Here is a 44,241-nt window from a genome sequence, read left to right on the forward strand (position 1 = left end):
AGGAAACCACCACTTTCTACCATTCCGGAAGGGCGCGGGGCCTCGAGGCGTGCTGCCTTATGTAGGTTTTCTGTTCCGTTGCTACTCAACCCCCGACCCCCTCCCTCGCTGCAGCCATTGAAACGGGCAATACATCCTCGGCGATAGGAACACTTCGTCGCAGCCTCGCCATTGAAACCGGATGCGCTCTTGTCATTCTAGCCCTCGTTGCATGGTTAGGACTGCTGGCCCCACCTGCATCGGGGATGTAATCCGCCTTCATGGAAGCGCGCGCGAAATAGCTTTGATCGCTTTAAGGCCCGAGCCAAACCGGGAAATCGCGTCCTTGTTCCGTTCTAGCTCACCATAAGGGAGATAGGCGATCTCCAGGTCCGCGATCCGGCTGAACGCCGGCCTTGCGATTTGCGCGCGCACTTCGCTTTCGCGAGCATCTGGAGCGACAAGGAACAATCCGGCTGTGGCATGCAGGTCGCTGCCGCTCAGGGCAAGATCGAGCATCCGGACGATCCCCGAATAGATGGAAGTCGAATGTTCGACTTCGAAGGCTGCCGCGACCCGGTCACCACCCCGCTCCAGCCACAAAACATCAATGAGGCGGATAGCATCCGCTCCGGTCGACGTCGAAATTGAAGCCGGCAAGCTCTCGAGGCACCCCTCCCCCAAACGCACACCGTCATGCAGTCGCCCCCGATCATTGGATGCGATCCAGACGTCATACCCCAGGGCCAGACCGATATCGCGCAGCCATGCCTGGATTTCCGAATGGGTTCGATCACTCTCGCCCTGCTTCTGCAGCGCTTTGTTGAGCGTTTGTGCTTCCGCCCGAGCTTGTTCGAGGCGTGCGGTCCAGGATCCCAGGGTCTGGTCTTCCTCGTCGCGGGGCGGCGCCGGATAACGGCCAGAGCCGATATCGAACAGGAGGCCGCCAATAGCGCCCAGATCGTTTGACAGAAGATCGCGAAACCGCTCGTTCAGGTCGAGCACACCCGAGCGCATGGCGAGAAAATGGTGCCAGCTTCCGAGCTTCACCTTGCCGCCGGTCAGCTTGTTATAGCCGTTGACGATCGCGGTGTTGAACGGCGGCACGAGGGTCGGATGCAGGAAATAGAGGAGATTGGCGACCGCAGGCCCCAGCCCCTTGATGTTCAGGCGATCAATCGTGTGGATACCTGCGATAATCTCTTCCGCGGTGTCGCAACAGGCGCAGTGATCGAGCAATCGGCCAAAGGCGCGCTGGTTCGCCGGGTTTTCATAGATGTCGGGGATCCGCAATTTGGGCTTCCAGAGAAACGCATGGTCCGCGCCTTTGAAGATCTGCCTCTGTTCTGCGACTGAATGAACGACCGTTTCCAGCGAAGATCCGCGATAGGCGACGCCGAACCTTCCGGCTTCGATTTCAGCGACCACCTGGGCGAGACCACGCCGTATCGAACGAAAATTCTTGATGCGCTCGTCCCATAGAAACCAGCTCTGATACGTCGCGTTCGGATCTTCCCTCCATCGTTGGATCAGTTGCCGCGCCAGCAATTCAAATTCCGCCAAACCCCGTTCCCCCATTCGCGTCGATCTTCTCCAACGCTAACACTCCGCCCCGTATACGAACAGTTTTTGCGCGGCCGCCCAGGACGAAAAGCGACCCGCGTCATCTGATATCGTCCGGAATATGCGTCAGCAGGTCACGGGTGTAGCCGATCAGGAGATCGCCAACGGTTGCCCCGTAAAGCGCGAGGAACAAAATGAACGCCAGGAGCTTGGGGACGAAGCTCACAGTCTGTTCGTTGATCGAAGTCGCAGCCTGGATCATGGAGATAATGAGCCCGACCACCAGCATGATTATCAGCGGGGGTCCAGCGACAACCATTATCACCCAAAGCGCCTGGCCCATCGAAACCGAAAAAGGGCTGTAGGTCTCCATCTCTCCCCCGACGATGATGGTTTCGTCGCCCCCTGACGTTGCGGCCTGTGGTTGTTGCGGGGCGAGCGACATGGAGCGCGATCGGTTTATTCCAATCCGTCTTCCCCACATCCGCTCGCCCCCGCGCCACGCTGCGACCCGTGGGCACCTCGGCTGTCCATCCTGCTAGGCGATGGGCTTCATCTGATTTTACGCAGCGACGGGGTTTACCCCTCACGACCCGACCTTTTTTTCGAAGAACGCGCACTCGTTTGAGGGAAGAAGCCTCATTCCGCGTAATACCAGTGAAGACCGAGCTCAGTGAAAGGCACGCATGTACGACTGCGTCATCATCGGCGGCGGCCCCGCAGGGCTGACAGCAGCCACCTATCTAGCCCGGTTTCTGCGTTCTACGCTGGTCATCGATGCTGGCGATGGCCGCGCGACCCGCATCCCGACGACACATAACCTCCTCGGTTTTCCAGACGGTATCTCTGGCGAAAATCTGCTTGTCCGTATGCATCGACATGCCGCCCAGTACGGTGCCGAATTGGTCCCTGGGCTCGTCGATCGCATCGACCGGGTCAGGACAGGTTTCGTCGTCGATACAGATGCCAAGACTTTCAGTGCCCGGTCAATATTGCTTGCCCAAGGCGTCACAAATCATCGACCCCGAATGAGGCAGGAAACGCATGATCGAGGCGTCGCCCAGGGATTGATACGTTATTGCCCGATCTGCGACGGCTATGAGGTCCGCGGCAAGCGAGTGGCCGTGCTGGGCTGCTCCGACCATGGCGCGGCCGAGGCTTTGTTCGTTCGCCACTATAGCGACACCGTGACCTTGCTCGCGCAAGACAGTTCGCAATTGTCGGTAGCCGAGACGGCAGATCTGGCTCGAGGCGGTATTGCCGTCGAACGCGCGCCGGTTCGAGATTTGTCGATCGATGGAGAATTCCTGCACGCCCATTTGGCCGATGGCCAATTGCTCCAATTCGACACCCTTTATGTTGCCCTCGGAACCGCCCCTCGCTCGGAATTGGCGCGAATGGCTGGCGCTGGCCTGAGCCGGGGAGGTGGCATCGTCGTCGATGCGCACCAGCAAACGACAGTCGGCGGCCTGTTCGCGGCCGGCGACATGGTTGAAGGACTGGATCAAATTGCCGTTGCGGCAGGTCAGGCGGCTAAGGCCGCGACGGCCATCCACAATCTGTTGTCCGGCTGACGCGGCAGCGCAGAGTCAGCCACGCGAAAATATATTTTCGTCGGGCTTGACCCTGACACGATGTCAGGCCCCAGATTGCTTTTCGTCGATAAGGAGACGAGCCTGTGACTGACCCTGTTCCTGCAAGCAATTCGGGTGCGCACAGCTGCTGCGCGGCCAAGCACGGCGGCGGCACGGACGCGAAGACGGCCAAGGATCCGGTTTGCGGGATGATGGTCGATCCGGCCGCAACGCCTCATCATGCCTCGCATCATGGCGAGCAATATCATTTCTGCAGCGCCGGATGCCGCACGAAGTTTGTCGCCGAGCCGGTGCGCTACTTGTCCGCGGGTGACAAAGAGGCGATGGTCGCTCAACCAGGCGCGATCTGGACCTGCCCCATGCACCCGGAGGTCCGTCAAGACCATCCCGGGCCATGCCCGATCTGTGGCATGGCGCTCGAGCCGGAACTTGTGACGGCAGACACCGGACCAAGCGGCGAACTCCTGGATATGTCGCGGCGTTTCTGGATCGCGGTGCTGCTCACCATCCCGGTCTTTGTCCTGGAAATGGGCAGCCACCTGTTCCCAGCACTGCACAATCTTGTACCGGCCCGCATGTCCGGATGGTTGCAGCTTGCACTGGCAACCCCGGTCGTACTCTGGGCGGGCTGGCCATTTTTCGAACGGGGATGGGTGTCCATCCGGACGCGCAACCTCAACATGTTCACGCTGATCGCGATGGGGACGGGCGTGGCCTGGGCCTATAGCGTGGTCGCGACCATCGCCCCGAGGGTGTTCCCCGCAGCGTTTCGAATGATGGACGGCACAGTCGCTATCTATTTCGAGGCCGCCGCCGTCATCACCGTGCTGGTGCTGCTTGGACAGGTGCTCGAACTGCGCGCCCGCGAGCGGACCTCAGGCGCCATCAAGGCGCTGCTCAACCTCGCCCCCAAGACCGCGCGCCGCATTGGCGCCGACGGGAATGACGAGGAGGTATCGCTCGACCAGGTAGCCGTCGGCGATCTCCTCCGTGTCAGGCCGGGCGAAAAAGTACCGGTCGATGGCAAGGTCGAAGACGGCCGATCCTCGCTCGACGAGTCGATGGTGACGGGTGAGTCGATGCCCGTCACGAAGGCGCTCGGCGACACTGTCATCGGCGGAACGATCAATCAGAGCGGTGCCCTCGTCATGCGCGCCGAGAAGGTGGGCCGCGACACGATGCTGGCGCGCATTGTCCAGATGGTCGCTGACGCGCAGCGTTCGCGAGCACCTATCCAACGCCTGGCCGACCAGGTCGCGGGATGGTTCGTGCCCGCCGTCCTGTTGATCGCGCTCATTGCCTTTGGTGTATGGGGTATCTGGGGGCCAGAACCCCGTCTGGCCCATGGCCTGATCGCCGCCGTCGCCGTGCTTATCATCGCGTGCCCCTGCGCCTTGGGGCTTGCGACGCCAATGTCGATCATGGTCGGCATCGGCCGGGGCGCGGGGCTCGGCGTGCTCATCAAGAATGCCGAAGCGCTGGAGCGGATGGAGAAGATCGACACGCTCGTCGTCGACAAGACAGGTACGCTGACCGAGGGGCGACCATCGGTCACCCGCATCATTCCGGCGACAGGCTATGAAGAGACCGAACTGCTGCGGCTCGCCGCCGGCGTGGAGCGGGCGTCCGAACATCCGCTGGCGCTCGCCGTGATCGCCGCCGCCAAGGACAGGGGAATCGTGCTTCCCGAGGTCGCGGACTTTGATTCACCGACCGGCAAGGGCGCGATCGGCACGGTGGATGGCAAGCGCATCACCCTGGGCAACGCCCGTTTCCTGTCAGAAAACGGGATCGACGTCAGCGCACTCGAGCCCCAGGCGGACGAACTGCGCCAGGATGGCGCGACCGCCATCTTCATCGGCATCGACAAGCAGGCGGCCGGCATTCTGGCCATCGCCGATGCAATCAAGGCGACGACGGCCGAGGCCATCGCGGCGCTTCGCAAGGAGGGCATACGGGTCGTGATGCTGACCGGCGACAATCGCACCACGGCCGAAGCGGTCGGGCGAAAGCTCGGGATCGACGACGTCGAAGCCGAAGTGCTACCGGATCGGAAAAGCGCGGTGGTCGCGCGATTGAAGAGTGAAGGGCGCATCGTCGCCATGGCTGGCGACGGGGTCAACGACGCGCCCGCGCTCGCCGCCGCCGATGTCGGCATCGCGATGGGTTCGGGCACCGATGTCGCGATCGAAAGCGCTGGCGTGACCCTGCTGAAGGGCGACCTTAACGGCATCGTGCGTGCGCGCCGGCTTAGCGAGGCGACGATGTCCAACATCCGCCAGAACCTGTTCTTCGCCTTCATCTACAACGCCGCCGGGATCCCGATCGCGGCAGGGCTGCTCTATCCGATCTTCGGCATCCTGCTTTCGCCGATCATCGCTGCAGCAGCGATGGCATTGTCCTCAGTCAGCGTGGTCACCAACGCGCTGCGCCTTAATCGGGCGGCGCTATGAACATAGGCGGTGCGTCGGGCGCGAGCGGGGTCTCACAGCGGATGATCCGCCACTACGAAAAGATCGGCCTGGTCCCATCGGCTGTGCGGCGGGATAGTGGCTATCGCGATTACAGCGACGCCGACGTCCATCGCCTGCGCTTCATAGCCAATGCCCACGATCTCGGCTTTCCGATCGAAGAAATCCAAAAGCTGCTTGATCTATGGTCCGATCGTGCACGCGCCAGTTCAGAGGTCAAGGCGCTGGCAGAGGCCCGAGCGGCCGACCTTGGCCGCAAGGCGGATGCGCTAAATGCGATGCGAGAAGCGCTGATGGGGTTGGCGAAGACCTGTGACGGCAACAACCGACCGGAATGTCCGATCCTGACGCACCTGGCATCTTGAACATGTTCAACGACACGCCTGCACTCTCAGTTTTGCAATTCGCGTCCCGTCAGCTTCACGAGCCGGCGCGGACGGTCGGCGGCGATGAACATGGCGTTCGACGGCAAGCCTTCACTGCTCGATGGCATTGCCGTCGCGGCAAGGTCGCGTTCGACGTGACGGCCACCCGGATACTATAGACAGTCGCTGAGCTCTTCGGGAGGAGCCATGAAAGAGCCTCCCGAAGAGCTCCGACAAGTTTGGAACAGGCAATGTTCGCCAATCCATGATCGACGGCGAGGGGAAGTTAGCGCCTCGCCGTCACTTCACGCTATCAGCAGACATCGCTCCCATCGACCCAAACGCGGACCGGTCCCTGCAACGGCGCACGCGGACCATATTGCGGCCGCTGCCGCCACACATAACGGCCGGTTTTGCCGGTATAGGCCGGATCGCATTCCGGTCCACCTTTGCCTGTCCACTGCTCGCGTTGGTCGGCGACCTTCCTGCAGACCCGTGCACTTAGCGGTGCACGCAGACCAGGAGCCTGGGGTTGCCACTCACACTTGATGGTAGCCGGTTTCTCGACATCTGCCTGTGCCAATGCCGGAACTGGGGCGGCGGCGAGCATCGTGAATGCGGCCACCGTAGCGCTGAATATCAAGGTCTTCATGATTCCTCTCCTTGGACTGAAAGTGCTCTGGGCAAACGGCCCCGGAGGGGCGGGCAGCGCACGGCGCCGTCCAGCGCTTGGGAGGGTTCGCCTGGCGAGTTGTCAGGCCAAGGTGTTGGGTGGATGCTGTTCGGGCTGGGACGATCGTCCGTGTAGCGCCGGATAAGACGGTGAGATGAGAAGCGGATTCGTGCTCACCATTTCCGCCGCGAGGGGCGACCGGCTATTGAGAGCAAATAGGGGAAGACAACCCATGCCGGCCACGCAAGCGAGCGTCATCCGCTGACAGGGCAGCGATTTCTCGCCTTTGTCTTGCATCATCCCGGCACAGTCGATGGGCATCACCGCTGGCGCCGTTGCGCTGAATGCAGTTGCCACAATTGGGCTTGCGGCAACTGTGACTATCTGTCCGAACAGGCCGAGTAGGACGCCTAAGATCAGCGCTATTTTATGCGCTCGTCTCATCAGCACATTTTCTGACTGTTGCTGAACCGAGTCAAGGTTCTGCGCCCGGAAACCGACTATTCCGAAGCCCGTGGCGCCATCATGGCCCCCCATCACCGAGGCCAGCACCGAACAGCTGTCAACGTCTCCCCCCCGCCCAGCCCTGCGGTCTGATCAATGCCTCTTGACCCTCTAGTTGCTACAGGGTGCAAGTTGCGAATAATTCTTAGCAGAGACTCGCACATGTACCTCCGTTTGCCTGCCGCCCCTTCCACCGCTTTTGCCTTCAAATGGTGCTCGACAGCGAATCTTGTTGTCTTGGCATTCGCCCTGATCGTGATCGTGCTTCCAGGGCGAGCCTTGGCGAGCGATGCGGACGTGCAGACCAGCTGGCGGTTGCTCGATTATATCGGGGTGGACTACGCGGGAGCTGTCTCGAACGGGAAAGTGATAAGTTCGGCCGAGTATGCCGAGATGTCCGAATTTGCCGGGCAGGTCGAAACTCGGGTCCGGGCACTGGCTCCAACATCGGCCAAGGCGGATCTGCTTCGCCGGTCGGGGACGCTGCGCAATGCGATCGCCGCCAAGGCGCCGCCGGCGATGGTGGCGGAACAATCCCGAGCGCTCGCTGCAGCGCTGCTTGCGGCGTATCCAGTACCGCTCGCGCCCAGTTCGCCGCCGGATTTGACGCGAGCCGCCGCGCTCTACGCGCAGAATTGCGCCGCCTGCCATGGCGCAAGCGGCGATGGCCACGGCCCGGACGCAGCCAAGCTCGATCCGCCGCCGATCGCGTTCACCGACAAGGCGCGCGCCGATCAGCGCAGCCTGTTCGGCCTCTACCAGGTCATCAGCCAGGGCCTGGACGGCACCGCGATGCAGAGTTTCGCGGCGCTGCCCGAAGCCGATCGCTGGGCGCTGGCCTTTCACGCCGGTCAATTCGCCTATCCCGAGACCGCCGCGCGTGACGGCGAGCGGTTGTGGCGCGGCGATGCCGCGCTCCGCGCCAAATATCCCAATCTCGCGGCGCTGGTCGGCGTCACCCCGGCCGCGCTGGCGGCCGATATCGGCCCGGAAAAAGCGGCCGCGCTTACCGCCTTTCTGCGCCGCCATCCCGCCGCGGTGACCGTGCGCGTCGATGGCTCGCTTGCCTTGACGCGCGAACGGCTCGACCAGAGTATGGCAGCCTATCGCGCCGGCGACCGCAAGGCCGCAGCAGATCTCGCGCTTTCCGCCTATCTCGATGGCTTCGAGCCGGTCGAGCCGGTGCTTGCCGCGCGCGATGCGGCCCTGATGGCGCGGATCGAGGGGGCGATGGCGAAGCTTCGCGCGGCGATCGGACAAGGGCGTCCGGCAAGCGAAGTCGAAGCGGCGAACCGCTCGCTGGCCAGCCTGTTCGCCGAGGCTGAAGCCGCCCTGGCGCCCGAGCGGGCGAGCAGTGCGTCGAGCTTTCTTGGCGCGTTCGGCGTGCTGCTGCGCGAAGGGCTCGAGGCGCTGCTAATCGTCGTCGCGATGATCGCGTTCCTCAAGAAGACCGAGCGCCCCGAAGTGCTGGGTTTCGTCCATGGCGGCTGGATCGCCGCGCTCGCCGCTGGTGTCGCCACCTGGTTCGTCGCGACCTATTTCATCAGCGTGAGCGGCGCTTCGCGTGAGCTCACCGAAGGCTTCGGCTCGCTGTTCGCAGCGATCATCCTGCTCACCGTTGGCATCTGGATGCACGGCAAGAGCAACGCGGAAGCCTGGCAGCGTTATGTGAAGGCGAAGGTGACCGCCGCGCTGTCGCGCCAGTCGGGCTGGTTCCTGTTCCTGCTGTCGTTCGTGGTCGTCTACCGCGAGGTGTTCGAGACGATCCTGTTCTATGCGGCACTGTGGGGGGAAGGGAATGGCGTGGCGATGCTGGCCGGAGCCGGCGCAGCGACCGCACTGCTCGCTCTGATCGCCTGGATCATGCTCCGCTTCAGCGCCCGGCTGCCGATCACCCAATTCTTCTCGTGGAGCTCGATCCTGATCGCGATTCTTGCGGTCGTCCTCGCGGGCAAGGGCATTGCCGGGCTGCAGGAGGCAGGCATCCTCGGCGTGGTGCCGCTGGCCAATATACCGCGCATCGAGTTTCTGGGTCTGTTTCCAACGACCGAGACCGTGCTTGCGCAGGCCGCGACAATCGTCGTGCTCGTCGCCGGCTTCTGGTACAGCGGGCGCAGTGCGGCCACGGCCCGCTCGTCAGGATCACCCGCCGAATAGGCGACCGAGGAGCATCGCGAGCGCGACCAGGTAGCAGGTCAGCGACCCGAGCGCCGTCGTCGCCATCCCGAAGGCGCGCGCGCCGGCGCCATCGGGATAGCAGCGGTAGAAGCTCCAGCGGCCGACCGCGAACAGCATGGACGATGCGACCAGCAGCCCCAGCCAGCGGCCGCCGGCGACCGAGGCGAGCAGCAGATGCGCGCCGACGCCGAGGAATGCCTGCTCCAGCGTGTTCTGCAGGAACGCGGCCTTGACCGCGAGCGCGGGGCTCGGCGGCCCCTTGGCCGCGCCGCCGATGTCGGCGGCGGACCGGTAGCGCCCGCTCGAGACCAGGCGGACGGCGAGCAGGACGAGGGCGAAATGGACGAAGCTCGTCTGGATCGCGAAGGCAAGCCGCGCGCCGATCACAGACGGGAAAGTGACCAGCTTGGGCAGAAAGAGGACGCACGCGACCGAGATCGCGGCACAAAGCAGAAAGGCCAGCCCCGACTGCTTCCTGATCTCCTTCTGCTCCGCTTTGAGGTCCGTCATGGCCACGCTCCGTCAGCCCGGCCGATCCGCCGCGATCAGCGCGATCGTGCCCGTCACCGTGTGGATGCGCGCTGCTTCGCGCACATTGTCGAACCCCGTCGCGCGCACGAGTTCCGGAAGCACGCCGTCGGCATTGGGCTGGGTGTCGGCCACGCCGTCGAGCCGCTGGATAGTCAGGCGGAACAGCAGCCGCATCAATCCCCATTGCCGCCCATAATCGGCGATCACGAGCCTGCCGCCAGGGCGGAGTGCCGCGTGCATCGCCCCGAGGCCCGCCCGCTTTTCCGCCATCGGCACCTGGTGGAACATCAGGCTCGACACCACGGCGTCGGCAGAGCGGGAACCGATGTCCCGCGCGAAGCCGCGCTCCCAATGGATGTCCGCACCCGCGGCGTCGCCCTTGGCGCGAGCGATCGCCAGCGCTTCTTCGTCGGGATCGATGCCGATGATGCGCACGCCAGGCGCGGCCGCCTTGAGCATGACCGCGAAGCTGCCCGTGCCGCACCCGACATCGATGATGGTCTCGCCGGGGCGCGGCGCGAGCAGCTCGATCATGGCGCTGCGCCAACGCATCTCGCGGGTCCAGCGCCGGATTGCGCGATCGTAATCCGCGGTGTCGCCGATCCCGAGCGGCGGCGTGTAGGCGCTATCATTCATGCCCGTGCCCTCGTTGCATGTTCCGCCAGCTCGCGGCGCGCGTCGCGAATTATGTCATAGGCGGAATGGAGGAACAGCAGCGCGATCACGCCGGCAACGACGAGATCAGGCCAGGCCTGTCCCGTCCAGGCAACCAGCGCGGCAGCGGCGATCACGGCGATATTGGCAAGCGCGTCGTTGCGCGAGAACAGCCAGATGGCGCGAGACGTCGCATCTCCCTGGTCCCGGAACCGCGCGAGGATCAAGGCGGCCGATACGTTGACGACGAGCGCCGCGATACCGATCACGCCCATCAGTTCGGCTTCGGGCGGGGCCGCATGGAATGCGCGCCACGCTGCGAACCCGATGACGCCGAGCCCGAGGCTCGCGAGAAAGATGCCTTGCACGAGCGCGACGCGGCTTCGCGCGACCGCAGTCCAACCGAGCGCGATCAGCCCGACGAGCGTGATCGACCCGTCACCGATGAAATCCAGCGAATCTGCTTTCAGCGCCTGCGAACCGGCAATGAAACCGCCAACCAGCTCGAACAGGCCGAACCCGACGTTGAGGATGACCACGATCCACAGCGCCCGCCGATAGGCCGGATCAGCGCCTGCCCGCTTGGTGTCCGCCTCACATTCGCAGTCGCTCATCGTCATCTCCGCCGCGAGTCGCGAGCATGTTCTGCACCCTGTAGCAGCTATAGGGTCAATGCCTTGCGTGGGGTCCCAGCGCTTCGATGATCCGGCAGTCGGAAATAGCGCCTTGGCTGCACTGGCCGATCACTTCGTCAAGCTCGCGTCGAAGTGCGCGGAGATCGGCGATCTTCTGATCGATCTGCGCGAGATGCGCGCGCGCGACGCTGTCGACGGCGCCGCACGAGCGGCTGCGATCGTCGGAAAGCGCAAGAAGCTCGCGCACCTGATCGAGTGTAAAACCAAGGTCGCGCGCGCGGCGGATAAAGGAGAGCCGCGCCAGATGGGCGGCCCCATAGTCGCGGTAGTTGCCCGCGGTGCGCCCGGGTTCGGGAAGCAATCCGATCTTCTCATAAAAACGAATGGTCTCGACCTTGGTCGAGGTCGTTCGTGCCAGTTCACCAATCTGCATCAGAAATCCCGCTTGACCCTATAGTTGCTACAGGCCGCACATAGCGCATGACATCGAGTCGTTCGAGGTAATGAAATGGCCTGCAACAGCTGCGCGTCCGCGAAGCCGGACCCATCCAACGATCCGCGCTGGCGGCGCGCGGTCTGGATTGCGTTGATCATCAACGCGACGATGTTCGGCGTCGAGATTTTCGCGGGCGTTACCGCCCACTCGGCCGCACTCAAGGCTGACGCGCTCGACTTCCTCGGCGACAGTGCCAACTACGCGATCAGCCTCGGAGTTGCAGGCATGGTGCTCACCTGGCGTGCGCGCGCGGCGATGCTCAAGGGCGCCACCCTGTTTGCGCTCGGGGTCTGGGTGATCGGCAGCACCGGCTATGCCGCGTTCGCGGGCACGCTTCCGCAGGCCGAGACGATGAGGATTGTCGGTGGTCTCGCGCTGGCGGCCAATGTCGCGGTCGCCTTCATCCTGTACCGTTTTCGCAGCGGCGAGGCGAACATGCGCTCGGTATGGATCTGCTCGCGCAATGACGCGATCGGCAATGTTGCCGTGGTCGCCGCCGCGTTCGGCGTGTTCGGCACCGGCTCGGCATGGCCCGACCTGACCGTTGCCGCGATCCTCGCCACGCTCGGGATCAGCGGCGGCATCCAGATCATGCGCCAGGCGGCGGCCGAGCTGCGGGCGCCGCATCTATTGCACGCGGCGCCCGCGCAGCCAATTCTTCAGGGGGAATAAATATGGCGTCGAAACAGGAGAATGGGAGGCGATCCCGCCCCGCCGCTTTGCTTGGCCGTGCCGTCCGGCTAGCAGAGCAGCCGATGCGACAATCGCTCGCCCTGATCGCCGGCCTGATGCTCGTCCTCTCTTTGTGGACGGGTCTCTCGGTGTCGGCGGCGCACGCGGCCGAGATCGTCGGCTGCCTTGAGCTGTCCGCCGGGGCCGGAGACCATGTCGCTTGCGATGGCGACGAGGTTCCGGGCGACGCGGACAATCCGGCGCCGCATCACCACGGCAGCTGCCACAATCATCATCTGAGCATGCCCGCCGTCGACGGCCCGGCAACGATCACCCCAATTGCCCGGACTACGCTGAGGATCGATCCCGCGATCGAGCCCGACGCGATAACCGCCGCGCGCGACCTGAGACCACCGATCGCCTGACGCGCCGATCGTCCACGCGGCTGCAGGCCACGGCGGACTCCCAGCCTTTCGTCAGGAGATCATTTCCCATGTCCCGTATCTTCGCGGCCGTCCTCGCCGCGGCCCTCTGCTCCACCCAGGTCGCAGCGCAGGACGCGCCGCCGGCCACGGTGTCGCTCACGCTCGATGAAGCGCTCGCCGCCGCCCGCCAAGCCTCGCCCGCGCTAGAAGCGGCATCCGCCGACCTGCGCGCCAGCAGCGCGGCGCGCACCGTCGCCGGCCTGCGCCCCAATCCCTCGCTCGAGGCGCAAACCGAGAATGTCGCCGGCAGCGGCGCCTATCGCGGCATCGACAGCGCAGAGACCACCGTGGGGTTCGCACTGCCGATCGAACTGGGCGGCAAGCGCTCGGCGCGGATCGGCCTCGCCGACGCACAGGGCGTGCGGGCGCGGGTCGATGCCGCGATCGCCGATGCCGATGTCACGCTGCGAGTCACCCAGGCCTATGTCGCCGCCGTGGCCGCCGAGCGCAGACTCGGCATCGCCCGCGAGCAGGCGGGGATCGCCGCCGAGGCCTATCGCGCCGCCAGGATCCGCGTGAGCGCGGGACGCGCCTCGCCGATCGAGCAGCAACGCGCCGACGTGCTCCGCATCAATGCCGAGGCGGCGGCCGCCCGCGCCGAGCGCGACGCTGTGGTTGTCCGCGACACGCTGGCCCGGCTGATCGGCCGCCCCGTCATGGCCGGGCTCGACCTTGCCTGGTTCGATCGGCTCGACGGCTATGGTCCCTCGGCACGAGCCGGTGTCGACGGCACGCTCGCGCTGGCCGCGGCCGATGCCGAAGTCGCGACCGCCGATGCGCAGGTCGGGCTCGCCCGCTCGCAGCGCATTCCCGACGTGACGCTGAGCGCTGGCGCACGCCGGCTCGAAGCGACCAACGACACCGCCGCGGTATTCGGCGTGTCGATCCCGCTGCCTTTGTTCAACAATGGCAGCGCTGGCGTCGCCCAGGCGCGCGCCGAGCGCGACCGGGCCGACGCGCGACGGCGCATGGCGCGAATCGACGCCGAACAGGCGATCTCTGCCGCCGAGGCCGAAGTGGCAAACGCGGCGGCCGATGCGCGCAACGCGACCGGGCCTGCGCTGGCCGCCGCGGTCGAGACCGCACGCATCGCGCGGATCGGCTATCGCGAGGGCAAGTTCGGCCAGCTCGACCTGCTCGACGCCGAGCGCACGCTGGCGGAGACCCGCGCCGCCGCGATCGACGCGCTCGCCGCCTGGCACGACGCGCGCGCCCGCCTCCAGCGCCTCACCGGCGCCGCTCCCACGATCACGAAAGACTGAGCCCATGAAGATCACGATTTTGCGGGCGACGCTGCCCCTGGCGCTTATCGCGACTCTCGCCGCGTGTGGCGGCACCAAGCCCTCCGAAGAAAAGGCCGAAACCGAAGCCAAGGAAGGCGCTGAAGCGCCCTCGCAAGGCGTCATCAAGCTCAGCCCGCAGCAGATCGCGACCGCCGGTATCCAGCTCGTCCGCCCGACTGTCGGCGGCGGGGGCGCGATCGAGCTGCCCGGGACGATCGAAGGCGATCCCCAGGGCACCCAGGTGGTGTCGGCGGCGATCGGCGGGCGCGTCGTCGCGCTGACCCGCAATCTCGGCCAGTCGGTCGGTCGCGGCGAGACGCTCGCGGTCATCGAGAGCCGCGAAGCCGCCCAACTCAACGCCGAGGTCGAGGCGGCGCAGGCGCGCGCCGCGCTCGCCCAGTCGAACCTCCGTCGCGAACAGCGGCTGTTCAACGAGCGCGTGTCGGCCGAGCAGGATCTGATCGCCGCCCGCACCGCGGCGCGCGAAGCAGAGATCGCGCTCAGGCTCGCGCGTCAACAAGTGTCCGCCGCGGGCGGCGGCGGCGGATCGCTCAACCGTCTCGCGATTCGCGCGCCGATCGGCGGCCAGGTGATCGCGCGCTCGGTCACGCTCGGCCAGACCGTCGCGGCCGATGCCGAACTGTTCCGGGTCGCCAATCTCTCCACGGTGTCGCTGACCCTGTCGCTGTCGGCCGCCGATGCCGGCCGTGTCCGGCCGGGCGCCACCGTCGAGGTAAGCGCGCCGGGCCGGCAAGCCACGGCTCGCATCACCTTCGTCTCGCCGGTGCTCGACGCCACGACCCGGCTGGTGCCGGTGATCGCGGCGATCGATAACCGCAGCGGTCAGTGGCGCGTCGGCGAGAGCGTGCAGGCCGCGATCCTGCTCGGCGGCGGCGGCGGCAACGAAAATGGAGGCGGAAGCGCAGTCAGCGTGCCGTCGACCGCGGTGCAGACGATCGGCGACAAGCCGGTCGTGTTCGTCCGCACAGGGGATGGATTCCGGGCCGCGCCGGTCACCCTCGGCCAGGCCAGCGGTGCTTCCGTCATGGTCCTCTGGGGCCTGACCGGCCGCGAGCAGATCGCCGCCGCCAACAGCTTTGTCCTCAAGGCCGAACTCGGCAAGGGCGAAGGCGGGGACGAGGACTGAGCCATGATCGAACGCATCGTCACCCTTGCGGTCGAGCGCCGCTGGTTCGTCCTGCTGCTCACCGCCATCGCCGCCATCATCGGCGCCGCCTCGCTCTATCGGCTCCCGATCGACGCGGTGCCCGACGTCACCAACAACCAGGTCCAGATCAACGTCCGCGCGCCGGCGCTGTCGCCTGAGCTGATCGAGAAGCAGGTCACCTTCCCCGTCGAGACCGCGCTGGCCGGCATCAAGGGGCTGGAGAGCACAAGGTCGCTGAGCCGCAACGGGTTCGCCCAGGTCACCGCGGTGTTCTCGGATGCGACCGACATCTATTTCGCGCGAGCACAGGTCGCCGAGCGCATCAACGACGCCAAGGAGCGGTTGCCCGACGGAGTCACGCCCGAGATGGGCGCGATCGCGACCGGGCTCGGCGACATCTATATGTGGACCGTCCGCTATCAGGATCGCGGGCACGAGCAACATAAGCCGGGCGAGCCCGGCACCCAGCCCGACGGCAGCTACATCACCCCCGAGGGCGACCGGCTGGTGAGCGAGGCCGACAAGGCGACCTATCTCCACACCGTGCAGGAATGGATCGTGGCGCCGCAGGTCAAGTCGGTCGCCGGGGTCGCAGGGGTGGATTCGCTCGGCGGCTACGACAAGGAATATCTCGTCGTTCCCGACGTGCAGAAACTCGCCGCGCTCAAACTGTCCCTGAGCGAACTCGCCACCGCGCTCGAGGCCAACAACAGCGCAATCGGCGGCGGCATTGTCGATCGCAACGGCGAAGGCCTGGCGGTGCGCGCCGATGCGCGCATCGTTAGCACCGCACAGCTCACCAACACTGTCATTGCCACGCGCGAAGGCACGCCGATCCTGCTCGGGCAGGTTGCTGCGGTGCGGTTAGGCCAGGCGATCCGCCTGGGATCGGCGTCCGAGGCCGGGCATGAAGTGGTCACCGGCACCGCCGTGATGCGGATCGGCGAGAACAGCCGCACCGTCTCGACGGGGGTCGCCGAAAGGCTCGAACGGATCAGCCCGTCGCTGCCGCCGGATATCGTCATCGAGCCGGTGCTCGACCGCACCGACCTCGTCAACGCCACCATCTCGACGGTCGCCCGCAACCTCGCCGAGGGCGCGCTGCTCGTCATCGTCGTGCTGTTCGTGCTGCTCGGCAACTTTCGCGCGGCGCTGGTCGCGGCGGCGGTGATCCCGATCACCATGCTGCTGACCGGGTTCGGCATGCTCCAGGCCGGTGTCTCCGCCAACCTCATGAGTCTCGGCGCGCTCGACTTCGGGCTGATTGTCGATGGCGCGGTGATCATCGTCGAGAATGCGCTCCGGCGCATCGCGGAGCGCCAGCACCATCTCGGCCGGCCGCTCGATCGCGGCGAACGCCTCGCCCTGGTGGCGCAGGCCGCCCGAGAGATGATCCGCCCGTCGGTCTTTGGCCAAGCGATCATCATCCTCGTCTATGTGCCCTTGCTCACCCTCTCGGGCGTCGAGGGCAAGACCTTCGAGCCTATGGCGCTCACCGTCATCATGGCGCTGCTGTTCGCGTTCGTCCTGTCGCTGACATTCGTGCCCGCCGCGATCGCGGTCTGGTTGAGCAAGCCGGTCGAGGAAAAGGAAGGCCGGATCGTCGGCTGGCTGCGTCGTCGCTACGAGCCGGGGCTCGATCAAGCACTGCGGGCGCCGAGGCGCACGTTCGGCGTTGCGCTCGCTGCGCTGGCGCTGGCCGGCGCCGGCTATGCGACGCTCGGCCAGGAGTTCCTGCCGCAGCTCGACGAGGGCAATGTCCTGGTCCAGGCGTTCCGGGTGCCCGGCACCTCGGTCGACCAGAGCCAGAGAATGCAGTTCCAGATCGAGAAGGCGCTGTCCGGCATACCCGAGGTCCGGGTCGTATTCTCGCGCACCGGCACGGCCGAGCTCGCGTCTGATCCGATGCCGCCCAATGCCACCGATACGTTCGTGATGCTCAAGCCCCGTGGCGAGTGGCCCGATCCGGGCGAGACCAAGGCCGATGTCGTCGAGCGCATCGAGCAGCGCCTAGCGCAAGTACCCGGGCACAGTTACGAGATCACCCAGCCGATCCAGATGCGGTTCAACGAACTGATCGCCGGCGTGCGCAGCGATGTCGCGGTCAAGGTGTTCGGCGACGACTTCGCGCAGATGAACGATACCGCCGACAGGATCGCTGCGGTGCTGCGGCGCACGAAAGGCGCTGAGGACGTCAAGGTCGAGCAGACCGAAGGGCTGCCGATGCTCGACATCGCCTTCAACCGCGATGCGGCCGCGCGACTCGGGGTGACCGCCAAGGACGTGCAGGACGTGGTCGCCGCGGCGGTCGGCGGCCGCCCGGCGGGCGTGATCTTCGAGGGCGACCGGAAGTTCCCGATCGTGATCCGCCTCTCAGACACCGAGCGCGCGAATTTCGCGACGCTCGGACAGACTCCGGTGCCGACGCCCTCGGGCGCGTTCGTGCCGCTCGCCAGCGTCGCCGACATCGGCGTCGCCGACGGACCCAACCAGATCAGCCGCGAGAATGGCAAGCGCCGGGTGGTCGTCCAGGCGAATGTCCGCGGCCGCGACGTCGCCGGCGTGGTCGCCGATGCGCAGGCGGCGATCGCGAAGGACGTGCGCCTTCCCGCAGGCATCTGGCTAGAATGGGGCGGTCAGTTCGAGAATCTCGCCTCGGCGCGTGATCGTCTGATGCTCGTCGTGCCCGCCTGCTTCGCGCTGATTCTGCTGCTCCTCTACGGCGCGCTCGGCAGCGCGCGCGACGCCGCGATCGTGTTCACCAGCATACCGCTGGCGCTGGTCGGCGGCGTAGCTGCGCTGATGCTGCGCGGCATGCCGTTCTCGATTTCGGCGGCGGTCGGGTTCATTGCGCTCTCCGGCATCGCGGTGCTCAACGGCCTGGTCATGGTCACCTCGATCCAGGACCTAATGCGGGCCGGCATGGACCGTGCCCGCGCCAGCCGCGAGGGAGCATTGCTCCGCTTGCGACCCGTGGCGATGACCGCGCTGGTCGCCTCCCTGGGGTTCGTGCCGATGGCGCTTGGGCACGGCGCCGGAGCGGAGGTCCAGAAGCCGCTCGCGACCGTGGTGATCGGCGGGCTGATCTCGGCTACCTTGCTGACTCTGTTCGTGCTGCCGACGCTCTACGCCCGATTCGGTCGACGCGAGCTGGCGGCCTCGAACGTAGCGCACGCCGAGGATCTGCTTCCGCGCGATCCGCTGCCCGCTGAATGACGAGGGAAAGTCGGGTAGCCGTCAAACTACAATGACCGGAAGCTAAAGGTGATGGAGGAACTGGTCCGGATCACAGCGCTGCGAGGGTTTCGAGCAGCGGGCAACCGGCATGGCTGCCCGCCTCGCAGGCGGCGACGCTGTCCGTGAGCACGTCCGCCATGCGCTCGAGGTCGGCGATCTTCGCGCGCACATCGCGCAGGTGCGCCTCCGCGAAAGCTTGCGCCTGCGCACATGACGCTGACCCTCCAGCGGCGAGCGTGAGCAAAGCCCGCACCGTTTCGATGGAGAACCCAAGCTCGCGCGCTCGCCGAACGAACGCGAGGCGCCGCACGTCGTCGCGGTCATAGGCACGGTAGCGGCCCCGGCGCTCCGGTACAGGCAACAGGCCAATCCGTTCATAGTAGCGGATCGTTTCGATGTTGCAGCCAGTGCGGCGCGAGAACTCGCCGATCGGGATCCTCTTGGATGCAGTCATGGTCGCGATTAGCACTTGAGTCTGTAGTGACTACAGATGCGCTTAACGCAATGCGCGATGCATTGCTGGACCTGGCTAAAGCTTGCCACGGCAATGAGCGGCCCGAATGTCCGATACTTGCACGTCTGGCTTCCTGAGCTGATCTCACAGGCCAGTAGATCGCTGTGAGCGCAGCGAGCCCACTCACTCGTGCGGAGCGCGTCCTGCCAACTTCGCGAGTCGGCGCGGAAGGTCGGCAGCGATCTTGCGTTGTTGTTGAGGTTGCGCCTTCTTCCATGCCCGACATTCGAGTTTGGATCTGCCGCACCCCCGACACCAGCCGGTCGAGCCGTCGAATCTGCACAAGTCTATGCACGGGGACTTCACGTGGGCACCTTCAATGGCATTCGATCGTCAGGTGCTTCAGTTCATGGACAGGGACGAGCCGGTCACGGATGACACCAGCGTGGATTCCCGCACCGCCGACAACACCGACGATGGCGGCATGGGCTTCGGGGCCGACGCGCCACACATGGAGATCGGCAATACGCACGTCGCCCGGTCCCTCAACGAGATCCTGTATTTCCTCGGCAACGTGATTGTCGGTCGAATCAAGGAGGACTGAAGCGGTATCTCGCATCAGGCTCCAGGACCAGCGAGCGATCACCACAGCTCCGACGATACCCATGACAGGGTCCATCCACACCCAACCAAGATAGCGACCTGCCAGCAGGGCCGCGATCGCCAGCACGGAAGTCAGGGCGTCGGCGAGCACATGCACATAGGCAGAGCGGAGGTTGTTGTCGCCGCCATGGGCATGATGGTCGTGTACATGATCGTCATGACCGTGATGGTGGTGGCTGCCCGACAACAAAAATGCGCTGAGGATGTTCACGCCTAGCCCGATCACTGCAATCAGGGTCGCCTCGCCGAACGCAACCTTGATGGGCTCGAATAGGCGCAGGATTGATTCAACACCGATCCCCAAGGCGATCAGGCCAAGCACCAACGCCGAGGCGAAGCCCGCCAGGTCGCCGACCTTGCCGGTTCCGAAGCTAAACCGCCGGCTCGATGCACGCTGCTTGGCATAGGCATACGCAATCGCCGCGACACCCAGCGCGCCGGCATGGGTCGCCATATGGAAGCCATCGGCCAGGAGTGCCATCGATCCGGTGACATACCCGGCGAATATTTCGCCGGTCATCATCACAGCCGTCAGCACCACCACCCACAACGTCCGGCGTGCATTGTCGTCGTGGGCGGCCCCCAGATACACATGGGCGTGCGTGAAATCGTCAATATCGCGTAAAGTGGTCATTATCTCGGCTCTATTTCGCGTAGCGGCGTATCACCGCGATCAGTTCTTCAGCTCCTGCGGCACGTTCTGCGGCCGTAAGGTCGGGGTCCGCCACATGGTCTCGGACATGCTCTTCTATAATCTCGTCCATCAGCCCATTGATGGCGCCGCGCGTCGCTGCGACGAGATGCAGCGTCGTCGTGCAATCCGCATTGGCCGTCAGCGCTTTTTCGATCGCCGCGACTTGGCCTGCGATGCGGCGGACCCGCTTCAGGAGTTCGTCATTGCCTTCATTCAAATGTCCCATAGGATACCCCCCTACCCTATGTAGCGCGTCGCTACCACCGTAATCGACTTGGATTGGGCTATCAAAATTGCCTGGTGTTCTTCCTACATATCTATCATAGTGGATATATGGAATCAGAGAGAGCTATTACGGCGCTGGGAGCGCTCGCCCAGACAACGAGGCTCGATGCCTTTCGTCTGTTGGTGCGGCATGAGCCGCACGGTCTCGCCGCAGGTGAAATTGCGCGTCAGTTGGGAGTTCCCCAGAACACCATGTCGGTGCATCTCGCGACGCTTGCGCGCGCCGGGCTCATTCGCTCGGAACGGCGCAGCCGCATCATCAACTATCGCGCCGATCTCGACCAGTTGAAGGCGCTTACCCTGTTCCTCCTCAAGGATTGCTGCGGCGGCAAGGCGGAGCTTTGCGAACCGCTGATCGCCGAACTCGTCCCCTGCTGCTGATGGAGCCCATCATGTCCGATCGCATCTTCAATATTCTCTTCCTGTGCACCGGTAACTCGGCCCGCTCGATTCTCGCAGAAAGTGCGTTGAACCAGCTCGGCGACGGGCGCTTCCGCGCCTTTTCGGCCGGCAGCTTTCCCAAGGGTGCGGTCAATCCCGACGCCATCGCGCTGCTCGGCCGGATCGAGTATCCAACCGAGGGCCTGCGCTCGAAGAGCTGGGAGGAGTTTTCCGGAGCCGACGCGCCGGTCATGGATTTCGTGTTCACGGTCTGCGACGACGCCGCCGGCGAGACCTGCCCCATCTGGCCGGGCCATCCGATGACGGCGCACTACGGCATCGAGGATCCAAGTCACGTCCAGGGCACGCCGGTTGAACGCGAGCGGGCATTCGTCACTGCGCTCCGTTACCTCGAAAACCGCATCAAACTCTTCATCGCCCTGCCGTTCGATCGGCTCGACGCCTTGGCATTGCGCACGCATGTCCGCGAGATCGGCCATGGCGAAGGGGCGAGCAGCCGCCGGGGGGATGCCGCTTGATGTCCGTCGATATCGTGATCTACCACAACCCGGAATGCGGCACGTCGCGCAACACGCTGGCGATGATCCGCAATGCGGGGATCGAGCCGCATGTCGTCGAATATCTGAAGACGCCGCCATCGCGGCCGATGCTGGTGTCCCTCATCGAACGCATGGGGATCGGCCCGCGCGCGCTGCTGCGGGAAAAGGGGACGCCCTTCGCGGAGCTTGGCCTGGGTGATTCATCGCTCGGCGACGACCGGATCATCGATGCGATGATGGAGCATCCGATCCTGATCAACCGGCCGATCGTGGTCTCACCGCTCGGGGTGAAGCTCTGCCGCCCTTCCGAAGAAGTCCTCGACTTGCTGCCGAGCGAACAGCGCGGGGCATTCACCAAGGAAGACGGCGAGCGCGTCGTCGATGACAGCGGCCAGCGGGTCGCGTCATGAACGCCACCACTGGTCAAGCGTTGGCGCCGGCGAAGCCGGCGATCAGCACATTCGAACGCTATCTCAGCGTTTGGGTAGCGCTGTGCATCGTCGTCGGCATCGCGCTCGGCTATGCGCTGCCCGGCCTGTTCGCGGTGATCGCATCCGCTGAGGTCGCCAGGGTCAACCTCGTGGTCGCCGTGCTGATCTGGCTCATGATCATCCCCATGCTGCTCAAGATCGATCTCGGCGCGCTCGGATCGGTCAGGCAGCACTGGAAGGGCGTCGGGGTGACGCTGTTCATCAACTGGGCGGTGAAGCCCTTCTCGATGGCGCTGCTCGGCACGCTGTTCCTCGGGTGGCTGTTTCGGCCGCTCCTGCCCGCGGCCGATGTCAGCTCCTATATCGCCGGCCTGATTCTGCTGGCCGCCGCCCCCTGCACCGCGATGGTGTTCGTCTGGTCCAACCTCTGCGACGGCGACCCCACCTATACGCTCAGCCAAGTCGCGCTGAACGACATCATCATGGTGTTCGCTTTTGCGCCCTTGGTGGGCCTGCTGCTCGGCGTCGCGTCCATCACTGTCCCATGGGGCACACTGCTGATCTCGGTGCTGCTCTACATCGTGGTGCCGGTGATCGTCGCGCAACTGATCCGCCGCGCGGTGCTGTCATCGGGCGGGCAGTCAGCCCTTGACCGGCTGCTGGCGCGGCTAGGCCCGGTGTCGCTGGTCGCGCTGCTGACGACGCTCGTCCTGCTGTTCGGCTTCCAAGGGGAGGCGATCATCGCCCATCCGCTGGTCATTGCGCTGATCGCGGTGCCGATCCTTATTCAGGTCTATTTCAACGCCGGGCTTGCCTATTGGCTGAGCCGCCGGTTCGGTGTCGCTTGGTGCGTGGCCGCGCCGGCGGCACTGATCGGCGCCTCAAACTTCTTCGAACTGGCTGTCGCTGCCGCGATCAGTCTGTTCGGGCTCAACTCGGGCGCGGCACTGGCGACCGTGGTGGGCGTCCTGGTCGAGGTTCCGGTCATGCTGTCGGTCGTCAAGATCGTGAAGGCGACCCGGCCCTGGTACGAGCAACGTGTGCCGGAATGATCGCGAGTTTGCTCAATGCAGAGTCGCTATCCGACCTGACGGCCGAACTTGCTGCCGCCGGCCTGCCGACCAGCGATCTTGCCGAACCAGATCGTCGCTTCTTTCGATTCGAGGACGTCGCCGGCATCATTGGCTATGGCGGCATCGAAGGCGATGGGCCTGACCGGCTGCTGCGATCCCTGGTCGTAAAGCCCGAGCGACGTGGCGCAGGTTTGGGCGCTGCCATCCTCGGCGCGATCGAGCAGGCGGCAACCGATAACGGTGTCGCTGCCCTCTATCTGCTGACCACCACGGCTGAACCATTCTTCCGACGGCACGGCTATAAAACCGCCGAGCGCGCCAATGCGCCCGCCGCGATCGCCCGGTCGGCCGAGTTTCGAACGCTCTGCCTGGCGAGCGCGGCCCTTCTCTCCAAACGGATTGCCTGATGTCGCGTCTTCGAACCCTTGCCGACCCCGATTATGTGCCAGCGCTCGATCGCGACGTGGTTCGCCCTGATCTGGCGGCCGGCCTTGGCTCGCTCGACCATCCGCCCCGGATCCTTCTTCTCTACGGTTCGCTCCGTGAGCGTTCATTCAGCCGACTCGCGGTCGAGGAAGCGGCCCGGCTGCTGATCTTTTTCGGTGCGGAAGTGCGTATATTCGATCCCTCCGACCTGCCATTGCCCGATCAAGTGAAGGGCGACGATCATCCAGCCGTCCACGAATTGCGCCAGCACGCCTTGTGGTCCGAAGGCATGGTCTGGTGCAGCCCGGAACGGCACGGCCAGATCACCGGCATCATGAAGGCGCAGATCGACCATCTGCCGCTGGAGTTCGGTGGCATGCGCCCGACCCAGGGTCGGACGCTCGCAGTCATGCAGGTGTCGGGCGGCTCACAGTCGTTCAACGCGGTCAACACGCTACGCCTGCTAGGCCGCTGGATGCGCATGTTCACGATCCCCAACCAGTCGAGCATTGCGATGGCCTGGAAGGAGTTCGACGAAGCCGGCAGGTTGAAGTCGTCGAGCTATTATGACCGCATCGTCGACGTGATGGAGGAACTGGTCCGGTTCACCGTGCTGACCCGTGGCCACGCCGATCAGCTCGTCGATCGTTATTCCGAGCGCAAGTCCGCGGCTGCCAAGCGCGACGCCGCACACGACCTGGCATCACAATCGATCGCCTGACCTAATCCCGACAACCTCCGGATCTAACGCGCTTCCGAAGTGCAAAGCGTTTCCAGCAAGGGACAGCTCACGGTGTCGTCCGCCTCGCAGGCGGCGACGGTGTCGCCGAGCACTTGCTCCATGCGGCGAAGGTCGGCAATTTTCACGCGGACATCCCGCAGATGCTCGCTCGCCAGATCACGCGCCTGCGCACATGAGGCAGCGCCGCCGTCGGCAAGCGCCAGCAGCGCCCGCACCGAGTCGATTGGGAAACCCAGTTCGCGCGCACGTCGCACGAACGACAGGCGCCGCACATCCGACGGTCCATAGGCGCGGTATCGACCACGGCGCAGCGGCACCGGAAGCAGGCTGATGCGCTCATAATAACGGATCGTCTCGATGTTGCAGCCCGTGCGCTGCGACAGTTCGCCAATCGGGATGGTGGTGCGAGATGTCGTCATCTTCAAAATACCGCTTGAGTCTGTAGTAGCTACAGACGCTAGGACAAGATCCAACAGCTCTCAAGGGGTCGCCATGTCTGAACCTTCTGCCACCCCCCGTTCGCCGAAGGGATTGGGAACCGCGTCTCTCACTCTCGGCGGGATCGCAGCCGGTTTCGGCGTCGCGGCGTGCTGCGCCCTGCCAATGCTGCTGGCTTCGGTTGGCATCGGATCGGCATGGCTCGCCGGAATCGCTATGACCGCGCTACCCTATCGCGTGCCGCTGCTCGGGATAGGCGCATTATGCCTGGTTGCAGGCGCCGCACTTCTCATACGTCAGCAAGCCGTCGCTGCCCGCTGCGCACCGGGCGGCCTATGCACCTCTCTCGCCACGCGCCTCATCACGCTTGCCGGCCTGCTGATCGGTGCCGCGCTCCTCTGGCTGGGCTATGCCTATGTCTGACATCACCCCGGAGCTAAGTTCGACGATCACCTGTCCAGAGTGCGGCACGGTGAAGACCGAGCAGATGCCAACGAACGCCTGCCAGTTTTTCTATGATTGTTCGGACTGCAACGCCGTGCTCCGGCCCAAACCCGGCGATTGCTGCGTGTTCTGTTCGTATGGAACCGTTCCTTGTCCACCGATCCAGATCGAAGGCAAGGGCGCAGGCTGTTGCAGCTAGTTTCCGGTGTTGTCGTGGACGATGTTTAATTAGAATAAAGGATCGAAGCGAAGCGGCCTGCACGCAATTTGTGTCGAGGTGGCAGCCAGACACTTCGCTGAGCGTCAGAAGTGGCTGAGTCGATTTCAGGGGTACGCGGTACCCCCGGTCTTGACCGCACGGGGGGGCAATCTGGTCATCCCAGCTTGCCCATCAGCCTTCCAGCCGCGCCCGCCTCAGCGGCGAGATTGCGGTTGTAGGCGAGTGGCATACGCGGGCTCTTCCAGCGTAGCGCGTCCATGATCCCGGCGAGATCTTCGCCGCTCGCGAACAGGTCCTGGTTGAGGCCAACCCGCGTCGAGTGCGCGCTGATTCCCTTGAGCAGCCGGGCAAGATCGTCCGCCGTCAGATCGACCAGCGCGGCACGGTCGAATGCCCGCTGGATCATCGACCGGTAGATCGGGCCAACCGAGGCGGGATGGAGAGCCCCCTCCCCCACATCATACTCGACCCGAGCCGGCACGGCAGGTGTCGACAGTGTTTTGCGCAAATCCCACGTCTCGCGGCCCGAAATGCTGTCGATCTTACGCCCGCGCAGCGCAGCCCGCGCCTTGTAGCGCCGCACATTCACCCGGCGGAACACTGGTCCTGCCTTGATGCCGGCGGCTTCCAGCCACGCCGCGATGGCCCGCACGGTGCGCGGGCTCAGAAACGCGGTCGCCCCCTCCCCCTCCTGATCGCCCTTGCTGCGCGGAATGCTGAGCAGCCGCGCGTCGGGATCGATCGCCTCGACGATATGCTCGACCTCGATCGCCACCAGCTCGGAGGCGCGCAGTCCAGTGTCATACCCTGCCGAGAGTAGCGCACGATCGCGCAGGCCTGGCAGATCTTCAGCGCAGCTCTCAAGCAGCGCTCGCACATTGAGCCCGCGGGGTTCGTCGCGCTCGACATTGCGCACCGGCCCCTTGAAGCGCAGCGGCCGCGCCTGCTTCTGCGCGGTGCCGAGGCGGCGACGGATCGCCTGCAGGCGCAGCTTCACCAGCGACGCCGACGTCGGATCTTTCAGATCGAGCAGCTGATGGATTTTGGCGATCGACGCCTTGTAGCGGCCGAGCGAGGCCGGTTTGCTACCCTTTCCTGCCCGCGCGTCAAGATAATCGGCGACCACTTCGGGCGTCGCCGGCAGCGCGATCCGATGCGTCCGCCGGCACCACGCATCAAACGCCTCGATATCTGATTTCAGCGCGCGGAGGCTGTGGGGCGAGGAGGCCGCCTGGTAGGCGGCGATCAGCGACTCATTGATGACGATGCGCTCGCCCGCGCGCATCTGCACGACCGTCCACGCGAGATCGACAGCGTCGGTCACAGCCGGAAGTGACGTCTCCGACGGAGGCGGCACAGGCAACGGTGTTCCTGCATCCTCGGTCATGGCTACCGCTTCGCCATCTCTAGAATTTCGGCGAGCGTGAAAGGCTCGTGGCCATAGACGCTCGCCAACCCGTTGAAGGCGTCGACGGCGACCTGCTGCAGCACCTCTGTCTCGACCGAGGTCAATGTCGCTTCAAATTGGTAGGACGGCTCAACCGCGGCGAAACCATCCTCACCGAAATCGAACGTCCCAGGCGGCCACCACGAGCCGGCCAGACCGTTGACCCCCAATCGCATATGGATCGGCAGCGCGCCGCCATGATCGAGCGCGAGCGTCGTGTTGCGCTTCAGAAAATCCAGCCAGTGCTGGAAGAAATATCCGGTCGCGAGCGTGATCCGGCTATCCCGATCGAACAGGAATCCGCCCGCAACGCCCCAGAACTCGCCGGTCTTCTCGAACCACTGGGTAACGGCAACGGTCGGCGCAACGCCTTCCTCCTCCGTGCCCGGCCAGTAAATCGCAGTGCCGCCCCGGCTTGTACCAAAGCCGAGTGATCGGGCGTCCGCCATCAGGTCGGGATGCCCCTCACTACTCGCAAGCGACCGCTTCGCATCCGCATTGGCCGTCCATTTGGACGGGATCAGACGCGCGTAGCCCGGGAAGTGATCCTTCCAGCGGTATCTGCTCGATCCATGACTGGGGTGGGTAACGATCTGCGGCTCGGCCCGATCGAACCAGAGATCGGCGTCGCCGGGAAAATGCGGCTGCCAATGCACCGCCTCGGGGAGCGGCGCCGGGAGCTGTTCCAGCGACAGCTTCAGGGCGGCCGCCAGCTGCTTGGCCAGCTCGCCGCGTACGCGGCGCAGCTCGGCGGTATCCGCGCCGACGGGAAGACAGAAGCCGATCGGCCCGCGCCGTCCGCGCATATCGAACGGCAGCTTCTCGAGCGTCGCGCCCTCGAACGCCGTATTCCAGACCTGGATGACGCGGTGCTCGCTCAGTGCCCGGTTGGCATACCCCATCTCGAGCAGGACGTTGGGGTTCGCGCAGGCCTTGCCGCTGGCGGACACCGCGATTGGCGTCACGTCGCCGACGAACACAGCGGCTTCATCGATCTTGCGGAGAATAGTCGCAACAATGTCCGGTGTGCCGGCGACACCCTGCGTGTCGGAGGTCAGGCTCGGCCGATCGGCTTCCTCGACGTCGGCCGCGAGCATCGTGATCGCAGCATCCAGCGCAAAGCGGACAACTTCTCTAGTGACGCGCCCGTCGAGATCGCTCTGCCATGACCAGAAAACCGTCTTTTCCACGCGTGATCGCCCTTCATTTCTCGCGACGCTTCATAGCCGACCTTATAGAGAGGCGTCAAACATGGACATGTGATAACTGCAATATCGCAATAAGCGTTTTCTCGATCTAGCACCATGGAGTGCCGTCAGCAGTCGACCAATCATTGTCATTCAAAGCCGGTTTCCGACTTCCCAAATGCGGACATGTTTTCCCGCTTGCTTCCGGGTCGCCCAATGTCAGAAAAGTCGGACGTTTGGGACTGTCCGGATTTACTCGCCAAGATGGAGAAGCGGTCTTTGATCTTGGCCCTGATCCGCTCATGCCAGTGCTACGTCCCAGCAAGGGAATGGGCGATCATTCGCGAAGGCGTTTGCCGAACCCGATCTTCGAGGACTTTCGGTTCCCTGGCCGACGCCACGTCACGACTTCGCCGGCCCGGTCGGGAATCGCGTTCTACATCTCGATCCAGAGATGATCGATCTGGATCGGAGACAGGCCGGCGAGTCGTTGATGATGGGATCGCAGGAACGCCAGGCGCTGCGCTGCATCGTGGCCTAGCAGCGCCAACTTATCCGTGACCGACCAGTTTTCCACTGTGTCGCCTACGATCGCATCAACCCAGCTATCGAGCTGCTGTTTCCAATGCGGGATGTCGTTGACCTGGACATAGCCGATCATCGCGGCACGGCTATGGCTGCCACCGTGGTGCCCAGCCTTAAAGCGCTGAATCCCACCCGTCGAACTGAACCGGCTGATCAGGTACTCGCGTTCGTCGCGATCCGCCGCTGCGGGCGTGGGCAGGCGCTTGCATTCGATCGGGAGCAAGGTGCGATACTCGGTGTATTCGCGCCCTTCGATCCAGATGATGGCTCCGCTCGGGGCGACGGCAAGGTCGATCGCGCGGCGGCCATCAGCTTCATCAGGCTCCTCGCGCTTGAACTGGATGAAATCCCAGCCTGGCGCGTGGCGAGAGAGACTATTCAGCCGCGAGCAGAGCTGCGCCGTCAGCTTGGTCTCGCCGGTCGCCGCTTCGCGCGCCGGATCATCGCGCCAGCCCGCCAGCGCACCGCCGATGAAACCGACCAGCGCCGACAGCCATTCTCCGGGCTGATGGATACCGACACTCAGCGCTCCCGCCGGTCTACCGCGTTCGCCTTCGTCCGCCAGCACCTCAGAAGCCCTGCGCTCTGAGGTCGGCGAGCACGTCGTCGGCGTCCCGAAGCGCGATGGCTGGCGTCCAAAAACGATGGCGATCGGGCTTCAACAAGAACACGAAGCCGTCGTCGTACAACCGGGTAATCCGCGTGATCGTCAGGCTGGTGCCCCGGCGCTCTTGGAGCAGCGCATCGAGCTTCTGGCGCAGTCCATCCGCGCCGGTCCAATCCACCTCGCCATCACCGAAGACATAGGCCTTGCAGATCGCCCCAGGCCAGCGCTGACCCGGCAGCGCCTTCAGGGCGGTACGCGGATAAACCGCATTGATCTGCCGGGCGAAAACGTCGTCGAATTCGGCAAGGGCTTCGCCCGGCGCGGGCCGCATGACGGCGGCGCCGGCGCCGAGGCGGATGAATTCGCGCTGGTGTTCGACCACATCCGCCGCAACGATCCGCTCGTTCTCGCTGAGGTCGAGGTCATGATCCTCGGGATAGGGCACGGCCAGAACGTCGGCGCTCAGAATGGCGGTGGCGCGCTGCGTGAAGAGCCGAGCGCTGATCCCCGCCACGTAGGCACGCAGAACCGTCGCTTCTCGGAAGAGCCAATCGTTGATCGCGCTCAGCGCACCGAGTTGCTCCGCCGGGGCCGCCAAGCCGACGATCTCGTGCTTGTAGGCGAGGTAGTGGCCGTTCCACACGCCATGGTGCAGATCCTCGTGCTCCTTGATGAGCAGCAAAGGCGGCGTGAAACGCCGCGCGGTCTTGGTGTCCTTGATCGGCTTGTCGGGCACGACGTCGAGAAAGCGCGTATCGAGCCCATCACGCGACAGGTTGCTGGTCGGAAGCAGCGGCTTGCCGACGAGGTGCTCCGCTGGGCGCGAGATGCCCTTCCGGCCGGCGATATAGCCTTCGCCGAAATCCCACTGATGCTTCTGCGCGAAATCCCGCAGAGTCGGATAATCGCGCAAGCGCTGGATCAGGTCGTGGACGCGGCTTCCGCCGAGCAGGTTCGCCCGCCAGATGTCGCGAGACTTCTCCGCGATCGCGTTGCCGAACCAGTGCAGGTCATAATAGTCGATGTCGAAGCCCTGCTCGGCCGTCGCCCGGCCGTTGCGGCGAAACACGGCATGAAGGAGGCGGCTGTCGGCGGTCGGCTGCACCGCCTCGGCAATGACCACGACGACCTTCGGGTCGGCCTCGCCCTTCTTGAAGAGGCCCCGAACCGAGACGAAGTCCAGAATCTCACGGACCGACCAGCGGCTGAAGAAGGACTGACGGAACGTGAGAGCGTGCTGGTTGTAGAGAAAGCCCGCGGGCTCGACCATCGCGAGCACGCCGCCCGGCGAAAGCAGCTCCATCGCCTCGCTGAGAAAGAGATAGGCGAGCTGGTTGTCGGCGAGCGCCCCATGCGCCTTGGTATAGGCGGCATAGCTTCGCCTCGCGCCGTCCGTCGTGAGAGCGGATTCGAACGGCGGATTGCCTACGACGACCGCGACCGGCGCCTGGACCAGGCCGCGCTCTTTGGCCTCGAAGAAGCAGCTCCAGTGGAGCGTGTTGTCGGCGAGCCGCGGAAACAGCTTGACGCTGGAGCGGATCTCTTCGGGCTGGAGAGCGTCGCACAGGCTCAGGCACAGGCTGAACGCGGCCAGTTCGACCGCCCCCTCTTCGAGATCGACACCATGCACGCGCTGGAGCAGCGGACGCAGATCGTCGACATCCGGACGCGCCCAGCCGTTGCGCCAGCGCCAGTGCAGCACCAGCCGCTTGTATGCCTCGACCAGGAAGACGCCCGATCCGCAGGCCGGATCGAGGATGACCCCGTCCCCGGCCATGAGCCGGTCGATACGGTCCCAGCTCAGCGTCTCTTCCAGCATTAGCCGAACCAACGCCGGCGGCGTGTAGATCGAGCTGGCCGCGTCTTTCACGAAGAGCTGGTAGATGTTGCTGATAAGCTCCACCGGCAGGTCGCGGAAGGAGTAGAGGCGCCAGAGGCTGAACTGCCCCGTCGAATCCTCGAAGCCCTCGACCAACCGCGCGTAGCTGGCGAGTTCGGTGCTGTCGGCCAGCGCTGCGCGCTCTGCATCCTTCAGGCGGAACACATGTCCGTTGAACCGCTCTTCGAGCGCTTCGAGCAATGTTATCAACGCCGGACCATTGCCCAGAACCTCGAAAAAGTGGGTGGCGCCAGGCAAGGCGCGAGCGAAGTCGTCCGGCAGAAGGACCGACCGTTCCTCGAGATAGGCGATGAGCAGTGAGAGGATCAGTAATCGCCGCTGCAGCCCGCCATCGAGCAACCTACGCTCGCCCATCTGCCTAGCGAGCTCGCGGACTTCTTCGACCAGTTTACGATGGGCCGATTTCTGAGCCGAAAGCATCAGGCGGCAGGCATCGGGGTCGTCCCAGATGGCGCCATTGCGGATGCGAGCGGCATCCCACCATACGTCCTGCACCGCGATCTCCGCGCCGATCGCCAGCGTGCGGATCGGCCGGCAGATTGGCGTGTCGTCGGGACCGACGAAATCGGGCGCATGCGCGCAGCGGAAGAGCTGAATCTGCCCCGGACCGGCGCGGTAGACGATCGGGACGCCGCTCCAGCTCCACAGCCGCTTGTGCAGCTCAGCGAAAGCCCGATCGTCGGCATGTGCGGCAGCATCGAAAACGAAGGCCTGCGCGACCGATGCGCGACCATGCCGGCCAGCTTCGAAAAATACCGCGCGCGCGCCGTAGCTCGCGGCCTTCTCGATGAAGGCGACTTCCTCGGGGGGCCGCCCCGCCGGAACATAGCCATCGACAGCGACCAGGCCATCGACGGCGGGCAGATCGCCCCCGCGCCCGATCGCGAAAAGCCATTCAGCGCCTTCGAATGCAGCGCCGGGTGTGTGGAGCGTCACATCCGCCTCCTCGGACCGAGGGCGGATGGAAGGGCGAACGGCACCACGATCATTTCTGCCGCTTCTTCTTCGAGAGCGCGAAGCCCTCCTTCAGCAGATCGGTCATCGTGATCCCTTGGGAGACCGCGAAGCCCTTGAACTCTTTCTTGAAGTCGGGACTCACCTTGAAATTGAGCGACTTGTTCTCGCCGTCGCCCCCATGATCCTCGTCGGCCGGATCGGTTCGACTGCTGGCCAAGATACGCCCTCCCACTGCGGCCATGTTCCCTCTCGGCTGCTTCGGTTTGGGCAGAAATACAGATTTCCGCCTTTCTGGCAATCCGGAAAGACGGAATTCCTGAAATCTGGAAAGACAGAAATAAAGAAATCTGGATCGACTCCTCGACTCACGCTGGCTCAGGCGGATTGATGGAAACGGCTAAAAACCGTTGTCAAAACGAGAACACAATAGGAACATTTGGTCAACCTGCGGCTTTGTGGCGCCGAATAGAAAACCGACCCCTATTCGTCCAGACTGGCTCCGGTCGACCAACGCTCGTCGCTCGGTTTCAGGAAATACCCTTCCTCGCAACAGGCCGGCGCCAGGGCGTGGAGCGGCGCCTGTTCGTCAAGCCATTCGCCGATCGCGAACGGATCAATCAGGAGAGGCATGTCCCTGCTCGCGCGGCCGACGATCGCGTTCGCGGCGGTGCGAATGCCAGCGCAGTACATGCCGTCAGGCCCATCAGCGATACGGGCGTTGATCCGTGAGGCGATTTGGCGGCTGCTTACGACCAGCTCCGGACGTCCAAGGTCGGTGCTGCAATGACAGGTTTTGCTGAAACCGGGCATTCGTCTCGCATGACCCTGCCGGACTGAAAAGCGCCCCAATTGAAGAGATGGACCGCGCGCTAGCAGCCGCCGAAAAAGAACGCCTGCCGAAGCGTCGCGACCTGGGCGTTGCGGTGATGCAGGAACGGCTCGGCGACGGCACCACGAAACCTGACGCTGATTGGCGGTCAAACCCGTCCGCACTCCACTAAATTTCGCCGCGAATTGTGCCAAATGTTCTGACGGCGGAACGAATACGAAAGATGGGTATTTTCCTGGAGGCTTCAGTGGGCTTCACAGTAAAATTCGGACAACCGCAAGCAGACTCAGCGCCAGAGCGATCAAGCTGGGGATGATGACCGCCGCACCGCAGACGAAGGCCAGGATGCCGACCCAGTTCCAACCATGTGTACGCGTCATCGGATTTTCCTCGATCGCATTTTCGCCAAATATCGTCCCCATTCACTAACTCGCTACTACCTGGACGGTTTCGGCTCGGTCGCGTCATCTTCGACGCTCGCCATTGGCCTGTCGGCATCGGCATCTATGAAGATGCGTTCTGCCGCGCCATCAAGATCGTCATATTGCCCGCTGCGCATGGACCACAGGAAGGCGCCCAAGCCTACCAAACCCATCACCAGAGCAATCGGCACCAGCCAGACGAGAGCCGTCATGCGGCGCTCCCTGCTGGAACCAGCGCGCGCTCTCGACGAACCGTATTTGGCCTGGGGCCAGTTTGAGAGGGAATGCGCAGAGCATTTGCCACGACTGTGATCGAGGACAGCGACATTGCGACCGCCGCCAGCAAAGGGCTGACATAACCTGCCAAGGCCATCGGCAGCACCACCAGGTTGTATCCGACCGAAAACACGAGATTCTGCCGGACGAGCCTACCGGCAGCGCGGGAAATACGCAGGGCTTGCGGAATAGCCGCGAGATCCTGTCCGAAAAACACGATGTCGGCGGCCGCACGGCCGATATCGGCGGCATTGGATGGCGCCATGGAAACATGCGCGGCCGAAAGAGCCGGCCCGTCGTTCAAGCCATCGCCTACCATCAAGGTTTTGCACTGCTTGCCAGCAAGCGCTTCGAGACGCTGCACTTTTTGCTGAGGCAGGAGGCCGGCGCGAAATTTCGCGATGCCGATCGAGGCCGCGACCGCCGATACCGCTTCAGGGTGGTCACCCGAAAGCAACTCCACATCGAGCCCAAGCTCACTGAGCTGCCGCACCGTGTCTCGTGCGCTGGTTTTCTCGATGTCCGAAAAGCGAAAATGACCTGCCCGTTCGCCATCGACCGAAAAGACCGTGTGGAGGCTACCGACATCGGCATTGGCGCCGCCCAGCGCCCAATCGGGTCGCCCTATCCTGAATATATGGCCGGCGCGGCACGCTTCCAACCCTTTCCCGGGAAGCTCGGAAAAGCTATCCAGAGTGCCGCCCGCACGGCCCTCGCTACTTGCTGCAAGGGCCCGCGCAACAGGGTGGTCGGATCGCGACGCCATGGCCGAGGCGATCTCGCGGTAGCGCTGGTCGATATCGGCTTCGGTCACGCGGAGATCGCCGATGGTCAGCGTGCCTGTCTTGTCGAAAACGACAATATCGATCTCGGCTAGTCGTTCGAGCGCGCTTCCGTCCTTCAGGGCGATTCCGCGTTCGAACAAGCGCTTCGCTGCAACAACTTGTACCATGGGAATGGCGAGTCCCAACGCGCAGGGACAGGTAATGATGAGTACCGAAATCGCGATGGTGAGCGACAGATGCCAGTCACCGGTCGAGAGGAACCATCCCGCAAAGGAAGCTAAGGCCAGCGAATGGATGATCGGCGAATAACAGGCCGCCACGCGATCCGCCAGGCGACGGTAGCGCGCGCGGCCCTGCTCGGCCGCCTCCATCATCAGGACCATTTCCGCGAGAAAGGATTGTGCGCTCGTGCTGGTGACGCGGACTTCCAACGAGCCATCAAGGTTGAGCATGCCGGACAGAAGCTTGCTCCCGGCCATCACGGGCGTCGGCATCGCCTCGCCGGTTACCACTGCGGTGTCGACATCGCCCTCTCCGGCCAGGACGACCCCGTCGAGCGGCACGCGTTCTCCTGGAGCGACGACTATGGCATCGCCCACCGCTACGCTGTCGAGCGCCACAAATGTCCGTGAACCATCCTCGGCGATGACCTTCGCGCCCGCAGGCATCATTTTGGCGAGACCGAGCACCGCGGAACGCGCCTTGTCGCGCATCAGATAGTCAAGCGTTCGTCCGATCAGCAAAAAGAAGATCAGCGTGACGACAGCGTCGAAATAGGCATGCGGGCCGGAATGCAATGTGTCGAAGATGCTCAAGCCGAGCGCGAGAAGAATGCCGATTGAGATGGGCACGTCCATGTTGGTGCGACCTGCACGCAAGGCGGACCATGCCGATTGGAAGAAGATGCGCCCCGAATAGGCTACCGTCGGAAGCGCCAGGAGCGCCGATATCGCATGGAAAAGATGACGCGTACCTGGGTCAGCGCCTGACCATACCGACACTGAGAGCAGCATGATGTTCATCGCCGCAAATCCCGAGACCGCCATGGCGACGATCAGCCTGCGTCTTTCGCGGTCAGGTTGACCCTCGAGATTGCTCAGCAGATTCGCTTCGAAGCCCACTTCGGACAGGGTTTCGAGCAACGGAGGAATAGTAGCCGTTCTTTTCCAGGTGACCGTGGCCCGCCGCGTCGAGAGGTTGACGCGTGCCGACACCACGCCGTCGAGCTGAGCCAGGGCCCGCTCGATTTTTCCCATGCATCCGCCGCAGTGCGCGGTAGGAACCGACAATTGAGTCTGAAGCAGACCATCGTCAAGCACCGTGCTGGCGAGGATGAGCTCGTCGACCGACTGGCGGGTCGATGTCCGTCGCAACGCGACATCGTTCAAAGCGGCGCGCGACGCCATTCCTAGGCGTCCGCTTCGGCGACCGCGCGATAGGCATGCCAGGTGGCATGACCCAGCCATGGGAAAATAAGGATGAGCCCGAGAAGTCCCGTTGCCGCGCAAAGAATGAAAAGCGCCAGCACGATCCCTCCCCACACGACCATGGGTGCAAGGTTGTTCCATACGAGCGCCATGCTGGTTCCCATCGCCGTGAGAGCATCGACCTTCCTGTCGAGCAACATTGGAATGGCAAAAACGCTGATCGCAAAGGCGAACGACGCGAACAGGCCCCCTACCGCGGTGCCTACCCCGAGAATGATCCAACCCACAGGCTCGGTCACGAGCAAGGCGGTAATGTGCGTCAGGCCGGGGAACGGGCGAACGCCGAAAAACAGGGCATAGATGAGGACCGCCGAACGAATCCACAAAAGCATCAGAAGGCTGAGCAGCAAGCCGGTGAAATAGACCTGTGGCCCTGCTGCGGGTTTTACGAGAAGCATTCGGCGCAGACCAATTGTCTCGCCCTGCTCGCGGGTCCGGCTCTTTTCATAGAGTCCGACGGCGAGCAGCGGAGCGACGATCATGAAGCCGGCAAGCGCGGGAAAGAGGATATAATCTCGCCCGTACAGGGCGAGGATCGCGACCGCGGCGACCGAGAGGGCAAAAATGCCCAGACCGTAAAGAAGGCTCGGGACCGGCCGATCCATCAGATCGCGCCAACCCGCTCCAAGCCAGCGCAAGCCGACGAGCGGTGAGAGGTGGCGCTGAAGTCGGGCGTTCCTGGTTTCATCGATCCCCGACGTTTCGGTCAGCAATCCGTAAGAGGCGCTCTCCTCAGTCATATCCAGCAACCTTTCAGCATGCCGATTTCGCCGCGCGATACTGGCCGCTCTCGCTCGCTCGCTCCTTCAAATGCCCCACACAATCCGGTTGCGATTGAAAGGCTACGTAAAGGAAATGCGCATTCGCGAGCACAAACAGGAGCAGCCCCGCCACTACGAGGCTCCAAACAAGCCATCGTGATCTGCGTCGCGTCGCTCTCATGGCGCCGGTAAACTCAGTGAGTGAACATAGAGTGCCAAAATCTTGATATCGGCGGCGCTCAGCCGTTCGTCCCAGGTCGGCATATGGCCTTGGCGACCGCCATGCACCGTCTCGACAATCTGATCGAGGTCGCCTCCATAGATCCAGCGCGCATCCGTTAGATTGGGCGCGCCGACATCGCGTTTGCCGCGCGCATCCTCGCCATGGCAAATCGCGCAATTCGACATGAACACCTCGCGCCCCGACAATACCGAAGCGCGATTGGCCGCCGTCACGAATTTGGGATGCGACAGGGAATAGATGTAATTGGCCGCCAGACTGACCTGATCGGCGTCGAGAATGCCATCCCGTCCGAACGACGGCATCTGAGAGGTTCGCCCTTGCGGATGCTCCACATTGACCCCGACACGCATGGTCTGGGCGATTGTTTCGAGATCGCCGCCCCAGATCCAGTCGTCGTCGGTCAGATCGGGATAGCCATAGCCACCCTTGGCATTGATGCCGTGGCAGGCGGCGCAATTATCGCCGAAAAGCCGGTGCCCCGTGCTGCGCACGATCGCCATGAGCTGAGGGTCGGCCGCGATCTGTTCGAGGTTCTCGCTTTCGATCCGCTTCATCCAGGCAGCGCGGCCCGCCTGCGCATCGACCAAATGCTTCTCGACCGATGTGCGCTGGTCCGTGTTGAGTATGCCCTTGGTGTAAGTATGGCCCACTGGCCAGGTCGGCATGAGGATCCACCAGGCGAAGGCGAAAAGATGCGTGACGATCAGAAAGATCAGCACGCCTTTCGGAACCGGCGTATCAAGCTCCTTGATGCCGTTCCAGATGTGGCCGGTCGTGTCGCGGCCGCTGACCGGATCGCGTTCTACGTCCACGGCTTGTCATCCTGATCGAGAACGCTTTGCTTGGCTCTGTCGAACTTCTTTCGGTTGGACGGACGGAACGTATAGATGAGCACGCCGATCATCAGCCCGATAAGGTAGAACAGCCCCCAGCTTTTCGAGAATGCGACGAGAGCGTCGTGGCTTATATCCATGGGTCTCTCCTCTTCATTTCACCGGCTCCGGCGGCTTCTGGGGGGCAGCCGTGTTCTTGTACGGCGCATCGGTCAGCCGCCCCAAGACCTGCAGATAAGCTACCAAAGCGTCCATTTCGGTGACTTCGGTCGCCACATCGTCGAACACGCGCACCTGCGTTTCTTGGCCGTAGCGATCCGCAACACCGGACGACGTCGAGCTTTCCGGCGTCGCCTGATCGTAAGCATCGATGCTGGCGTTTTCGATCATCGCGTCGGTGTAGGGGACACCGGCAGCGCGCAGGGCTTTCAGATGTAAGGGCAGATCATCGAGCCGCAGCGTGGTGCGCGCCAGCCAGGCATAGGCCGGCATGTTGGAATCGGGCACCACATCGCGCGGATTGGTCAGATGCGCTACATGCCAGAAATCCGAATATTTGCCGCCGATGCGGGCAAGATCCGGGCCGGTTCGCTTCGAGCCCCAGAGCATCGGATGGTCATACTTGGACTCGACCGCCAGAGAATAAGGCCCGTAGCGCTCGACCTCATCCTGCAAGGTGCGGATCATCTGGCTGTGGCAGGCATAGCAGCCCTCGCGAACGTAGATATTCCGACCTGCCAGTTCGAGTGGTGTGTAGAGCCGCATGTCAGGCACCTTCTCCACTGTCTCATCGATCGTGAAGAGCGGGGCGATTTCGACGAGACCCCCAACACTGGCGGCCGCGACAATTGCGAGCACGAAGCCGATGGCGCTTCGCTCAAGCTTGCGATGAAAGAGTTCGGCCATCGCTCAGCCCCTCGCCACCGCTGTGGCGGCATTCAAAGGAACGTCGCCTTCTACCGGCGCGCTAGATGGCGCTGCGCGAATGGTCCTCCACATATTGTAAGCGCCGATCGCCGCTCCGATCAGGAACAAAAGGCCGCCGAGGGTGCGCGAGATGTAATAGGGATACATCGCTCTCAGCGAGTCGAGGAACGAATAGGCGAGCGTGCCTTCCTCGGTGTAAGTCCGCCACATAAGACCCTGGATGATGCCGGAATTCCACATTGCAAAAATGTAGATAAGGGTCCCGGCCAGCGAGAGCCAGAAATGCCACTCGACGAGCGCCGGCGAATACATTGTCTCGCGCTTCCAGAGCGAGGGAACCAGCGTATAGAATGAGCCGAAAGTAATAAGTGCGACCCATCCGAGCGCGCCTGCGTGAACATGGCCCACGGTCCAATCGGTGTAATGGGACAGCGAATTGACAGGACGGATGGCGAGGAACGACCCTTCGAAGGTCGAAATGCCGTAGAACACGGCTGCGACCATCATGAAGCGCAGCGTGGCATCGTCGCGCACGCGGTGCCAGGCGCCATTTAGCGTCAGCAAGGCATTTCCGGCCGAAGCCCAGGACGGAACGAGAAGCATGACCGAGAACGTCATCCCCAGCGTCTGCACCCAATGCGGCAGCGCTGTATAATGAAGATGATGCGAGCCAGCCCACATGTAGAAAAATGTGATGCCCCAGAAGCTTAAGATCGACAGCCTATAGGAAAAGATCGGCCGCTGCGCCCGTATCGGCAGATAATAATAGAGCATCCCCAGAAAGCCGGCCGTGAGGAAGAAAGCGACGGCGTTGTGGCCATACCACCACTGCACCATCGCATCCTGCACGCCCGACCATATCGTATAGCTCTTGGCGTGCCCCAGCGAGACGGGGACAGCGAGATTATTGATGATATGCAGAATTGCGACGACGAGGATGAAGGCCATGAAATACCAGTTGGCCACATAGATGTGGGGTTCTTTGCGGCGCGCCAGCGTCCTGATGTAGAGGACGAAATAGGTCACCCAGACGATCACCAGCCAGATGTCCGCATACCATTCGGCTTCGGCATATTCCTTCGATTGGGTGACACCCAGCAGATATCCGCTGGCGGCCAGGATGCAGAACAGATTGTAGCCGACAAGGACAAACCAGGGGGAAAGCTGATCGGGAAGCCGCGCGCGCGACGTACGCTGCACGACATGCAGCGATGTCGCGATAAGCGCGTTCCCGCCAAATCCAAAGATCACGCCGCTTGTGTGAACCGGTCGTAGGCGGCCGAAGCTCGCCCAGGCGCCATCGAATGTCAGATCGGGAAACGCGAGTAGGGCCGCCACCCATACTCCCACGAACATGGCGACCACCGCCCAGGCCATGCTCGCGATGATGCCGGCCTTGATCGGCTCATCATAGTAGCTCTCGAGGCGGGATCTTGGCGGCTCCGGTCCCCATAAATCTCGGATTACGACAACTGCGCAAATGGCACCGAACACCAGGATCAACCACCCGTGAACTTCCATCGTGTCTTGGGTGCCTGCGGCGGCGAGAACCAACCCGCCCAAGGCGACAGCGACAGAAATTCCGAGTGCGATCTGTCGCTCGGCTTCGGTCAATGTCAAAATCATGGCCGATCAATCCCCCCTTTTTGGTTGCTGCCATGCGGTTTTTTAGCGCAGCATTGCCTCCGGGGAGCGGGCCACGGAACTTGCGCATAAGCTGCAACACCTTAGTCCGCTCCGGGTTCCCGCCACGGCTGCTCCGAGCAGCCAATCGGCACGATGCCGGTCACCAGTCAATTCCTTCACAGCAATCCATGACTGCCTGCCACGGCGCCGAGAAGCGTGACCACTGCAAGACCCAGAAGCCCGCGATGAACGACCTCCATGCGATCGAAGTCTGCGGCAGGCTTCAACGACTCCTCCATGCGCCGATGAAGAAACAGCGGCTCGATCACGAACAGCATCGCCGCGAAAATCGCCCAGAGGCCAACCATCGCGTGCATCCACCAGAAACGCAGATCGGCGAACCGATCCCACATCTGCCCGCGCTCCACCATCCAGAAGCCGCTGACGCCGGCAAGCAGCACCCACACACGCGCTTGCGCCGCGAAACTGCCTTCGAGCTTGTGGAAGGCCGCCAGCCTGTCAGCTGGCGGATGCGCACGGCGAATGAACGGCATCACCACGAGCGTGACAAAGGCAACGCCTCCGATCCAGAACATAACCGCCAGGACATGAATTGCCCGGGCTATGGTGATATCGCCCATCCCCTACTCCATCAGGCTGCCAGCAGTTCGTCCGCCGGGCCGAAAAATTCGTAGTGAATTCGGTCGGACGGCACGCCGGCGAGCGACAAGGTCGAAACCGCGTGACGCAGGAACGGGCGCGGTCCGCAAATGTAGTAGTCGGCTTCACCGACCGGCGTGTTGGCGACGAGCCACTCATCGGTGATGATGCCGGCGACATCATAGTCCTGGCCCTGCGCTTCGCCTTCAAGCGGAGTTTGATGGAAATCAGTAACCGACACCGCCTTGCCCTGGCCGGCGACAGCGCGAACATGGTTGCGCATCGCATGCGTGTCGCGATCATGGGTCCCGTGAATATAATGAACGGGTACTTCGGCGCCGCTCTGCGCGAGCGCTTCGAGCATCGCCACCATCGGGGTCAGACCTACCCCACCGGACAGGAGGATGACCGGACGTTCGACATGATCGGCAAGGAAAAACTCCCCCGCTGGCGCGGCCACCTTTAGCACCGTTCCGGGCCTAGCCTCGTCATGGAACCATCCTGAGGCCAGGCCATGTGGTTCACGCTTGACCGAAATGCGGTACGTTTCCCCATTGGGGGCGGCCGAAATCGAATAGTTGCGCTTGACCGGCGGATGACCGGGAATCTCCAGCCAGAAAGTCAGATACTGCCCCGGCTTGTGCTGCATGACGGGTCCGCCATCGACCGGGCGGAGAATGTAGGAATTGATGACGCTGCTCTCGCGCAAGACGTCTTCGACGCGGAAGTCACGCCAGCCATTCCATCCGCCCGCCGCGTCCTTCTGCTCTGTGTAGACCCGCTGCTCGCGTGCGATCAGGATATTGGCGAGGAACCAGTAGGCCTCGCCCCATGCCGCAAGGATTTCCTCCGTTGCTGCATCTCCCAGCACCGCCTTGATCGCGCCAAGGAGCGCCTCGGCAACGTGCGGATAGTGCTCGGGCAAAATCTGAAGGCCCACATGCTTTTGCGCGATCCGCTCAACAGCAGGCGCAAGCGCACCGAGATTTTCAATATTGCTGGCATAGGCGAGAATGGCGCCCGTGAGCGCACGCGGCTGCGATCCGGAGTCGCCATGATGCGACTGATTGAAAAGGTCGCGGATTTCCGGGTTCTGGAACATCCGGGAATACATTTCGTGTACGATGTCCAGACCATGCGCTTCCAGCGCGGGAACGGTCGCCTTGACGAGCGCGATCGTCTGATCGCTAAGAGGTTGCGACATGAACTTCTCCTTCTGAAATGCGTTGAAATTTCCGGCAATGTCAGCGCGCGGGCGGCTGATCGTAGAAATCGACCTGCATCTTCATTGACCCCATCGGCGTCACGAAATGCGGCTGCTGCGGCAGAACCAATCCTGGCTGGTTCGGTGTCAGCACGATCTCCGAAGGCGGATCGAGATAGGTGAGCTTAAGCTCGCCTTCCAAAACGCGGATCAGGCCCCAGACACCGGCCTTGGTATCGTGTCGCGCCCGCAAGGCAGCCGGTAGCGTATCCTGATCAAACACCGGTGTGGAACGATAGGGAAGGATGTCAGGCATGGCTTTGCACTCTCCGCCTTGGGCAATCCAGCGTATCGGAATTGATTGCCGAGCCTTCCGCGCGTTGCCGATCGAGCCGAAAAAACACGGCGAGCTGCAGGCTTTCGGCGATCCGCTTCGCTTTCGCTTGCAAAGCGGCGGCGGCTTCGGGCGACATCATTTCGTTGGTCGTTTCAGCCCAAAGCGTTAGCCATCGGTCGAAGAGCGCCGGCGTAATACGCGATTTGTGCTTTAAATGAGCCGGCACCGGTTGACCCTTGTATCGACCACTGGTGAGCATTACCGATGACCAGAATGCCGCCAGCTTTTCGAGATGTTCCGGCCAATCGCTGATCGCGTCGTTGAAGATCGGCCCCAGCTCGGCATCCTCTCGTACCCGCGCATAGAACAGCGTCACGAGACGGCTCAGCCCTTCTTCGTCAACCTGCCTATCGTCATCCATTGACCGACTCCGAAATCATGTATCTATGCTACATGTATCACCGGGTTGGAAACATGCAACAAGAATGCATATATATTAGTGCAGCGTCGATTGGGCGCTGTGACCGGGAAGCGACATGAAGCTGACGCGCTACACCGACTATGCCCTTAGGGTGCTGCTTTACCTTGGAGCGCGGCCTGATCGGCTATGCTCGATTTCCGAGATGGCGGGTGCCTATGCGATCTCGCAAAACCATTTGATGAAGGTGGTTCACGACCTCGGAAAAGCAGGCTTTGTAGCGAGCGCTCGGGGACGTCTTGGCGGAATTCGGCTCGCGCGACCGCCGGGTGAGATTATCATCGGATCGGTCGTGCGGCACACGGAGGATGGGTTCGATCTGGTCGATTGCGGAAGCTGCATCATCGCGCCGGCGTGCGGAGCGACGGGCGTTCTTCGCGAGGCGCTTGCCGCATTCATGGCCGTGCTCGACAGCTACACGCTCGACGACCTGTTGGCGAGGCGGGTCGATATGCTCAGTCTCTTTGCACCCGAAGCGGTATAGAGGCTCTGCCGATGGAGGAGGAATGCGCGCGCTATCGTTGTGAGGGAGAAGATGGCTCGCCGATCACCGTTTTGGAGTTTCAATACTTCGGTCAAGCTGAAACGAAACCCGGCCGACGCCGTTACCCAGGTGCGCAGCGCCTAGCTCTCTCTACCGGAGAGCCTGTCCGGTATATCGACCCCACCACATTTGAGGTCATCGGCAGCGGAGAGCTTCTTCGGCGATGCGACCGAACCTGAGGCGCGTGCCGCCCTTTGCCAGTTTTCTCGGCGAACCAACTCCTCAAAGCGGCAGAGCGGGATCGAATCCGGGGTCTCGCTCATGCACCAAACCCCTTCTCCAGACCAGCAATCAGATCGTCCAAATGCCCAAGCCCAATCGAAAGCCGTAGCACGCCATCGCTGATGCCGGCCATTTGCCGCGCCTCGCCCCGCGAACGGCCGACACACCCGAAACCCGTCGTTCACGGTTGTACTGTTGAATGGCAGGAAAGTCCCAAGACTAGACCTGAACTGGCACAGGACTCGAACTATTGCGTCCATCGCCGTCCAGCCTTTTCCACGAATTGAAGGCATGCTAGTGATGCCCCGGCGATTTCGTACGTCAATGATTTGGCAGAAAAATCAATCGCTTAGGATGCCCTGCAGAAAGCTCTTCTGCCCCATCGTCCAGTGACGTCCAAGCTGGTCCAGCAGCGTCCTGATATCAAGAGACTGGAACGGCGTAGCCCAGTCTAACGATGACCTTCTGAGGCATCTCATTCATCACCGCAGTTGCCATCGGTGATCAGCGCTTCGTGGCTGCTGCCGACCAAAGCACGAACCCGCTCCGCGGGAGGGTCGCTTGGGGTGACGTAGCGTAGTATTTGTGAGGCTTTCGGCGGGGCGGCGTCGCCCGCCGACGGT

Annotated in this window: 51 protein-coding genes; 19 read left to right on the plus strand and 32 right to left on the minus strand. The window is 63.4% G+C overall.

The annotated features are described in order from the left end of the window. Positions 1 to 258 precede the first annotated feature (258 nt). Positions 259 to 1,542, minus strand: coding sequence for a type II restriction endonuclease (locus tag GGQ90_RS24705; protein WP_246428431.1), 1,284 nt, complete (start codon positions 1,540 to 1,542; stop codon positions 259 to 261). A 100-nt stretch (positions 1,543 to 1,642) separates the two neighbouring features. Further along, a complete protein-coding gene (locus GGQ90_RS24710; RefSeq protein ID WP_017502270.1) occupies positions 1,643 to 1,987 on the minus strand; it encodes a flagellar biosynthetic protein FliQ in 345 nt (114 codons plus the stop codon). 241 nt (positions 1,988 to 2,228) lie between these two features. Between GGQ90_RS24710 and GGQ90_RS24715 the strand changes: the two genes are divergently transcribed. The 3 genes from GGQ90_RS24715 (at position 2,229) to GGQ90_RS24725 (ending at position 5,973) form a co-directional block, all read left to right on the plus strand. Continuing rightward, positions 2,229 to 3,116: an NAD(P)/FAD-dependent oxidoreductase gene (locus GGQ90_RS24715; protein ID WP_026109407.1), complete on the plus strand. Its 888-nt coding sequence runs from the start codon at positions 2,229 to 2,231 to the stop codon at positions 3,114 to 3,116. Between the two features lie 104 nt (positions 3,117 to 3,220). Continuing rightward, positions 3,221 to 5,590, plus strand: coding sequence for a heavy metal translocating P-type ATPase (locus GGQ90_RS24720; protein WP_026109406.1), 2,370 nt, complete (start codon positions 3,221 to 3,223; stop codon positions 5,588 to 5,590). After that, entirely contained in the window at positions 5,587 to 5,973 is a 387-nt protein-coding gene (locus GGQ90_RS24725) for a MerR family transcriptional regulator (RefSeq protein ID WP_188084228.1), read from the plus strand. Before GGQ90_RS24720 ends, GGQ90_RS24725 begins: the two co-directional genes overlap by 4 nt. 313 nt (positions 5,974 to 6,286) lie before the next feature. Here GGQ90_RS24725 and GGQ90_RS24730 read toward each other — a convergent pair whose 3' ends face one another. Together GGQ90_RS24730 and GGQ90_RS29115 are read right to left on the minus strand one after the other, a co-directional pair. Then, positions 6,287 to 6,625 carry a hypothetical protein gene (locus tag GGQ90_RS24730; RefSeq protein WP_188084229.1) on the minus strand — a complete coding sequence of 113 codons (339 nt, stop codon included), beginning with the start codon at positions 6,623 to 6,625 and terminating at the stop codon, positions 6,287 to 6,289. Positions 6,626 to 6,727: 102 nt separating this feature from the next. Beyond that, positions 6,728 to 7,198, minus strand: a complete 471-nt coding sequence (locus tag GGQ90_RS29115; protein WP_223178437.1) for a hypothetical protein — start codon at positions 7,196 to 7,198, stop codon at positions 6,728 to 6,730. A 231-nt stretch (positions 7,199 to 7,429) separates the two neighbouring features. Between GGQ90_RS29115 and GGQ90_RS24735 the strand changes: the two genes are divergently transcribed. Further along, positions 7,430 to 9,307: an FTR1 family protein gene (locus GGQ90_RS24735; RefSeq protein ID WP_425506125.1), complete on the plus strand. Its 1,878-nt coding sequence runs from the start codon at positions 7,430 to 7,432 to the stop codon at positions 9,305 to 9,307. On the opposite strand, the gene GGQ90_RS24740 is transcribed toward GGQ90_RS24735, so the two are convergent. The 4 genes from GGQ90_RS24740 to GGQ90_RS24755 are packed head-to-tail and all read right to left on the minus strand — an operon-like array spanning position 9,293 to position 11,581. Beyond that, positions 9,293 to 9,838 carry an MAPEG family protein gene (locus GGQ90_RS24740; protein ID WP_188084231.1) on the minus strand — a complete coding sequence of 182 codons (546 nt, stop codon included), beginning with the start codon at positions 9,836 to 9,838 and terminating at the stop codon, positions 9,293 to 9,295. The two genes, GGQ90_RS24735 and GGQ90_RS24740, sit on opposite strands and share 15 nt — an antisense overlap. Before the next feature lie 12 nt (positions 9,839 to 9,850). Beyond that, positions 9,851 to 10,495, minus strand: coding sequence for a class I SAM-dependent methyltransferase (locus tag GGQ90_RS24745; protein WP_188084232.1), 645 nt, complete (start codon positions 10,493 to 10,495; stop codon positions 9,851 to 9,853). Continuing rightward, positions 10,492 to 11,127: a cation efflux transmembrane domain-containing protein gene (locus GGQ90_RS24750; protein ID WP_188084233.1), complete on the minus strand. Its 636-nt coding sequence runs from the start codon at positions 11,125 to 11,127 to the stop codon at positions 10,492 to 10,494. The genes GGQ90_RS24745 and GGQ90_RS24750 overlap by 4 nt, the downstream gene beginning before the upstream one ends. A 55-nt stretch (positions 11,128 to 11,182) precedes the next feature. Further along, positions 11,183 to 11,581 (minus strand): MerR family transcriptional regulator, encoded by a 399-nt coding sequence (locus tag GGQ90_RS24755; protein WP_188084234.1) that lies wholly within the window; start codon positions 11,579 to 11,581, stop codon positions 11,183 to 11,185. Positions 11,582 to 11,656: 75 nt separating this feature from the next. On the opposite strand from GGQ90_RS24755, the gene GGQ90_RS24760 reads away from it, so the two are divergent. The 5 genes from GGQ90_RS24760 to GGQ90_RS24780 all read left to right on the plus strand — a co-directional run bounded on the left by GGQ90_RS24760 (position 11,657) and on the right by GGQ90_RS24780 (position 18,468). Beyond that, positions 11,657 to 12,316, plus strand: a complete 660-nt coding sequence (locus GGQ90_RS24760; RefSeq protein WP_188084235.1) for a cation diffusion facilitator family transporter — start codon at positions 11,657 to 11,659, stop codon at positions 12,314 to 12,316. 83 nt (positions 12,317 to 12,399) lie between these two features. Beyond that, a complete protein-coding gene (locus GGQ90_RS24765) occupies positions 12,400 to 12,741 on the plus strand; it encodes a hypothetical protein (RefSeq protein WP_188084236.1) in 342 nt (113 codons plus the stop codon). Between the two features lie 68 nt (positions 12,742 to 12,809). Then, positions 12,810 to 14,063 (plus strand): TolC family protein, encoded by a 1,254-nt coding sequence (locus tag GGQ90_RS24770; RefSeq protein WP_188084237.1) that lies wholly within the window; start codon positions 12,810 to 12,812, stop codon positions 14,061 to 14,063. A gap of 4 nt (positions 14,064 to 14,067) precedes the next feature. Continuing rightward, positions 14,068 to 15,231: an efflux RND transporter periplasmic adaptor subunit gene (locus GGQ90_RS24775; RefSeq protein WP_188084238.1), complete on the plus strand. Its 1,164-nt coding sequence runs from the start codon at positions 14,068 to 14,070 to the stop codon at positions 15,229 to 15,231. Between the two features lie 3 nt (positions 15,232 to 15,234). Beyond that, on the plus strand, positions 15,235 to 18,468 hold the full coding sequence (locus GGQ90_RS24780; protein WP_188084239.1) for an efflux RND transporter permease subunit: 3,234 nt from the start codon (positions 15,235 to 15,237) through the stop codon (positions 18,466 to 18,468). 70 nt (positions 18,469 to 18,538) lie between these two features. On the opposite strand, the gene GGQ90_RS24785 is transcribed toward GGQ90_RS24780, so the two are convergent. From GGQ90_RS24785 to GGQ90_RS24800, 4 genes are all read right to left on the minus strand, one after another. Next, a complete protein-coding gene (locus GGQ90_RS24785) occupies positions 18,539 to 18,943 on the minus strand; it encodes a MerR family transcriptional regulator (RefSeq protein ID WP_188084240.1) in 405 nt (134 codons plus the stop codon). Positions 18,944 to 19,126: 183 nt separating this feature from the next. Continuing rightward, positions 19,127 to 19,309: a DUF1289 domain-containing protein gene (locus GGQ90_RS24790; RefSeq protein WP_188084241.1), complete on the minus strand. Its 183-nt coding sequence runs from the start codon at positions 19,307 to 19,309 to the stop codon at positions 19,127 to 19,129. Positions 19,310 to 19,319: 10 nt separating this feature from the next. Then, positions 19,320 to 20,240, minus strand: coding sequence for a CDF family Co(II)/Ni(II) efflux transporter DmeF (gene dmeF / locus GGQ90_RS24795; RefSeq protein WP_188084242.1), 921 nt, complete (start codon positions 20,238 to 20,240; stop codon positions 19,320 to 19,322). Between the two features lie 10 nt (positions 20,241 to 20,250). Continuing rightward, complete coding sequence (locus tag GGQ90_RS24800; RefSeq protein ID WP_188084243.1) at positions 20,251 to 20,526, minus strand: metal/formaldehyde-sensitive transcriptional repressor; 276 nt, start codon at positions 20,524 to 20,526, stop codon at positions 20,251 to 20,253. Positions 20,527 to 20,633: 107 nt separating this feature from the next. Between GGQ90_RS24800 and GGQ90_RS24805 the strand changes: the two genes are divergently transcribed. Genes GGQ90_RS24805 through arsH form a run of 6 tightly spaced genes read left to right on the plus strand, consistent with a single transcriptional unit; the run spans position 20,634 to position 24,177 of the window. Continuing rightward, entirely contained in the window at positions 20,634 to 20,966 is a 333-nt protein-coding gene (locus GGQ90_RS24805; protein WP_188084244.1) for an ArsR/SmtB family transcription factor, read from the plus strand. Between the two features lie 11 nt (positions 20,967 to 20,977). Beyond that, the gene (locus GGQ90_RS24810) at positions 20,978 to 21,505 is read left to right on the plus strand and encodes an arsenate reductase ArsC (protein ID WP_188084245.1); all 528 of its coding nucleotides are present in this window, start codon (positions 20,978 to 20,980) and stop codon (positions 21,503 to 21,505) included. Then, the gene (gene arsC, locus GGQ90_RS24815; protein ID WP_188084246.1) at positions 21,505 to 21,936 is read left to right on the plus strand and encodes an arsenate reductase (glutaredoxin); all 432 of its coding nucleotides are present in this window, start codon (positions 21,505 to 21,507) and stop codon (positions 21,934 to 21,936) included. Before GGQ90_RS24810 ends, arsC begins: the two co-directional genes overlap by 1 nt. Beyond that, entirely contained in the window at positions 21,933 to 23,009 is a 1,077-nt protein-coding gene (gene arsB / locus GGQ90_RS24820) for an ACR3 family arsenite efflux transporter (RefSeq protein ID WP_188084247.1), read from the plus strand. The genes arsC and arsB overlap by 4 nt, the downstream gene beginning before the upstream one ends. Then, positions 23,006 to 23,437, plus strand: coding sequence for an arsenic resistance N-acetyltransferase ArsN2 (arsN2, locus tag GGQ90_RS24825; protein ID WP_188084248.1), 432 nt, complete (start codon positions 23,006 to 23,008; stop codon positions 23,435 to 23,437). The genes arsB and arsN2 overlap by 4 nt, the downstream gene beginning before the upstream one ends. Further along, positions 23,437 to 24,177, plus strand: a complete 741-nt coding sequence (arsH, locus tag GGQ90_RS24830; protein WP_188084249.1) for an arsenical resistance protein ArsH — start codon at positions 23,437 to 23,439, stop codon at positions 24,175 to 24,177. The genes arsN2 and arsH overlap by 1 nt, the downstream gene beginning before the upstream one ends. A 23-nt stretch (positions 24,178 to 24,200) precedes the next feature. Here the strand turns inward: arsH and GGQ90_RS24835 are convergent, their stop codons facing one another. Next, positions 24,201 to 24,617 carry a MerR family transcriptional regulator gene (locus GGQ90_RS24835; protein ID WP_188084250.1) on the minus strand — a complete coding sequence of 139 codons (417 nt, stop codon included), beginning with the start codon at positions 24,615 to 24,617 and terminating at the stop codon, positions 24,201 to 24,203. A gap of 73 nt (positions 24,618 to 24,690) precedes the next feature. Between GGQ90_RS24835 and GGQ90_RS24840 the strand changes: the two genes are divergently transcribed. Beyond that, entirely contained in the window at positions 24,691 to 25,059 is a 369-nt protein-coding gene (locus GGQ90_RS24840) for a mercuric reductase (protein ID WP_188084251.1), read from the plus strand. Further along, complete coding sequence (locus GGQ90_RS29745) at positions 25,052 to 25,279, plus strand: GDCCVxC domain-containing (seleno)protein (protein WP_281391464.1); 228 nt, start codon at positions 25,052 to 25,054, stop codon at positions 25,277 to 25,279. The genes GGQ90_RS24840 and GGQ90_RS29745 overlap by 8 nt, the downstream gene beginning before the upstream one ends. 175 nt (positions 25,280 to 25,454) lie before the next feature. Here GGQ90_RS29745 and GGQ90_RS24845 read toward each other — a convergent pair whose 3' ends face one another. The 6 genes from GGQ90_RS24845 to GGQ90_RS24870 all read right to left on the minus strand — a co-directional run bounded on the left by GGQ90_RS24845 (position 25,455) and on the right by GGQ90_RS24870 (position 32,793). Then, entirely contained in the window at positions 25,455 to 26,687 is a 1,233-nt protein-coding gene (locus GGQ90_RS24845; RefSeq protein ID WP_188084252.1) for a tyrosine-type recombinase/integrase, read from the minus strand. Positions 26,688 to 26,689: 2 nt separating this feature from the next. Then, positions 26,690 to 27,937: a hypothetical protein gene (locus GGQ90_RS24850; RefSeq protein ID WP_188084253.1), complete on the minus strand. Its 1,248-nt coding sequence runs from the start codon at positions 27,935 to 27,937 to the stop codon at positions 26,690 to 26,692. Between the two features lie 433 nt (positions 27,938 to 28,370). Next, positions 28,371 to 29,087 carry a hypothetical protein gene (locus tag GGQ90_RS24855; RefSeq protein ID WP_062788366.1) on the minus strand — a complete coding sequence of 239 codons (717 nt, stop codon included), beginning with the start codon at positions 29,085 to 29,087 and terminating at the stop codon, positions 28,371 to 28,373. Between the two features lies 1 nt (position 29,088). Next, positions 29,089 to 31,962, minus strand: coding sequence for an Eco57I restriction-modification methylase domain-containing protein (locus GGQ90_RS29485; RefSeq protein WP_223178439.1), 2,874 nt, complete (start codon positions 31,960 to 31,962; stop codon positions 29,089 to 29,091). Between the two features lie 49 nt (positions 31,963 to 32,011). Next, positions 32,012 to 32,200 (minus strand): hypothetical protein, encoded by a 189-nt coding sequence (locus GGQ90_RS24865; protein ID WP_062788381.1) that lies wholly within the window; start codon positions 32,198 to 32,200, stop codon positions 32,012 to 32,014. A gap of 263 nt (positions 32,201 to 32,463) precedes the next feature. Further along, positions 32,464 to 32,793, minus strand: coding sequence for a hypothetical protein (locus GGQ90_RS24870; protein WP_188084254.1), 330 nt, complete (start codon positions 32,791 to 32,793; stop codon positions 32,464 to 32,466). Positions 32,794 to 32,840: 47 nt separating this feature from the next. Here GGQ90_RS24870 and GGQ90_RS29120 point away from each other — a divergent pair, with 47 nt between their 5' ends. Continuing rightward, on the plus strand, positions 32,841 to 32,984 hold the full coding sequence (locus tag GGQ90_RS29120) for a hypothetical protein (protein WP_223178440.1): 144 nt from the start codon (positions 32,841 to 32,843) through the stop codon (positions 32,982 to 32,984). 82 nt (positions 32,985 to 33,066) lie between these two features. Here GGQ90_RS29120 and GGQ90_RS29750 read toward each other — a convergent pair whose 3' ends face one another. The 12 genes from GGQ90_RS29750 to GGQ90_RS24925 all read right to left on the minus strand — a co-directional run bounded on the left by GGQ90_RS29750 (position 33,067) and on the right by GGQ90_RS24925 (position 42,795). Continuing rightward, positions 33,067 to 33,192, minus strand: a complete 126-nt coding sequence (locus GGQ90_RS29750) for a hypothetical protein (RefSeq protein WP_281391465.1) — start codon at positions 33,190 to 33,192, stop codon at positions 33,067 to 33,069. A gap of 56 nt (positions 33,193 to 33,248) precedes the next feature. Further along, the gene (gene ccoS, locus GGQ90_RS24875; RefSeq protein ID WP_188084255.1) at positions 33,249 to 33,446 is read right to left on the minus strand and encodes a cbb3-type cytochrome oxidase assembly protein CcoS; all 198 of its coding nucleotides are present in this window, start codon (positions 33,444 to 33,446) and stop codon (positions 33,249 to 33,251) included. Continuing rightward, positions 33,443 to 35,683, minus strand: coding sequence for a heavy metal translocating P-type ATPase (locus GGQ90_RS24880; RefSeq protein ID WP_246428432.1), 2,241 nt, complete (start codon positions 35,681 to 35,683; stop codon positions 33,443 to 33,445). The genes ccoS and GGQ90_RS24880 overlap by 4 nt, the downstream gene beginning before the upstream one ends. A gap of 20 nt (positions 35,684 to 35,703) precedes the next feature. Continuing rightward, positions 35,704 to 36,522, minus strand: a complete 819-nt coding sequence (locus tag GGQ90_RS24885; RefSeq protein ID WP_188084257.1) for a DUF2189 domain-containing protein — start codon at positions 36,520 to 36,522, stop codon at positions 35,704 to 35,706. Between the two features lie 198 nt (positions 36,523 to 36,720). Further along, a complete protein-coding gene (gene ccoP, locus GGQ90_RS24890; RefSeq protein WP_188084258.1) occupies positions 36,721 to 37,599 on the minus strand; it encodes a cytochrome-c oxidase, cbb3-type subunit III in 879 nt (292 codons plus the stop codon). Then, positions 37,590 to 37,760 carry a cbb3-type cytochrome c oxidase subunit 3 gene (locus tag GGQ90_RS24895; RefSeq protein WP_046192588.1) on the minus strand — a complete coding sequence of 57 codons (171 nt, stop codon included), beginning with the start codon at positions 37,758 to 37,760 and terminating at the stop codon, positions 37,590 to 37,592. The genes ccoP and GGQ90_RS24895 overlap by 10 nt, the downstream gene beginning before the upstream one ends. Positions 37,761 to 37,773: 13 nt before the next feature. Beyond that, positions 37,774 to 38,526, minus strand: a complete 753-nt coding sequence (gene ccoO, locus GGQ90_RS24900; protein WP_188084259.1) for a cytochrome-c oxidase, cbb3-type subunit II — start codon at positions 38,524 to 38,526, stop codon at positions 37,774 to 37,776. Between the two features lie 3 nt (positions 38,527 to 38,529). Next, entirely contained in the window at positions 38,530 to 40,173 is a 1,644-nt protein-coding gene (gene ccoN / locus GGQ90_RS24905) for a cytochrome-c oxidase, cbb3-type subunit I (RefSeq protein ID WP_223178441.1), read from the minus strand. A gap of 176 nt (positions 40,174 to 40,349) precedes the next feature. Then, on the minus strand, positions 40,350 to 40,814 hold the full coding sequence (locus tag GGQ90_RS24910) for a hypothetical protein (RefSeq protein WP_100237248.1): 465 nt from the start codon (positions 40,812 to 40,814) through the stop codon (positions 40,350 to 40,352). 11 nt (positions 40,815 to 40,825) lie between these two features. Beyond that, on the minus strand, positions 40,826 to 42,037 hold the full coding sequence (gene hmpA, locus GGQ90_RS24915; RefSeq protein ID WP_100237247.1) for an NO-inducible flavohemoprotein: 1,212 nt from the start codon (positions 42,035 to 42,037) through the stop codon (positions 40,826 to 40,828). Positions 42,038 to 42,077: 40 nt separating this feature from the next. After that, complete coding sequence (locus tag GGQ90_RS24920) at positions 42,078 to 42,353, minus strand: TehB family protein (protein WP_031308569.1); 276 nt, start codon at positions 42,351 to 42,353, stop codon at positions 42,078 to 42,080. Next, complete coding sequence (locus tag GGQ90_RS24925) at positions 42,346 to 42,795, minus strand: group III truncated hemoglobin (RefSeq protein ID WP_100237246.1); 450 nt, start codon at positions 42,793 to 42,795, stop codon at positions 42,346 to 42,348. The genes GGQ90_RS24920 and GGQ90_RS24925 overlap by 8 nt, the downstream gene beginning before the upstream one ends. 115 nt (positions 42,796 to 42,910) lie before the next feature. On the opposite strand from GGQ90_RS24925, the gene GGQ90_RS24930 reads away from it, so the two are divergent. Further along, positions 42,911 to 43,336: an Rrf2 family transcriptional regulator gene (locus tag GGQ90_RS24930; protein ID WP_100237245.1), complete on the plus strand. Its 426-nt coding sequence runs from the start codon at positions 42,911 to 42,913 to the stop codon at positions 43,334 to 43,336. A 319-nt stretch (positions 43,337 to 43,655) separates the two neighbouring features. Here the strand turns inward: GGQ90_RS24930 and GGQ90_RS24935 are convergent, their stop codons facing one another. Continuing rightward, positions 43,656 to 43,751: a PLP-dependent transferase gene (locus GGQ90_RS24935; protein ID WP_157801191.1), complete on the minus strand. Its 96-nt coding sequence runs from the start codon at positions 43,749 to 43,751 to the stop codon at positions 43,656 to 43,658. Positions 43,752 to 44,241: the final 490 nt, after the last annotated feature.

Origin of the sequence: Sphingobium scionense, assembly GCF_014197035.1 — a bacterium.
GTDB classification, from domain to species: Bacteria; Pseudomonadota; Alphaproteobacteria; order Sphingomonadales; family Sphingomonadaceae; genus Sphingobium; species Sphingobium scionense.

Coding starts and splice junctions, on each gene's coding strand:
- GGQ90_RS24710 (WP_017502270.1), bottom strand. CDS start 1,987: ATGTCGCTCGCCCCGCAACAACCACAGGCCGCAACGTCAGGGGGCGAC.
- GGQ90_RS24715 (WP_026109407.1), top strand. CDS start 2,229: ATGTACGACTGCGTCATCATCGGCGGCGGCCCCGCAGGGCTGACAGCA.
- GGQ90_RS24725 (WP_188084228.1), top strand. CDS start 5,587: ATGAACATAGGCGGTGCGTCGGGCGCGAGCGGGGTCTCACAGCGGATG.
- GGQ90_RS24730 (WP_188084229.1), bottom strand. CDS start 6,625: ATGAAGACCTTGATATTCAGCGCTACGGTGGCCGCATTCACGATGCTC.
- GGQ90_RS24740 (WP_188084231.1), bottom strand. CDS start 9,838: ATGACGGACCTCAAAGCGGAGCAGAAGGAGATCAGGAAGCAGTCGGGG.
- GGQ90_RS24745 (WP_188084232.1), bottom strand. CDS start 10,495: ATGAATGATAGCGCCTACACGCCGCCGCTCGGGATCGGCGACACCGCG.
- GGQ90_RS24750 (WP_188084233.1), bottom strand. CDS start 11,127: ATGAGCGACTGCGAATGTGAGGCGGACACCAAGCGGGCAGGCGCTGAT.
- GGQ90_RS24755 (WP_188084234.1), bottom strand. CDS start 11,581: ATGCAGATTGGTGAACTGGCACGAACGACCTCGACCAAGGTCGAGACC.
- GGQ90_RS24760 (WP_188084235.1), top strand. CDS start 11,657: ATGGCCTGCAACAGCTGCGCGTCCGCGAAGCCGGACCCATCCAACGAT.
- GGQ90_RS24765 (WP_188084236.1), top strand. CDS start 12,400: ATGCGACAATCGCTCGCCCTGATCGCCGGCCTGATGCTCGTCCTCTCT.
- GGQ90_RS24770 (WP_188084237.1), top strand. CDS start 12,810: ATGTCCCGTATCTTCGCGGCCGTCCTCGCCGCGGCCCTCTGCTCCACC.
- GGQ90_RS24775 (WP_188084238.1), top strand. CDS start 14,068: ATGAAGATCACGATTTTGCGGGCGACGCTGCCCCTGGCGCTTATCGCG.
- GGQ90_RS24780 (WP_188084239.1), top strand. CDS start 15,235: ATGATCGAACGCATCGTCACCCTTGCGGTCGAGCGCCGCTGGTTCGTC.
- GGQ90_RS24785 (WP_188084240.1), bottom strand. CDS start 18,943: ATGACTGCATCCAAGAGGATCCCGATCGGCGAGTTCTCGCGCCGCACT.
- dmeF (WP_188084242.1), bottom strand. CDS start 20,240: ATGACCACTTTACGCGATATTGACGATTTCACGCACGCCCATGTGTAT.
- GGQ90_RS24800 (WP_188084243.1), bottom strand. CDS start 20,526: ATGGGACATTTGAATGAAGGCAATGACGAACTCCTGAAGCGGGTCCGC.
- GGQ90_RS24805 (WP_188084244.1), top strand. CDS start 20,634: ATGGAATCAGAGAGAGCTATTACGGCGCTGGGAGCGCTCGCCCAGACA.
- GGQ90_RS24810 (WP_188084245.1), top strand. CDS start 20,978: ATGTCCGATCGCATCTTCAATATTCTCTTCCTGTGCACCGGTAACTCG.
- arsC (WP_188084246.1), top strand. CDS start 21,505: ATGTCCGTCGATATCGTGATCTACCACAACCCGGAATGCGGCACGTCG.
- arsB (WP_188084247.1), top strand. CDS start 21,933: ATGAACGCCACCACTGGTCAAGCGTTGGCGCCGGCGAAGCCGGCGATC.
- arsN2 (WP_188084248.1), top strand. CDS start 23,006: ATGATCGCGAGTTTGCTCAATGCAGAGTCGCTATCCGACCTGACGGCC.
- arsH (WP_188084249.1), top strand. CDS start 23,437: ATGTCGCGTCTTCGAACCCTTGCCGACCCCGATTATGTGCCAGCGCTC.
- GGQ90_RS24835 (WP_188084250.1), bottom strand. CDS start 24,617: ATGACGACATCTCGCACCACCATCCCGATTGGCGAACTGTCGCAGCGC.
- GGQ90_RS24840 (WP_188084251.1), top strand. CDS start 24,691: ATGTCTGAACCTTCTGCCACCCCCCGTTCGCCGAAGGGATTGGGAACC.
- GGQ90_RS29745 (WP_281391464.1), top strand. CDS start 25,052: ATGTCTGACATCACCCCGGAGCTAAGTTCGACGATCACCTGTCCAGAG.
- GGQ90_RS24845 (WP_188084252.1), bottom strand. CDS start 26,687: ATGACCGAGGATGCAGGAACACCGTTGCCTGTGCCGCCTCCGTCGGAG.
- GGQ90_RS24870 (WP_188084254.1), bottom strand. CDS start 32,793: ATGCCCGGTTTCAGCAAAACCTGTCATTGCAGCACCGACCTTGGACGT.
- GGQ90_RS29120 (WP_223178440.1), top strand. CDS start 32,841: ATGGACCGCGCGCTAGCAGCCGCCGAAAAAGAACGCCTGCCGAAGCGT.
- GGQ90_RS29750 (WP_281391465.1), bottom strand. CDS start 33,192: ATGACGCGTACACATGGTTGGAACTGGGTCGGCATCCTGGCCTTCGTC.
- ccoS (WP_188084255.1), bottom strand. CDS start 33,446: ATGACGGCTCTCGTCTGGCTGGTGCCGATTGCTCTGGTGATGGGTTTG.
- GGQ90_RS24885 (WP_188084257.1), bottom strand. CDS start 36,522: ATGACTGAGGAGAGCGCCTCTTACGGATTGCTGACCGAAACGTCGGGG.
- GGQ90_RS24895 (WP_046192588.1), bottom strand. CDS start 37,760: ATGGATATAAGCCACGACGCTCTCGTCGCATTCTCGAAAAGCTGGGGG.
- ccoO (WP_188084259.1), bottom strand. CDS start 38,526: ATGGCCGAACTCTTTCATCGCAAGCTTGAGCGAAGCGCCATCGGCTTC.
- ccoN (WP_223178441.1), bottom strand. CDS start 40,173: ATGATTTTGACATTGACCGAAGCCGAGCGACAGATCGCACTCGGAATT.
- GGQ90_RS24910 (WP_100237248.1), bottom strand. CDS start 40,814: ATGGGCGATATCACCATAGCCCGGGCAATTCATGTCCTGGCGGTTATG.
- hmpA (WP_100237247.1), bottom strand. CDS start 42,037: ATGTCGCAACCTCTTAGCGATCAGACGATCGCGCTCGTCAAGGCGACC.
- GGQ90_RS24920 (WP_031308569.1), bottom strand. CDS start 42,353: ATGCCTGACATCCTTCCCTATCGTTCCACACCGGTGTTTGATCAGGAT.
- GGQ90_RS24925 (WP_100237246.1), bottom strand. CDS start 42,795: ATGGATGACGATAGGCAGGTTGACGAAGAAGGGCTGAGCCGTCTCGTG.
- GGQ90_RS24930 (WP_100237245.1), top strand. CDS start 42,911: ATGAAGCTGACGCGCTACACCGACTATGCCCTTAGGGTGCTGCTTTAC.
- GGQ90_RS24935 (WP_157801191.1), bottom strand. CDS start 43,751: ATGGCCGGCATCAGCGATGGCGTGCTACGGCTTTCGATTGGGCTTGGG.